The 49,396-nt window shown below is 71.4% G+C and carries 40 protein-coding genes; 21 read left to right on the forward strand and 19 right to left on the reverse strand.

The annotated features are described in order from the left end of the window. The coding region (locus tag PSU4_RS20670) for a MarR family winged helix-turn-helix transcriptional regulator (protein WP_222596353.1) at positions 1-483 on the forward strand (483 nt) is incomplete at its 5' end. 55 nt (positions 484-538) lie between these two features. On the opposite strand, the gene PSU4_RS20675 is transcribed toward PSU4_RS20670, so the two are convergent. Beyond that, on the reverse strand, positions 539-1,270 hold the full coding sequence (locus PSU4_RS20675) for a class II aldolase/adducin family protein (RefSeq protein ID WP_246115247.1): 732 nt from the start codon (positions 1,268-1,270) through the stop codon (positions 539-541). Positions 1,271-1,453: 183 nt separating this feature from the next. Between PSU4_RS20675 and PSU4_RS20680 the strand changes: the two genes are divergently transcribed. The 11 genes from PSU4_RS20680 (at position 1,454) to PSU4_RS20730 (ending at position 12,840) form a co-directional block, all read left to right on the forward strand. Then, the gene (locus PSU4_RS20680; protein WP_147110941.1) at positions 1,454-2,593 is read left to right on the forward strand and encodes a cupin domain-containing protein; all 1,140 of its coding nucleotides are present in this window, start codon (positions 1,454-1,456) and stop codon (positions 2,591-2,593) included. Then, positions 2,590-3,819 (forward strand): FAD-dependent monooxygenase, encoded by a 1,230-nt coding sequence (locus PSU4_RS20685; RefSeq protein ID WP_147110944.1) that lies wholly within the window; start codon positions 2,590-2,592, stop codon positions 3,817-3,819. Before PSU4_RS20680 ends, PSU4_RS20685 begins: the two co-directional genes overlap by 4 nt. 24 nt (positions 3,820-3,843) lie before the next feature. Continuing rightward, the gene (locus PSU4_RS20690) at positions 3,844-4,749 is read left to right on the forward strand and encodes a fumarylacetoacetate hydrolase family protein (RefSeq protein WP_147110947.1); all 906 of its coding nucleotides are present in this window, start codon (positions 3,844-3,846) and stop codon (positions 4,747-4,749) included. Next, positions 4,746-5,435: a nuclear transport factor 2 family protein gene (locus PSU4_RS20695; protein WP_186817091.1), complete on the forward strand. Its 690-nt coding sequence runs from the start codon at positions 4,746-4,748 to the stop codon at positions 5,433-5,435. The genes PSU4_RS20690 and PSU4_RS20695 overlap by 4 nt, the downstream gene beginning before the upstream one ends. A gap of 93 nt (positions 5,436-5,528) precedes the next feature. Beyond that, complete coding sequence (locus PSU4_RS20700; RefSeq protein WP_147110953.1) at positions 5,529-6,893, forward strand: aminomethyltransferase family protein; 1,365 nt, start codon at positions 5,529-5,531, stop codon at positions 6,891-6,893. A 103-nt stretch (positions 6,894-6,996) separates the two neighbouring features. Next, positions 6,997-7,893, forward strand: a complete 897-nt coding sequence (gene purU / locus PSU4_RS20705; protein ID WP_147111039.1) for a formyltetrahydrofolate deformylase — start codon at positions 6,997-6,999, stop codon at positions 7,891-7,893. Further along, on the forward strand, positions 7,890-8,771 hold the full coding sequence (folD, locus tag PSU4_RS20710) for a bifunctional methylenetetrahydrofolate dehydrogenase/methenyltetrahydrofolate cyclohydrolase FolD (protein WP_147110955.1): 882 nt from the start codon (positions 7,890-7,892) through the stop codon (positions 8,769-8,771). Before purU ends, folD begins: the two co-directional genes overlap by 4 nt. Beyond that, positions 8,768-9,625 (forward strand): methylenetetrahydrofolate reductase, encoded by an 858-nt coding sequence (locus PSU4_RS20715; protein ID WP_246115248.1) that lies wholly within the window; start codon positions 8,768-8,770, stop codon positions 9,623-9,625. The genes folD and PSU4_RS20715 overlap by 4 nt, the downstream gene beginning before the upstream one ends. A gap of 125 nt (positions 9,626-9,750) precedes the next feature. Further along, the gene (gene folP / locus PSU4_RS20720) at positions 9,751-10,542 is read left to right on the forward strand and encodes a dihydropteroate synthase (protein WP_147111045.1); all 792 of its coding nucleotides are present in this window, start codon (positions 9,751-9,753) and stop codon (positions 10,540-10,542) included. Positions 10,543-10,690: 148 nt separating this feature from the next. Next, entirely contained in the window at positions 10,691-11,536 is an 846-nt protein-coding gene (ygiD, locus tag PSU4_RS20725; RefSeq protein WP_147110958.1) for a 4,5-DOPA-extradiol-dioxygenase, read from the forward strand. Between the two features lie 23 nt (positions 11,537-11,559). After that, positions 11,560-12,840: an amidohydrolase gene (locus PSU4_RS20730; RefSeq protein WP_147110961.1), complete on the forward strand. Its 1,281-nt coding sequence runs from the start codon at positions 11,560-11,562 to the stop codon at positions 12,838-12,840. 9 nt (positions 12,841-12,849) lie between these two features. Here the strand turns inward: PSU4_RS20730 and PSU4_RS20735 are convergent, their stop codons facing one another. The 3 genes from PSU4_RS20735 to PSU4_RS20745 form a co-directional block, all read right to left on the reverse strand. Continuing rightward, the gene (locus PSU4_RS20735) at positions 12,850-13,353 is read right to left on the reverse strand and encodes a gluconokinase (RefSeq protein ID WP_147110964.1); all 504 of its coding nucleotides are present in this window, start codon (positions 13,351-13,353) and stop codon (positions 12,850-12,852) included. Next, positions 13,353-15,158, reverse strand: coding sequence for a beta-glucuronidase (gene uidA, locus PSU4_RS20740; protein WP_246115249.1), 1,806 nt, complete (start codon positions 15,156-15,158; stop codon positions 13,353-13,355). The genes PSU4_RS20735 and uidA overlap by 1 nt, the downstream gene beginning before the upstream one ends. A gap of 98 nt (positions 15,159-15,256) precedes the next feature. Further along, complete coding sequence (locus tag PSU4_RS20745) at positions 15,257-16,603, reverse strand: lactate racemase domain-containing protein (protein ID WP_147110970.1); 1,347 nt, start codon at positions 16,601-16,603, stop codon at positions 15,257-15,259. Between the two features lie 64 nt (positions 16,604-16,667). Between PSU4_RS20745 and PSU4_RS20750 the strand changes: the two genes are divergently transcribed. From PSU4_RS20750 to PSU4_RS20770, 5 genes are all read left to right on the forward strand, one after another. Next, positions 16,668-17,657 carry a LacI family DNA-binding transcriptional regulator gene (locus tag PSU4_RS20750; RefSeq protein ID WP_147110973.1) on the forward strand — a complete coding sequence of 330 codons (990 nt, stop codon included), beginning with the start codon at positions 16,668-16,670 and terminating at the stop codon, positions 17,655-17,657. Positions 17,658-17,726: 69 nt separating this feature from the next. Further along, positions 17,727-19,145, forward strand: a complete 1,419-nt coding sequence (gene uxaC, locus PSU4_RS20755) for a glucuronate isomerase (RefSeq protein WP_147110976.1) — start codon at positions 17,727-17,729, stop codon at positions 19,143-19,145. Positions 19,146-19,228: 83 nt separating this feature from the next. Continuing rightward, a complete protein-coding gene (locus PSU4_RS20760; RefSeq protein ID WP_147110980.1) occupies positions 19,229-20,542 on the forward strand; it encodes a mannitol dehydrogenase family protein in 1,314 nt (437 codons plus the stop codon). A 120-nt stretch (positions 20,543-20,662) separates the two neighbouring features. Continuing rightward, entirely contained in the window at positions 20,663-22,126 is a 1,464-nt protein-coding gene (locus tag PSU4_RS20765) for a glycoside-pentoside-hexuronide (GPH):cation symporter (RefSeq protein ID WP_147110984.1), read from the forward strand. 126 nt (positions 22,127-22,252) lie between these two features. Continuing rightward, positions 22,253-22,834 (forward strand): NADPH-dependent F420 reductase, encoded by a 582-nt coding sequence (locus PSU4_RS20770; RefSeq protein ID WP_147110987.1) that lies wholly within the window; start codon positions 22,253-22,255, stop codon positions 22,832-22,834. Here the strand turns inward: PSU4_RS20770 and PSU4_RS32520 are convergent. Genes PSU4_RS32520 through PSU4_RS20790 form a run of 4 tightly spaced genes read right to left on the reverse strand, consistent with a single transcriptional unit; the run spans position 22,825 to position 27,960 of the window. Continuing rightward, positions 22,825-24,252, reverse strand: a complete 1,428-nt coding sequence (locus tag PSU4_RS32520) for a nuclear transport factor 2-like protein (protein WP_246115250.1) — start codon at positions 24,250-24,252, stop codon at positions 22,825-22,827. The genes PSU4_RS20770 and PSU4_RS32520 overlap by 10 nt on opposite strands. Further along, positions 24,249-26,504: a xanthine dehydrogenase family protein molybdopterin-binding subunit gene (locus PSU4_RS20780; RefSeq protein WP_147110990.1), complete on the reverse strand. Its 2,256-nt coding sequence runs from the start codon at positions 26,502-26,504 to the stop codon at positions 24,249-24,251. The genes PSU4_RS32520 and PSU4_RS20780 overlap by 4 nt, the downstream gene beginning before the upstream one ends. Next, positions 26,501-27,493, reverse strand: a complete 993-nt coding sequence (locus tag PSU4_RS20785; RefSeq protein ID WP_147110993.1) for an FAD binding domain-containing protein — start codon at positions 27,491-27,493, stop codon at positions 26,501-26,503. The genes PSU4_RS20780 and PSU4_RS20785 overlap by 4 nt, the downstream gene beginning before the upstream one ends. Beyond that, entirely contained in the window at positions 27,490-27,960 is a 471-nt protein-coding gene (locus PSU4_RS20790; RefSeq protein ID WP_222596357.1) for a (2Fe-2S)-binding protein, read from the reverse strand. Before PSU4_RS20790 ends, PSU4_RS20785 begins: the two co-directional genes overlap by 4 nt. 278 nt (positions 27,961-28,238) lie before the next feature. Here PSU4_RS20790 and PSU4_RS20795 point away from each other — a divergent pair, with 278 nt between their 5' ends. Continuing rightward, the gene (locus PSU4_RS20795; RefSeq protein ID WP_147110999.1) at positions 28,239-33,236 is read left to right on the forward strand and encodes an AAA family ATPase; all 4,998 of its coding nucleotides are present in this window, start codon (positions 28,239-28,241) and stop codon (positions 33,234-33,236) included. A gap of 8 nt (positions 33,237-33,244) precedes the next feature. Here the strand turns inward: PSU4_RS20795 and PSU4_RS20800 are convergent, their stop codons facing one another. Next, the gene (locus tag PSU4_RS20800; RefSeq protein WP_222596355.1) at positions 33,245-33,625 is read right to left on the reverse strand and encodes a response regulator; all 381 of its coding nucleotides are present in this window, start codon (positions 33,623-33,625) and stop codon (positions 33,245-33,247) included. A 98-nt stretch (positions 33,626-33,723) separates the two neighbouring features. On the opposite strand from PSU4_RS20800, the gene PSU4_RS20805 reads away from it, so the two are divergent. Beyond that, the gene (locus PSU4_RS20805; protein ID WP_147111001.1) at positions 33,724-34,383 is read left to right on the forward strand and encodes a response regulator; all 660 of its coding nucleotides are present in this window, start codon (positions 33,724-33,726) and stop codon (positions 34,381-34,383) included. Positions 34,384-34,448: 65 nt separating this feature from the next. Here the strand turns inward: PSU4_RS20805 and PSU4_RS20810 are convergent, their stop codons facing one another. The 10 genes from PSU4_RS20810 to PSU4_RS20855 form a co-directional block, all read right to left on the reverse strand. Continuing rightward, positions 34,449-35,918 carry a catalase gene (locus tag PSU4_RS20810; RefSeq protein WP_147111003.1) on the reverse strand — a complete coding sequence of 490 codons (1,470 nt, stop codon included), beginning with the start codon at positions 35,916-35,918 and terminating at the stop codon, positions 34,449-34,451. Between the two features lie 19 nt (positions 35,919-35,937). Continuing rightward, positions 35,938-36,576: an HD domain-containing protein gene (locus tag PSU4_RS20815; RefSeq protein ID WP_147111005.1), complete on the reverse strand. Its 639-nt coding sequence runs from the start codon at positions 36,574-36,576 to the stop codon at positions 35,938-35,940. Positions 36,577-36,626: 50 nt separating this feature from the next. After that, a complete protein-coding gene (locus PSU4_RS20820; RefSeq protein ID WP_147111007.1) occupies positions 36,627-37,460 on the reverse strand; it encodes an alpha/beta fold hydrolase in 834 nt (277 codons plus the stop codon). A 267-nt stretch (positions 37,461-37,727) separates the two neighbouring features. After that, positions 37,728-38,894, reverse strand: coding sequence for an acyl-CoA dehydrogenase family protein (locus tag PSU4_RS20825; RefSeq protein WP_147111010.1), 1,167 nt, complete (start codon positions 38,892-38,894; stop codon positions 37,728-37,730). An 88-nt stretch (positions 38,895-38,982) separates the two neighbouring features. After that, positions 38,983-40,533 (reverse strand): AMP-binding protein, encoded by a 1,551-nt coding sequence (locus tag PSU4_RS20830; RefSeq protein WP_147111013.1) that lies wholly within the window; start codon positions 40,531-40,533, stop codon positions 38,983-38,985. A gap of 11 nt (positions 40,534-40,544) precedes the next feature. Continuing rightward, positions 40,545-41,723 carry a thiolase family protein gene (locus tag PSU4_RS20835; RefSeq protein WP_147111016.1) on the reverse strand — a complete coding sequence of 393 codons (1,179 nt, stop codon included), beginning with the start codon at positions 41,721-41,723 and terminating at the stop codon, positions 40,545-40,547. Between the two features lie 66 nt (positions 41,724-41,789). Beyond that, positions 41,790-42,578 carry an SDR family oxidoreductase gene (locus PSU4_RS20840; protein WP_147111019.1) on the reverse strand — a complete coding sequence of 263 codons (789 nt, stop codon included), beginning with the start codon at positions 42,576-42,578 and terminating at the stop codon, positions 41,790-41,792. A 143-nt stretch (positions 42,579-42,721) separates the two neighbouring features. Next, positions 42,722-42,982 (reverse strand): hypothetical protein, encoded by a 261-nt coding sequence (locus PSU4_RS20845; protein WP_147111022.1) that lies wholly within the window; start codon positions 42,980-42,982, stop codon positions 42,722-42,724. A 60-nt stretch (positions 42,983-43,042) separates the two neighbouring features. Then, complete coding sequence (locus PSU4_RS20850; protein WP_147111025.1) at positions 43,043-45,001, reverse strand: hydantoinase B/oxoprolinase family protein; 1,959 nt, start codon at positions 44,999-45,001, stop codon at positions 43,043-43,045. Next, positions 44,998-47,085, reverse strand: a complete 2,088-nt coding sequence (locus tag PSU4_RS20855; RefSeq protein WP_147111028.1) for a hydantoinase/oxoprolinase family protein — start codon at positions 47,083-47,085, stop codon at positions 44,998-45,000. Before PSU4_RS20855 ends, PSU4_RS20850 begins: the two co-directional genes overlap by 4 nt. 518 nt (positions 47,086-47,603) lie before the next feature. Between PSU4_RS20855 and PSU4_RS20860 the strand changes: the two genes are divergently transcribed. Further along, a complete protein-coding gene (locus PSU4_RS20860) occupies positions 47,604-48,281 on the forward strand; it encodes a TetR/AcrR family transcriptional regulator (RefSeq protein ID WP_186817092.1) in 678 nt (225 codons plus the stop codon). A 362-nt stretch (positions 48,282-48,643) separates the two neighbouring features. Further along, on the forward strand, positions 48,644-49,297 hold the full coding sequence (locus PSU4_RS20865) for an acetate uptake transporter family protein (RefSeq protein WP_147111036.1): 654 nt from the start codon (positions 48,644-48,646) through the stop codon (positions 49,295-49,297). The last annotated feature ends 99 nt before the right edge of the window (positions 49,298-49,396 follow it).

A 49,396-nucleotide genomic window follows, 5' to 3' on the forward strand; every position in this document is an offset into this window, starting at 1 on the left:
GGGCACCCGCCGCTTCCCGGGCAGGTCGACGAGCAGGTTCTCGTCCTCGGCCAGACCCCTGGACACCTGATCCGGCGGGTGCAACAGGCGCACACCGTCGCGTGGAGCGACGAGGTCGGTCGTGTCATGACCGCACCGCAGTACGCGGTGATCAGTGCGTTGTGGGCCCACCCGGAAGGCATCGACCAGAGCACGGGCGCCGAGCTGGCTTCGGTGGACAAGTCGAGCATGGCCGACATCGTCCAGAGGCTGGTCAGGCGCGACTGGATCGCGCGCACGCGTGACGCGAACGACGCCCGCCGCCGGCTGCTGTGCCTGACCGACACCGTGCGCGACGAGCTGGTCAGCCTGACGCCGGCCGTGCGGCGGGTGCAGGATCGGCTGCTGGGACCGCTGCGCTCGACACAGGAGCGGGAGCTGTTCCTGTCCGGGCTGCGCGCGCTGGCCTACACGGCCGACCTCGAGGCGACCAGCGGGAAGTGACGGGAGGGGCCCGAGTCGTCGGCCGGGCCCGGCTCCCGATCACGCGGCGCGGGCGTCAGGAGCCGGCATCGGCCCGGTCGAGCTCGCCGAACTGCGCGTCGGCCTTGCGGAGCAGGTAGTCGTATCCCGCGGACAGCTGCGTGGCGCTCCAGAGGCCCCGCTGTTTGGCGGCCACGTCGGCCTCGGACGACCAGACGGCCGGGCCCCCGTTGACACTGGCCATCAGCTGGATGCGGCACGCCCGTTCGAGAAGGGCCGCGTGCATCACCGCGGTGGCGATGTCCGGTCCGACCGTGACCATCCCGTGGCCCGGGATCAGGCACCCGTTGGCACCACCGAGGGAGTCGGCGAGGGCGTCGCCGAGCGACCGCGTCGCGACGAGGTCGCTCGTGGCGGTGAACCGCACGACGTCCGGGGCCAGGAAGGGCACCGCGTCGTGCGACAAGGGCCTCAGGGGCACGTCGAGCGCGGCGAAGGCGGCCGCGGCCTCGCCATGGGTGTGCACGGTCGCCCCGACGTCCGGACGCGCCCGCAGGAGCGCGGCGTGGATGTGGAACTCGATGTGGCGCGGGCCGTCGCCGACGAGGATCTCTCCGTCGTCGGAGAGCAGCACCACGCGCGCGGGGGTGATCTCCTCCATCCCCCAGCCTGCGGCTTTCGTCCACAGGCCGCGGCCGTCCGGGTCGCGGACGGCGGCGTGCCCCCAGACCATGTCGGCCTGACCAGCAGCGCCGAGGGCGCGATGGGCGCCCACGATCTCGTGCGCGGGGGTGGATCCGTGTACCACTCGACTCTCCTCGATGACGCCTCGATCGACCCGACTGCTTCGACCGTATGCGGAGTAATGACCCTGGTCAACTGACAGACCAGCCATCTGTGCACCTAGCAGGCTTGACCTGGCCCGGGCGACGACGTAGCTTCGGAGGAGTTAGTCCGTATACATACAGTATTACGCCGGATCGGAGTGGAGATGGCTACACGGCGCTTCAGCGCTACCGACCCCGACCTGGACCAGCTCTACCAGCGACTCTCCGAGGGGTCGCTGCAGCCGTTGTGGGAGCTGTCGGGACTGCTCACCTCCGAACCCCGGGTCAGGGGCGTGCCCCACCGGTGGCCGGGAAGCGAGCTGCGCGAGCTGGGTAGCCGCGCGGGCGACCTCGTCCCCGTGGATCGTGGCGGCGACCGCCGCGTCCTGGCCTGCTGCAACCCCGGCCTGGGGGGTGCGCCGTACGCGGTGTCGACACTGTGGGCGGCGGTGCAGTACCTGCGTGGGCACGAGGTGGCACCCGCGCATCGGCACACGCCTGCCGCTCTGCGGTTCATCGTCGAGGGGCAGGGTGTGTGGACCCTGGTCGACGGCGACGCGCTGCACATGGGCACCGGCGACCTGGTCCTCACCCCCAGCTGGACGTTCCACGAACATCACAACCCGGGCCCCGAACCGATGATCTGGATGGACGTCCTGGACCTCCCGGTCGTCGCCGCGCTCGACGCCGTGTTCTTCGAGGAAGGCCCCTCGGAGGACGCCGACACCCGCACCGCGGCGCGGTCCGCGTCCGAAGGGTGGTTCGGCGGCGGCCCGGGCCTGGTGCCCGTGGCCGGGCCGCCGCTCCCGCAGCACCGCTCTCCCCTGCTCGCCTACCGATGGGCCGACACCGACCGGGCCCTCGACGCGGTGCTGGACACCGCCGGTGCGCGGTGGACGACCCTGCGCTACACCGACCCGGTCCGTGGCGGCGACGTCATGCCGACGATGCGGTGCGAGATCACCCGCGTGCTCGCCGGCGCGTCGACCGACAGTGTCCGCCAGACCGGCGGCCGGGTGCTGTGCGTGCTGCACGGCAGCGGCGAGGTCCACATCGGAGCCGAACGCTTCGACGTGGCACCCGGGGACATCCTGGCCGTCCCGTCCTGGACCCCCTGGTCGGTCCATGCCGCCGACGACGTCGACCTGTTCAGCACCAGCGATGCGCCCGTCCTCGACGCACTCGGACTGATGCGGGTCCAGAACCTCACCACCGGGCAGGACGGCACGGCCGCCCGCGGGGCCGACCACGTCACCGCCCTGCACCCGCACACCACGACGGACCTGTCCGGAGCGCACCGATGAGCGATCACGTCCACGTCCCGGCCCTCGTCGTCGGAGGCGGCATCGGAGGGCTGGCCACCGCACTCTCCCTCGCCCGCAGCGGGCAGCCGGTGCATCTGGTGGAGCGTTCCGCGGAGTTCGCCGAGATCGGTGCAGGACTCCAGTTCGGCCCCAACGCCAGTCGCGCACTCGACGCCCTGGGCGTGCTCGACGACATCGTGCCCGTGGCGGTGCAGCCGTCGAAGGCGGTGATGATGGACGCGCTGTCCGGCGAGCCGCTGACGACTCTGGACCTCGGGCCGTCCTTCACCGAGCGCTACGGCTACCCCTACCTGGTCCTGCACCGTCACGACCTGCTCGAGATGCTGGTCGAGCACTGCCGGCGCCATCCCCTCATCACCATGGAGAACCGGCGCGACGTCGTCGGTGTCGACCTGCGGCCCGACGTCGCCGTCGTGACGTGCGCCGACGGGACCGTCTACCGGACGCCTGCGCTGATCGGGGCCGACGGGCTGAACTCGACGTTGCGCCGCGAGGTCGTCGACGACGACCTCGTCTGCAGCGGGTACGCCGCCTACCGCGGGACCGTGCCCAGCCACCAGGCCGGCCACGCGATCGCACCCGACGACGTGGTCCTCTGGATCGGCCCGGGAATGCATCTCATGCAGTACCCGGTCCGGCGCGGGGAGCTCTACAACCAGGTCGCCGTCTTCCGCAGCCCCCGCTTCGCGGCCGGCCACACCGAGCCGGGCGACTGGGGCGGGCCCGAGGAGCTGGACGCCGCCTTCGCGACCGCCTCGCAGCCCGTGCGCGACGCGGTGGCGAAGATCGGCCGGAGCCGCAGGTGGTCCATGTTCGACCGGGCACCCGCGCCGACGTGGATCAACGGTCCGCTCGTGTTGACGGGCGACGCCGCGCACCCGATGCTGCAGTACCTCGGCCAGGGTGCCTGCCAGGCCCTGGAGGACGCCGTCGAGCTGGGGCACCGGTTCGCGCAGCACACCGTGGCCGGTGTGCCGGACGTGGCCCAGGCCTACCGCGAGTTCGAGCGTGTCCGCCTGCCCCGCGCCGCGCGGTGCCAGACCACTGCCCGGCCGTGGGGCGAGCTCTGGCACACCGACGCCCCCCTGCTCCTCGCCCTGCGGGACCGGGTCCTCACCCAGCGGGCCGCCGACGACTACCGCGAGCTGGACTGGCTCTACTCCCCGGCGCCGGTGGGGACCGCGGCACCCGCCCTGACCGCCTGACCAGAACGACCTGGAGCACACAGCATGCGCTATCTGTCCTTCCTCGACTCGACAGGCCGTCAGCGGGTCGGCGTGGTGCCGGCCGGCTCGGTGACATCCGCCCGCGACCTGACCGATCTGCTCCCGCCGGGCGACGCGAGCCCGATGCGGCGGCTCATCAACGCGCAGACCGACGTCGCCGCCCTGGTCGCCGCGGCCCCGGAGGTCGACGTCGCCTCGGTGCTGCCGGTCGTCCCCGACCCGGGCAAGATCGTCGCGGCGCCGGTGAACTACCGCGCGCACCAGGCCGAGATGAACGAGGCGAGCCACATCGACTCGCTCGGCGTCTTCCTCAAGGCACCCAGCTCGGTCATCGGCCACGGCGACGTCGTGCGCCTGCCCTACACCGACCGCCGGTTCGACCAGGAGGGCGAGTTCGCCGCCGTCATCGGACGCCGCACCCGCAACGTCGCCGAGGACGAGGCGCTCGGCGCCGTGTTCGGCTACACGACCTTGCTGGACATGACCATGCGCGGCGGTGAGGACCGCTCGGTGCGCAAGTCCTTCGACACCTTCACCCCGGTCGGCCCGACCGTCGTCACCCCCGACGAGGTCGCCCCGATCGACGAGCTCGAGCTGCGGCTGTGGGTCAACGACACGCTGCGCCAGCGGGCGGACCTGCGCGACCTGATCTGGGGCCTGCCGAGGCTGATCGCCTACGTCTCGTCGGTGATGACGTTGTACCCGGGCGACATCGTCACCACCGGGACACCGGAAGGCGTCGGCGAGGTCTACGACGGCGACCGTATCGACGTGGAGATCAGCGGGCTCGACCGGCTCGCCGTCGGGGTGAGTGATGCCGGCGCGGTCAGCTGCCCCACCCGCGGCGCCCAGCGCGGACCGGTCCCGCCTCGGGAGCTGACCCCCGTCGTCGAGCGCGGGACGACGTGACCAGCCCCGCCCTCGCGTCGGGTCTGCTCACCGACGACGGGCACGCCGTCGACCAGCTCGCCCCGCCGTCGGTCCTGGAGGCGGTGCGCTCACTGCTGCTCGCCGAGCGGAGCGCGAAGGACTTCGGCGACTGGGATGTGATGGCCAGGGCTTACGCCCCGCAGGCGCGGGTGCGGGTGTCCTGGTTCGATGGGACGGCCACCGAGTTCGTCGCCGGGGCGCGGGCGCGCGCGGACCGGGCGCTCGTCCGGTCCTTCCACGAGCTCGGCCCGGTGTCGGTGGTCGTCGCCGGATCGCGCGCCCTCGCCGACGCCTCGTGCGCGGTGCACCTGCGGGGGCTGCTGGGGGGTGTCGAGGTCGATGTCGTGAGCCGGGGCATCCTGCGCTGGCGGGTCGTGCACGCGGGCTGCGCGTGGCGGATCCGGTCCATGGACATGATCTACATCCGCGACAGTCTCAGCCCCGTGGTCGCGGGCACCGCGGTGCCGACGCCGCCTGGCGCGGCGGGCGCGCACCCGCACGAGGGAGCTCGGTCCAGCTACCGGTTCCTGCAGCAGCTCCTGACCGCCGCAGGTCATGGCGTGCCGGACGACCTCCCCGGTCTCGACCGACCCGATCTCGTCGAGCCGATCCTGACCGGGCATCGTCGATGGTTGACGACAGCCGAGGACAGCCGCGATGGCTGAGCCCACCCGGCCGCTGGTCTTGCACGGCTCCCGTTTCCACCACCTGGCGACCTCGCAGCGCGAGGCGGCCTCACCACGATGAAGGGACACCCCATGCCCGAGAGCCTCGAGGACAAGCTGCAGCGGGCCGGCGGCGCGGTGCAGATGCTGCGCAACTCGCCGGCCAACCGCTTCCGGTTCGACTACCCCGACCAGTACACGAACTGGCAGGACGAGCAGGCCGCGTGGACGAAGACGGCTGTCCTGTTCGACCAGTCCCATCACATGACGGACGTGTACTTCACCGGGCCCGACGTCGACCGGCTGCTCACCGAGACGGGCACCAACAGCTTCGCCACGTGGGGTCCGAACAAGGCGAAGCACCTCGTCGCGTGCACCGACGAGGGCAAGATGATCGGTACCGCCGTGCTGTTCGGCCTGGACAAGGAGCACGTGAGTGTGGTCGGCCCGACCCCGGTCGCCAACTGGCTCACCTACCAGGCCCGGACCCGCGGCTACGACGTGGAGGTCGTGCGCGACGAGCGCACCGCCGACCAGCCCGCGGGCGGCCGTCGCACGCTGTTCCGGCTCGAGATCGAGGGCCCCACGGCGCGGGCGATCCTGGAGAAGGCGCACGGCGCTGCGCTCGAACAGGTCAAGTTCTTCGCCATGACCGACTTCACGCTGGCCGGCCGGCCGGTCCGCGCGCTGTCGCACACCATGGCGGGCGTCCCGGGCGCCGAGTCGATGGGCATGGAGATCTGGGGCCCGATCGAGGACTACCAGGCCTGCTGGGACGCGCTCCTGCAGGCCGGCGAGGAGTTCGGCCTGGTCCGTGGGGGCGCGCTCGCGTACTACACGGGTGGGATCGAGTCCGGCTACGCGGCGCAGCCGACTCCCGCGATCTACACCGCCCCCGAGCTCACGGCCTACCGCGAGTGGCTGCCGGCGAACGGCTACGAGGGCAAGCTCAGCATCGGGGGCAGCTTCGCCTCGGACGACGCCGAGGACTACTACGTGACTCCGTTCGACTTCGGATACGGCCACCTCGTCCGGTTCGACCACGACTTCATCGGCCGTGCGGCGCTGGAGAAGGCGGCCGAGCAGCCGCGGCGCAAGAAGGTCTGGCTGCGCTGGAACACCGACGACGTCAAGCGCATCTACGCGTCGAGCCTGTTCGACGGGGACCAGCGGGCGAAGTTCCTCGACACTCCCCTGGGCCGCTACTCGCGGGTGCAGCTCGACGATGTGCTCGTCGGAGACCGGCGTGTCGGAGTCTCGACGCTGTGCGGCTACACGGTCAACATCGGCTCCTGGATGTCGGTCGGTTTCCTCGACGAGGACGTCGCCACGACCGGGACCGAGGTGACACTCGTGTGGGGCGAGGAGAACGGCGGAACGCCGAAGCGCAACGTCGAGCGTCACGTGCAGACGACCCTGCGGGCGCAGGTGCACACCGAGCCCCTGGTCGCGCATTGAGCAGGCCGACGCACCGGGCGCACGTCGACCCGACGTCCGAGGGAGAACCATCGTGACCACCACCGGCGCCGCGCCGGCGCAGAGCACGGCCAGCGCGGCCGCGCTGACCGCGGGCGGGCCCGAAGCGGCCGGGTTCGCCCCGTCGACGGGCGCGGCCCGCCTCGTCATCCAGGGAGCCGACCGACCGGGGATCGTGTCCGCCGTCTCGACGCTGCTGGCCGAGTACGGGGCGAACATCGTGTCGCTCCGGCAGTACTCGTCCGACGCCGTGGGCGGTCAGTTCTACCAGCGCACGGTGTTCGGGCTGCCCAGCCTCGAGTCGGCCCGCGAGGAGCTGGAGGCGGACCTGGACGCGGTCCTCGTCCGTGAGCTGGGGCTGTCGTGGACGCTGCACGAGGCGACGCACCGCAAGCGGGTGGCGATCTTCGCCTCCAAGACCGACCACTGCCTGCTCGACCTGCTGTGGCGGCACCGCCGCAACGAACTGCCGCTCGACGTCGCGATGGTCGTGTCGAACCACCCCGACCTCGCCGCCGAGGTGCACGGGTTCGGCATCCCCTTCCACCACGTACCGGTCTCCGGTGACAAGCGAGCGGCGGAGCAGGAACACCTGCGCCTGTTGGCGGGCAACGTCGATCTCGTCGTCCTCGCCCGCTACATGCAGATCATCTCCGACGACTTCCTCCAGCGGGTCGGGGTCCCGGTCATCAACATCCACCACTCGTTCCTGCCCGCGTTCATCGGTGCGGGCCCCTACCAGAAGGCGAAGCAACGCGGGGTGAAACTCATCGGTGCGACTGCGCACTACGTGACGAAGGACCTCGACGAGGGTCCGATCATCGAACAGGACGTGGTCCGGGTCTCCCACAACGACACCGTGCAGGACCTGGTGCAGAAGGGCGCCGACATCGAGCGGTCGGTGCTGTCCCGCGCGGTCCGGTGGCACTGCGAGGACCGCGTGCTGCGTGACGGCAACCAGACGGTGGTGTTCACGCCGTGACCGCCGTCGTCATCGATGGCCGCGAGATCGCACGGGACGTGCGGACCCGGGCAGCCGCGGGCGCGGACGAGTTCCGGCTCGCCCACGGCCGTGTTCCCGGCCTGGCCACCGTCCTGGTCGGGGACGACCCCGCCAGCGCGGTCTACGTCGCGAACAAGCGCAGGTCGGCCGCGGCCGCCGGGATCGCCGACTTCCACCACCACCTCGACGCGCAGACACCGGAGCCGGAGGTCGCCGCCGTCCTCGACGCGCTCGCCGCCGACGACCGGGTCTCGGGGATCCTGCTGCAGCTCCCGCTGCCGCGGCACCTGGACCCGGCGCGGCTCCTCGAGCGGATCCCGCCGGCCAAGGACGTCGACGGGCTGACCACCCTGAGCCAGGGACTGTTGGCCGGGGGCCGGCCCGGGCTGCGGCCCTGCACCCCGTCGGGCGTCGTCGAGCTGCTCGACGCCGCCGGCGTGGAGCTCGCGGGTGCCCGTGCGGTCGTCGTCGGTCGTTCGGTGCTGGTGGGCCGGCCGATGGCACAGTTGCTGCTGCAGCGCGATGCGACCGTGACGATCGCGCATTCGCGAACCAGGGATCTCGCCTCGGTCACATCGCAGGCCGACATCCTCGTCGCCGCGGCCGGAGTGCCGGGGATCGTCACCGGACAGCACGTCAAGGCCGGTGCGGCGGTGATCGACGTCGGCATCCACCGCACCGATTCCGGACTGGTCGGTGACGTCGCCTTCGACGACGTCGTCGGGTCGGCCGGGTGGATCACCCCGGTCCCGGGTGGCGTCGGCCCGCTGACGATCGCGATGCTGCTGACGAACACCGTGTCCGCGGCCGTCGCGGCGGCAGAGGGTGACCCCGCGCACGACGGGCCGGGCCGGTGACCTCGACCGGAACCCCTGACACGCGCACCGCGCTGCGCGGAGCCCTGCAGACCCTCGGCTACGAGGTGATGCCGTTCGCGAGGACCCACGACGCGGTCCGCGAGCACGTGCCGACGTCGATCCGGCTCACCGTGACCGCCTCGCCGCAGAAGGGGATCGACGCCACGGTGGAGCTGGCGCTGGCACTCGCGGCGGACGGGTACTCGGTGGCGCCGCACCTGTCGGCGCGGATGATCTCCGGTCCGGCGCAGCTGGACGACATCCTCGCCCGCCTCACCGCGAACGGTGTCCGGCGCCTGTTCGTCGTGGGCGGCGACGGAGAGGCGTCGGGGACCTTCACCGAAGCGCTCGGACTGCTGCGTGCGATCCGGGGCAGCGGTCACGATTTCGCCGACATCGGGATCGGCGGCTACCCGGAGGGACACGCCCTGATCCCACCGGAGCGGCTGAGCTCGGCGCTGGTGGAGAAGGCGGCTCTCGCCGACCACATCACCACCCAGATCTGCTTCGCCCCGGCCACGCTGCTGGCCTACTCGCGCAGCCTCGTCGAGCAGGGGGTGACACTCCCGGTCGTCGTCGGCGTTCCCGGTGCGGTGAGCAGGCAGAAGCTGCTGCGGATCACCGCGAGCATCGGCGTCGGGGACAGCGCGCGATTCCTGCGCAAGCAGAGCAGCCTGTTCTGGCGGTTCTTCGTGCCCGGCGGATACAACCCCACCTCGCTGGTCCGCGGCCTGCGCTCCGAGCTGGGCGGGAGCTCGACGGTGAGCGGGTTCCACGTGTTCACCTTCAACGACGTGGAGAGCACCGAGCGGTGGCGCCGACGCATGCTCGACCGGCTCGACGCCGTCTCGTAGACCGTGGGCACATCGGATGTCCGGGCGGCGGCGGGATTGAGGGGGTGAGCCACGTGCTGCGTGTCGGCACCGCGCCGCAGCGGCGAGCCGCGCCCGACTTCCACGCCCCGGGTGAGTGTCTGGTGATGGGGATTCTGAACGTCACGCCCGACTCGTTCTCCGACGGCGGGGCCTACTCGGAGGTGGATCGCGCGGTCGCGCGGGGGCGGCTGCTGGTTGCCGAGGGCGCAGACATCGTCGACGTCGGCGGGGAGTCGACACGGCCCGGCGCCGGACGCGTCCCGGTCGAGGAGGAGCTGGCGCGGGTCCTGCCGGTCGTGCGGGAGCTCGCCGCGGGTGGGGTCCCCGTCAGCATCGACACCTCCCGGGCTGCCGTCGCGGCGGCCGCGGTCGTGGCGGGCGCGGTGGTGGTCAACGACGTGACCGGCGGGCTCGGTGATCCACGGATGGCCGCGCTCGTCGCCGAGATCGCCGTGCCCTACGTGGTGACCCACTCCCGCGGGCCCAGCGTCCACATGGACCGGCGCGCGGTCTACGCCGACGTCGTCGCCGACGTCCGGTGCGAGCTGCTCATGCGGGTCGAGACGCTGACCGGGGCCGGGGTCTCCCCCGATCGGCTCGTGCTGGACCCCGGCCTCGGGTTCGCCAAGACCGCCGACCACAACTGGGCCCTGCTGGGCGGTCTCGACAGCCTCCTGAGCCTCGGGTTCCCGGTGCTGATCGGGGCCTCGCGCAAGCGGTTCCTCGCCGCGCCGGGCCGGCCGGACGCACCGGCGGCGTCGCGTGACGACGCGACGGCCGTGATCTCCGGGCTCGCGGCGGCAGCCGGTGCGACGTGTGTGCGGGTGCACGACGTCCGCCGGTCCCGGGAGGCCACGAGGGTGGCGCGCGCCTGGACACGGGCCCGGCAGCACTGAACGTCGCACGTCGATGCCTCCCCGCGTCCGGTTCGACACGACCCGGGCGAGGTCGCGGTGGATAATGCGCTGACGCTCGCGGCACCTCGCCGGCGGGCTGATGCGGAAGGGCGGCAACGTGGACCCCCGAGCTACGGAGACCGACCTCATGCCCGCCGCGTTCATCGGCCACGGGAACCCGATGAACGCGCTGGAGGTCAACCGCTACACCACCGCCTGGCAGGCGTTCGGCTCCGCCGTCCCCCGCCCGCGCGCGATCCTGGTCGTCAGCGCCCACTGGTATGTCAACGCGACCGCGGTGACCGCGATGCCCCGCCCACGCACCATTCACGACTTCTACGGCTTCCCGCAGGAGCTGTTCGACGTCGACTACCCGGCGCCGGGCCTGCCCGAGCTGGCCGACGAGATCAGCGAGATCGTGCGCCCGACCTGGGTGGGCGCCGACCACGACAGCTGGGGGATCGACCACGGCACGTGGTCGGTGCTGTTGCACGCCTTCCCCGACGCGTCGATCCCGGTCGTGCAGCTGAGCATCAACGCCGACAAGCCGCTCGACCACCACCTCGAACTGGGCGCGAAGCTCGCCGCACTGCGCAGGCGGGGGGTGTTGATCGTGGGCAGCGGCAACGTGGTGCACAACCTGAGGGCGATGGACTGGAGCCGCGCCGACGAGGGATACGACTGGGCCCGACGGTTCAGCGACGAGTCCCGCGAACGGATGCTCACCGAGCCGACCGAGTTCGCCACCCTCGACGCCCATCCGAAATTCCGGTCCGCGGTGCCGACACCCGACCACTTCATCCCGGCCCTGTACTTCGCCGGGCTCGCCGGCGCCGACGACGCGCCGGACCTGAACGTCCTCGTCGACGGCTACGCCTACGGTTCGCTGACCATGACCGCGTACACCCTCGGCCTCGACTGCACCCATGTCCAGGGAGCCGGCGGATCGCCGCTGCCGCCGGCGGACGTGCCACCGGACGGCTCGAACATCTGACACGCCGCGGCAGGAGGCAGGGTATGACCGACGACGTCGAGACTCCCCGGGAACTGGACGGTCTGGCGGAGGTCCGGCAGTGGCAGGAGGAGCTCTACCGCGACCTGCACCGCCACCCCGAGCTCTCCCACCGGGAGCGGCGCACGGCCGGCATCGTCGCGGACCGGCTGCGGCGGTCGGGCTACGAGGTGCACGAGGGTGTCGGCGGCACCGGCGTCGTCGGTGTCCTCGCCGGCGGCGCCGGGCCGACGGTCCTGCTCCGCGCCGACATGGACGCACTCCCTGTCCGCGAGGCGACGGGCCTGCCCTACGCCAGCACCGTCGTCGTCGACGACGCCGCCGGGAACCAGGTGCCGGTGATGCACGCCTGCGGGCACGACGTCCACGTCGCGAGCCTGCTCGGTGCCGCCCACCTGCTCGCCGAGCGGGCGGACCGCTGGGGCGGCACCGTGGTGGCGTTGTTCCAGCCCGCCGAGGAACTGGGTGACGGCGCCCGCGCCATGGTGGCCGACGGCCTCGCCGATGTCGTCCCCGCCGTCGACGTCGCACTCGCCCAACACGTGCTCCCGCTGCCCGCGGGCACGGTCGGCACCCGGACCGGCCCGGTCCTGTCGACGGCCGCGAGCATGCGCATCGTCGTGTACGGGCGCGGTGGCCACGGGTCGATGCCGCAGGCCACCGTCGACCCGGTCGTCCTGGCCGCCATGATCGTCGTCAGGCTGCAGGGCGTCGTGTCCCGGGAGACCGCACCCGACGACTTCGCCGTGCTCACGGTGGGCAGCATCCAGGCCGGGTCGAAGAGCAACATCATCCCCGACTCGGCCGAGCTGCAGCTCAACCTTCGCGCCTACAGCGAGCGCACCCTGTCGCACATGGTGGACGCGATCCGCCGGATCGTCACCGCGGAGTGCCAGGCGTCGAGGTCACCGAAGGACCCCGAGTTCGAGCTGTTCGGAGCCTTTCCCCTCACCGACAACGACGACGCCCTCACCGGGCGGGTGGCTGCCGCATTCGCGGAGTTCTTCGGCGAGCGGTCGGTGGAGCTGCCGCGGCAGAACGCCAGTGAGGACTTCACCGACATTCCCGTCGCGTACGGCGCCCCGTACACCTATTGGGGCGTCGGCGGGGTCGACCCGGCCCGCTACGAACGCGCCGCGGCCGCCGGTCGGGTCGCCGAGGACATCCCGGTCAACCACAATCCCGCCTTCGCCCCTGTCCTCCAGCCGACGCTCGACACCGGGACCCAGGCACTCGTCGTGGCGGCCCTCGCCTGTCTCACCAGAGCCGACGAGCCGCCACGATGAACGCTCGGGTCAGCGCAGCCGATCGAGGATCTCGTCGACCTCGTCGAGCGGATCCCGCCCGATCTCGACGACGATGACGTCCTCGTCCGTTCCGGGCGCCTCGAGTGCTGCGATCTGGGACGACAGCAGCCCGGCCGGCATGAAGTGGCCGGTTCGGGCGGCGAGCCGCTGCTCGATGACGGCGGGCGATCCGGTGAGGTGCACGAAGACGACGTGGTCGCCGCGGAGCCGGTCGCGGTAGGTCCGCTTCAGGGCCGAGCAGGTGATGATGCCGGGAACGCCGGCGGAGGTGTGCCGGTGGATCCACTCGGCGATGCGGTCCAGCCACGGCAGGCGGTCCTCGTCGGTGAGCGGCTCACCGGCCGCCATCTTGGCGATGTTGCCCGGTGGGTGGAGGTCGTCGCCTTCCTGGAGATCCCAGCCGAGCCGGCCCGCGAGCATCCCGGCGACGGTCGACTTGCCGGACCCGGAGACGCCCATGACGACCAGGACCGTGCGGTCCCCGGGTTCCATCAGGAGTCCTTGCGCCAGCGACGGCGCAACGCGAAGGCGGCGGCCTTGGGCTTGCGGTCCCGGGTGAAGACGCCCTTCTTGTTCCCGTCCACGCGCATGATCCCCGAGGTGGTCGCGAAGTCGGCGAAGTTCCACACGTGCTCACCCACGACGGCGTCGACGCGGTCGAACACACGGTGGTTCATGTCGAGGTAGGCCACCTGGTACTCCTCGCTCCACGGCTGCGGGGTGAGGGAGTGCAGCCCCGGGAGGGTGTCGGCGCCGTACTCGGTGACGATGATCGGCTTGCCCTCGGTCGCCCAGCCCTGCAGCTCGTCGAGCCAGGCCGTCTCGGCGGCGGCGAGGTCCCCGGTGTTGACGTACCAGCCGTAGTACCGGTTGAGCATCAGCACGTCGGCGAACTGGGAGACGCGGCACTTCCCGTGCGGGGCGAGCATGACGTTGACGAACCCGACCGGCCGCGTCGGGTCGGCCTCCCGGGCCACGTCGAACAGCGGCCGGAAGTAGTCCTCGGCGCCCTCGGTGTCGGACTCCGGCTCGTTCGCGATGGACCAGACGACGACGCAGGGATGGTTCTTGTCGCGGGCCACGAGTTCGCGGATCGCCTGTGCGTGGACGGCTCGGGTCTCGTCGTTGACCGTGTCCGGGCTGTAGGTCTGGTAGCCCTGGCTGCCGAAGATGCCGCCGCCGAGCCCCATGTTCAGTCCGACGGCGGCGGTCTCGTCGATGACGACGATGCCGTGGCGGTCGGCGTAGTCGAGGACGTCCTCGGAGTAGGGGTAGTGCGAGGTGCGGAAGGAGTTGGCGCCGATCCATTCCATGAGTGCGAAGTCGTGGACGAGGTAGCCGTCGTCGTGGCCCTTGCCGATCACCGGGATGTCCTCGTGCTTGCCGAACCCGGTGAAGTGGAACGGCTCGGAGTTGATGAGGAACTGGGTGCCACGGACCTCGACGGTCCGGATGCCCACGCTCTGGTGGTAGGAGTCGACGACCGTGCCGCCGCCGTCGCCGTCGCCGCCGCCGTCGTGCTCGACGAGCTGGACCTCCAGGTCGTAGAGGTAGCCGTCGCCGGGTGCCCAGCGGTGTACGTCGGCGACGGTGAGGCGCCCGGATGCGCCCGACCCGGACGCGACCTCGTGGCCGTCGGCGTCGCGGAGGACGGCTCGGACTCCGAGGCCGTCGGCGCCGACCGTGGTGGCGGTGTAGTCGACGGTGCCGGTGAGACCGTCGAGGCCGGTGACGACCGTGACGTCGTCGGTGTGGGCGTGCGGGGTGGCGCTGAGCCAGATCGAGCGGTGCAGGCCCGCGTAGTTGAAGAAGTCGTGCCAGTAGCGCTGCCGGGGGCCTGCGGGGGTGTCCTCGACGACGCCGGGCGGGATGGTCTGGAACGACAGCGTGTTGTCGACGCAGGCGGTGACCCGGATCTCCTCGCCCGCGCTCACGAGGCCGGTGATGTCGGCCTCGAACGGGGTGTAGCCGCCCTCGTGGCTCATGACCTCCGTGTCGTCGACCCACACCGTCGCGCGGTGTGTCGCGGACTCGAAGTGCAGGACGACCCGCTGACCGGCCCACCCGCGGGGCACCCGGACGGTGCGTTGGTACCAGACCTCGCCGAGGTGGTCGCGGACGGCGGCGTCGGCGGCGATGTCGTTGTAGCTCGCGGGCACCGCCATCTCGCTCGCGTGGGGAAGCCGGCCGGCCCACCAGCGGGCGGTGCGTCCCTCGGCCTCGGGGTCGAGGGAGAAGGCCCACAAGCCGTCGAGCCGCTTGCGTTCGCGGGTCGAGCTGTCCTGGGGTCGTAGCACGGCGTGTCCCTTCGTCGCAGCGATGTCCGTACCCATTGATGCAGGGCCACGATCCCGGCGACCAGGAATTGCCGCGGGTTGTCCCAGTTGCAGTTGTCTCAGTGGAGCCGGAAGAGCATCTCGCCCGCCCGCGGCACGACGAGGGTGTCCGGGTCGGCCTCGTAGGCGGCGACGTCCACCGACGCCGGGTCGAGGTAACCGAGGTTCACGGCGTGACAGACCTCCTCGGGGATGGCCGTCGCCAGCGTCACCCGCACGCGCAAGCGCTCCTCGCCCGTCGCCGCGTCGTAGGTCCCGGCGCCCCGCAGGTGGGTCGAATGGGCCAGGACTCCCCAGTGAACCTGCGAGAACCGGTCCCATTGCGCCACGAAGTAGTCGCGGCAGTGGTAGCCGATGTCGTGGATCTCGCGGTGGGTCGAGGAGATCTCCGTGACGTGCGGTGCGTAGAGGATCACCTCTCCCCCGTCGGCGACCACGGGCTCGAGCTTGTAGAACCCCTTCGCGGCGGTCCAGATCTCGTCGTACATCTGCGGGACGACCGACAGCACCCGGCGCACCGGCGCGTCCAGATAGGTCACATGGGTGGCCGCGCACACCTCCGCCGCCGACGCCCACGACGCCCGGCTGTCGCCGAACGACACCGAGTGCAGACCGCTCACCCGGACCGGTGACGGGACCGTCGCGTCGACGGCGCCGTCGACGGCGCCGTCGGCGACCTCGGCCGTGACCGCGCAGATCGCGAGCTTCTCCGACGGGATGAGCGCGGCCCCGTCGTCGATCAGGGCCCGGACCGGGGTGATCCCGGTGGTGCCGATGATGTCCGCCGAGGTGATCAGTGCACCCAGCCAGTGCGACACGTCGATGATCTTCTGGCCCCCGACGCCGGGGAAGAAGTACTTGTTGCCGCCCGAGATTCCGACGACCTCGTGCGGCAGCACGGGTCCCAGCACCAACGCCACGTCGTGGTCGACGACCGCGCGGTTGAGCAGCACGGGCACGTCGAGCTCCATCCGACCGTCGGAGAGCTCGGCGATCCGGGCTGCGGGCACGGTCCCGAGGTCGGCGTAGATCTCCGGCTTCCACCACTCGTGGTTGACGACCGTCGTGCCGGGATAGGTCTGCTCGAGACGGCCCGGCTCGTAGCCGAGGTGGGCGGCGAGCGCGTCCTCGGACATCGGCGCGTGGGTGCCCAGCGCGACGAGCACCGTCAGCCTGCTCACGCGCCCGTGCAGCGCCTCGTGCACCGCGCGCAGCAGCAGCGGCAGTGGGCAGGTGCGGGTTGCGTCCGGCACGAGCACGCAGACGCTGCGCCCGTCGAACGGGTGGTCGGCGAGCTCCCTGAGCACGAACGCGGTGACCTGGTCGGCGTCGAGCACGGTCGTCGCGTCGCCGATGCGCGCAGCCGCGGCCGCCAACCCGGGTGGGACCTCGCCGATGAACGTCATGGCCCAACTCTGTGGGCAGTGGCGAGGTGTGACAAGCGGCGACTCCCACAACTAGCCTGGCTCGGTGGAGTCCCGTCCCACGATCTACGACGTCGCCAAGGCCGCCGGGGTCGCGGCGTCGACCGTGTCGCGGGCCTTCTCGCGGCCCGGACGGGTGGGCGCCGAGACCGCGCAGCGGATCTTCGCGGCCGCGGAGTCGCTCGGCTACCGGGCCTCCGGGCTGCCCGGGCTGGTCGGGTCGCGTACCGGCACGATCGCGCTCGTCGTCACCGACATCACCAATCCGTTCTACGTCGAGATCATCCGCGGCGCGCACGAGGCTGCCGCGGACGCCGGCTACCTGATCCTGTTGTCGCACACGCAGGAGGACGCGCAGCTCGAACGCACCTGGACCGAGCGCGGGCTGCCTGCGGTGGACGGCGTGGTGCTCGCGAGCTCACGGATGTCCGACAGCACGATCCGCATGGTGGCCAAGCAGAAGCCGACGATCGTGCTGAACCGGCGGCTGCCCGAGGTGCCGAGCGTCATCACCGACAACGCCCGAGGGGTGCGACGTGCCGTCGAGCATCTCGTCGGGTTGGGCCACGACACCATCACCTATCTGGCCGGCCCGGAGACGAGCTGGGCCGACGGGATGCGGTGGCAGGCCTTGCGCGAGGCCGGCGCCGAGCTCGGTGTGCGGGTCCGGCGGATCGGGCCGGGGAACACCCCGACGGTGGCAGCCGGGCACCAGCTCGCCGGTGAGGTGCTGGCCCACCGGCCGACGGCGGTGCTGGCCTACAACGACGCGATGGCGATCGGTGTGCAGAAGGGTCTCAAGCGGCTCGGTGTGCGCATCCCGCAGGACACCAGCGTCGTCGGCTTCGACAACATCATCCTGGCCGACCTCGTCGAGCCGGCGCTGACCACTGTCGGCGCACCGTTGCACACCCAGGGCGCGATCGGCGTCAAGAACCTGATCGCGATGGTCGGGGGTGCCACGCCCCGCCGGGAACCGGTGGTGCTGCCCGTGCAGCTGGTCGTGCGTGACTCGACGGGCCGCCGCCGCCGCTGAGAGCCGGCGGGTCCCGGCAATTCCCGGCAATTCATGGCCCAGGACGTGCGGGTGTGCCGACCATGGGTCATGACCTCGCCGCCGCAGCTCAGCCCGCACCCCGACCGTCTGCTGCCGTCCGAGCCGGGAGTGCGCGCCATCGCCCGGCGGTTGTACGCCGCGGTGCAGGACCTGCCCATCGTGTCGCCGCACGGGCACGTACCCGCGCAGTGGCTCGCCGACGACACACCGTTCCTCGACCCGACGAGCCTGCTGCTGTCCCCCGACCACTACATGACCCGGCTCCTGCACGCCTCCGGTGTGGCGCTCCCGGACCTGGGTGTCGGCACGGGCCGCCTCGACGAGGCGGCCTCGCGCCGGGCGTGGCGCATCCTGGGTGAGCGGTGGGCGCTGTTCCGCGGCACACCGAGCAGGCTGTGGATGGAAACCACGCTGGCCGACGTCTTCGGCGTGACACAACGGCTGTCCGCGCAGACGGCCGACGACATCTACGACCACGTCGCACGGTGCCTGACCACGTCCGCCTTCCGGCCACGAGCCCTCTTCGACCGGTTCGGTATCGAACTGCTGGCCACCACCGACGACCCGTGTGACGACCTCGCCCATCACGAGGCCCTCGCCGGCGACCCGGGCTTCGGTGGCCGGGTGGTGCCGACCTTCCGCCCCGACCGCTACCTCGAACCGGGCCGGGAGGACTTCCCCGAACTCATGAAGGCCCTGGCGACGGCGTCCGGTGTGGACACGGGCCACTACGCCGGCTACGTCGCCGCGCTGGAGAACCGGCGTCGCTACTTCGTCGAGCACGGCGCCGTGTCCAGCGACCACAGCCACGCCGACGTCGTCACCCTGACGCTCGACCGGGCGGAGGCCTCCCGCATCTACGCGGCAGCGCTGTCGGGGCTCGCCGACCCGGCCGAAGCCACGGCGCTGCGGCGGCACATGCTCGTGGAGATGGCCCGGATGGCCGTCGACGACGGACTGGTCATGACCCTGCACCCGGGGGTCCGTCGCAACCACCACACGCCGACGTTCCGTGCGGTCGGGGCCGACACCGGCCACGACATCCCGGTCGCGACCGAGTTCACCCGCGGCCTCCAGCCGCTCCTGGAGCGGTTCGGCACGGCCGCCGGGTTCCACCTGGCGTTGTTCACCGTCGACGAGACGGTGTTCTCCCGCGAGATCGCGCCGCTGGCCGGCTTCTACCCGTCGGTGTACGCCGGGGCGCCGTGGTGGTTCCTCGACGCGCCCGAGGCGATCCGCCGTTTCCGCGGGGCGGTGTCGGAGACCGCGGGCTTCTACCGCACCACCGGGTTCATCGACGACACCCGCGCGTTCTGCTCGATCCCCGCCCGCCACGACATGTCCCGCCGGCTCGACAGCGGCTTCCTCGCGCGCCTGGTCGCCGAGCACCGCCTCGACGAGGACGAGGCCGTCGAGACGGCTGTCGACCTCGTGACCACGATCCCCCGGAAGGCGTTCAAGCTGTGACCGTCCATGCTTCTCCCACGCCGGCCCGGTCCCGCGCGCTCGACAGGGCGACCGACGGACGGCCCGCACCGCCGGTCAGGATCGTGCACCTGGGTGTCGGGAACTTCTTCCGCGCCCATCAGGCCTGGTACACCGAGCACGCACCCGACGCGAGCGGCTGGGGCATCGCGGCGTTCACCGGCCGCTCGCCCGGCGCCGCCGTGGGCCTCGAGCGCCAGGCGGGCCTCTACACACTGCTCGTCCTGGGCGCCGACCGAGCCGAGGCCGAGGTCGTGTCCAGCCTCAGCGCCGTCCATGCCGCCGACGACCTCGACGCGCTGCGCCGCTACCTGGCGTCGGACGAGGTGGCCGTGGTCACGAGCACCGTCACCGAGGCGGGCTACCGGCGCGACGACGCCGGCGGCCTCGATGCCGGTGCCGACGACGTCCGCGCCGACATCGCCGCGCTGGCAGCCGACCCGGCGGGCGGGCGGGTGACGACCACCCCGGGCAGGCTCGTCGCCGGGCTGCTCGCGCGCCGCGCCGCGGCCGTGGGGCCGCTGGCGCTCGTGCCGTGCGACAACCTCCCCGACAACGGTGCCGCGTTGCGCCGGGTCGTCACCGATCTCGCCCGGCTCGTCGACCCGGGCCTCGTCGCGTGGATCGACGAGCACGTCTCGTTCGTCACGACGACGGTCGACCGGATCACTCCACGGCCGACCGATGCCGACCGTGCCGAGGTGGCGCGCCTGACCGGCGTCGACGACCCCCAGGCGGTGGTCACCGAACCGTTCGCCGAGTGGGTGCTCGCCGGTGACTTCCCGGCCGGGCGGCCCGCGTGGGACGTCGCGGGGGCCCGGTTCGTCGAGGACGTGCGCCCGTTCGAGACACGCAAGCTGTGGCTGCTCAACGGCGGCCACTCGGTGCTGGCCTACGCCGGGTCGATCCGCGGCCATCTCACCGTCGCCGAGGCGATCGCCGACCCGCTGGTCCGCGACTGGGTGGAGGAGTGGTGGGAGGCCGCCGGCCGGCACCTGACACTGCCGGCCGTCGAGGTCGCGGCGTACCGACAGGCACTGTTGGACCGCTTCGCGAACCCCCGGATCCGTCATCTGTTGGCCCAGATCGCGGCGGACGGCTCGCAGAAGGTGCCGATCCGCGCGGTGCCGGTCCTGCTCGCCGAGCGGGCGGCGGGGCGGTTGCCGCTGGGCGCGACCCGTTTCGTGGCGGCGTGGATCGCCCACCTGCGGGGGCACGGTGCGCCGGTGACCGACGTCCGGGCCGCGGAGATTCGCACGCTCGCCGACGGGCCCGCCGACGCGGCGGCGGCCGAGGTGCTCACGTGGCTCGGCGTCGACGACCTCGAGGTCACCGCCATGGTGGAGCAGCAGCTACGAGAGCTGGAACAGGGCAACTGAGGGCAATCGCCCGGCAATCCGCGGCAACTCCTGTCCGAGCGGACCGCAGAAACCCTGTAATCGGTTCACCCTGATTTCGGGAAGTATCCACGGGAAATATCCACGACGCAGGAGCACACCATGACATCGCCGTCACCAGCGGTTCCCAGCATTGCGGGTGAGAATCTCGGCAAGAGATCCGTCATCGGATACGGACTCGGCGACTTCGCCAACAATCTCGCATTCACGCTCGGCACCACGTTCCTGCTCTACTACTACACCGACGTCGCCGGTCTCTCCGCCGCCGCGGTCGGCACGATGTTCCTGGTGGTGCGTTTGTGGGACGCGTTCGCCGACATCCTGGCCGGGCGCCTCGTCGACCGGGCGATGACGCGCTGGGGCAAGTTCCGCCCCTTCATTCTCTTCGGCGCGGTGCCGCTGCTCTTCCTCAGCTTCCTGACGTTCAACGTTCCCGAGGACTGGGAGATGGGCAGCAAACTGCTCTACGTCTATCTCACCTACGCCGCTCTGGGTCTGGTCTACTCACTGGTCAACATCCCCTACGGCTCGCTCGCGTCGGCGATGACGCAGTCGGTGCACCAGCGCGCGAAGCTCGTGGCGTCGCGCTTCTTCGGCGGCGCCGTCGCCGGCATCGTGCTGACGTATCTCATCGCGCCCCGCATCTCGAACCTGAGGGCCGACAAGGCCACACTGCCCGCGGCCGAGTACCGCGACCAGGTCCAGGCGATCTTCACCCAGACCACGCTCGCCTTCATCGTGATCGGCTCGATCGCCTACTTCCTCACGTTCTTCTGGTGCCGCGAGCAGGTCGTGCGCACGCAGCGCGGCGTCTCGTTGCGCGAGACGATCGACACCCTCCGGCACAACCGGCCGCTGGGCTACCTGTGTGCGGCGAGCTTCTTCTACCTGCTCGGCCTCTTCGCCGTCGGTGGGGCGTCGGCCTACTACGCGCAGTACGTGATGGGCGACATCTCCTGGCTGGGTCCCATCACCCTGGTGAATGCGGGGACGTCGGTGGTGCTCGCACCGTTCATTCCCAAGCTCGTCGACCGCTTCGGCAAGAAGGCGCTCTTCCAGTGGTGTGGTCTGCTCACCGTTGTCGGCGGTGTCGCGCTGTTCTTCACCCCGGCCGGTCTGGCGGTGCCCGCGCTTGTCTTCCTGGCCGTCAAGGGAGCGGGCGGCGCCCTGATCAACACGTTGATGTTCGGTCTGGAGGCCGACACCGTCGAGTACGGCGAGTGGAAGTCGGGCAAGCGCTCCGAGGGCGCCACCTACGCGATCTTCTCGTTCACCCGCAAGATCACGCAGTCGATCGGGGGCGCCGCAGGCGCGTGGGCCCTCGCCGTGGGCGGATATCTGTCGGCGACGAAGGACGTCCCCAACCCGGTCCAGCCGGACACCGCGATCATCGCGATCAAGTTCACCGTCGGCCTACTGCCCGCCCTGTGTGCCGTCGTCGCGATGCTGATCTTCTGGAAGTACCCGCTGACCGACGACCGGTTCCGTGAGATCCGCGACGAGACCGAAGCGCGCAAGCGGGCCGCAGGCAACCTCATCGCACCCGACGGCCGCGCGCTCGACTGACTGAGCGACCCCCTGGTCGCGTCCTCCCAGCGGTACGCTGCGCGACCCGTCTCCGGCGCATGGGCACCGCTCAGGCCGGACCGTCCGGTGCAGGTCTCACACGCTTGCCGACGCGAAGGAGCTGTCATGGCACACGTCTCGATCATCGGTACAGGGAACATGGGGCAGGCGATCGCGTCCGTGGCCGGCAAGGGCGGCCACACCGTCCAGCTGCTCGGCCGGGACGACGCCGCCACCGCGGTCACCGGCGACATCGTCGTCCTCGCGGTCCCGTACTCGGCGATCAGCCAGATCGTCACCGCCCGCGCGGCGGGCCTCGCGGGGAAGACGGTCGTCGACATCACGAACCCGCTCGACTTCGAGACCTTCGACAGTCTGATGGTCCCCACCGACAGCTCGGCAGCCGCCGAGATCGCGGCCATGTTGCCCGATTCCGTCGTGCTCAAGGCCTTCAACACCACCTTCGCCGGGACCCTCGCCGCCGGCTCGGTCGGACCGTTGACCACGACCGTGCTGATCGCGGGCGACGACGCGGCAGCCAAGTCGGAGCTCGCGGCAGTCCTCGCCTCCGGCGGGCTGAAGGCCGTCGATGCCGGCCCGCTCAGGCGTGCCCGCGAGCTGGAGGCTGTCGGGTTCCTGCAGCTCACGCTCGCTGCGAACGAGAAGATCTCCTGGACCGGCGGCTTCGGTCTCGTCGATCAGGCCTGACCGGTCTCGATCCGGCTGATCTTGTCGCCGGTGAGCTGGAAACGCCAGAAGGTCGACATGTCGCCCCACACGTCGTTGCGGTAGCGGGCGAGCAGACGGAGCCCGCCCTCCTCCTCGCGCCGGACCGTGACACGGCCGTTCGCGGAGAAGATCTCGCGGTCGATCCAGTCGGTGAGCGTCCGCGGCGAGCCGTCGTCGGTCAGGGTAGCGTCCGGGGTCAGGGTGGCCAGGAACGCGGCCCGGTCGCCGCGGTTGACCGCCGCGATGAGTTCGGCGATCACCGGGATGGTCGGCACGGTCGTCGTCATTGTTCTCTCGTTCGTCGGGGCGAACGGCCAGCGGCGGCCGATCGCGACGTGCAGGATGACGGAGGTCGACAGCGCGTTGAGGGCTGCGTGTTCGATCCATTCGTCGGTGTCGGCGCGGGCGAACTCCATGATCGCAGCAAGTCCGGCGAGCCCGGCCGCGAGCAGCGCGGCCAGGGCGAGTGTCGCGACCATGAGCAGCGGGCGTGCGCCCCGGCCGCTGATCGTGTTCTCGAACAGCATTCCGAGGAGAAGACCGGCGGCGACGACACACCCGGCCAGTGCTCCGATCCACGACGCGTCCAGCCCCAGCGTCACCCGGGCGAGGAGGAACGTGAGGATGCCGGCGCCGAGCACGGTCGCGTGCGCCGCGCCCAGCCGTGTCACGGTCCGGCGGATCGTGGAGAAGGGCCATCCGCGCCAGACCACGTAGAAGAGCACCTGCCAGGCGCCGATCACGACGAGCGCGGCGCCGGCGTCCTGACCGGAGACCGGGCCGCGGCGGGCGACCATGTCCGAGCCCGCCACGGGGTCGATCCGGACCAGCGCGAGGGTGCCGACGACCGCGATGATCCACGAGGCAGCCACCGCGAGCAGCCCGGCCGGTAGCGGGTGCATGCGCTGCAGGGGCCGGCGTTCGCCGACGAGGGTGATCTGCAGCATCACGACGAACGCCGCGCCGGCGACCGGGAGGGTGGCCGGGAAGGTCGGCAGGTGCCCGGGTCCAGGGTCGGCGACGAACATGCCGGGCAGGTCGAGACCCCCGGCGACGATCTGCCCGAGCCCGGTCAAAACGACGGCGCCGACGATGATCAGCGCCGTGTTCGCCCACCCGGACAGCGCGGACGGCAGCCGTGTGCCCGGCCAGTTGTGCCACCAGAACGCGATCATCGCGATGAGTGGCAGGGAGTGGGTGACGAGCGGTCCGATGACCAGGGTCGAGCCGTCTCCCCCGGCACCGATCGCCAATGCGATCGCGATGGGCACGACCAGCAGCAGTCCGAGCAGCCCCAGCGCCGGTTGACCCCTTTCGCCCTCGTCGGACGTGCGCTGGTCGGTGGGCGGCGCGGTGCCCGGTGGGAGGTCGGGCACCGGCCGCCTGGTGGTCGTCACGTCGGGGCTGCCGCGGGCGTCGGCTCCATGACCGTCTCCGGCGTGATGGGCAGGCTGCGGACCCGCCGGCCCGTTGCGTGGAAGATGGCGTTGGCGATGGCGGCGGCCACCCCGACCTGACCGATCTCGCCCACGCCCTTGGCCCCGAGCGGGCCGACGACGTCGTCGTGCACCTCGACGAAGTCGACCGTCACCTCGGGTGCGTCGGCGTTGACCGGCACCAGGTACTCGGCCAGGTTCGTCTCGGCCCAGCGGCCGGTGCGGGGGTCGGTGTGGTTCCCCTCCAGCAGGGCCTGGCTCATGCCCCAGAGCATGCCGCCCATCAGCTGGCTTCGGGCGAGGAGCGGATTGAGCACCCGGCCCGGCGCGAACGCCCCGCCCAGCCGGCGGACGCGGACCAGGCCGAGCTGTGGGTCGACGGCGACCTCGGCGAACTGGGCGCCGAAGGTGAGCAGGCCGTGCGGGGTGTCCAGCGGCGGCGGGCGCCAGGTGCCTGTGGCCTCCGCGTCGGACAGGTGGTTGCGCCCGAGCAGCTCACCGTAGGTGTCCGTCGCACCGGCACGGTCGGAGGACGTGAGGCGTCCCGCTGTGACGGTCACCGACGCGGGGTCGACGCCGTGCAGCGGGGAGCCCGGGTCGCCGATGGCCAGGTCGACGAGCTGGCGGCGCAGCGCGGTCCCGGCCTCGTGGACGGCGGAGGCGACCATGCCCGCCCCGGCGGACCCGACGGCGGCCGTGCTGTTCGGCAGGTCGGTGTCGCCGGCCTGGAACTCGATGTCGGACAGCGCCACACCCAGCGCGTCCGCCCCGACCTGGGTGGCCATCGTCAGGACGCCGGTGCCGAACTCCTGGGTGGACGTCGCGACGGTCGCGCTGCCGTCGGCGAAGATGCGGGCCCGGGCCCGCTGGGGTGGCATGAAGAACGCCATCGGGTATGCCGCCACCGCCATCCCCGTGCCGATCAGCCAGTCCCCGTCCGGTTGCGCGCGCGGGGCCGGGTTCCGCCCGGACCAGCCGAACCGCTCCGCTCCGAGCCGCAGACACTCCTCCAGCCCGCCGCTGGACCACGGGTTGCCACGGGGGTCGGTCGTCGCGACGTTGCGCAGCCGCAGCTCGAGCGGATCGAGGTCGACACGCCGCGCGAGCTCGTCCATGGCCGTCTCGAGGGTGAACATGCCCAACGTCTCGCCGGGCCCCCGGGTGAAGGTCGGGGTCATGGTGTTGCCCTTGATGAGCCGGTGCACGCCCAGGTAGGCGTCGCAGGCGTAGAGCTGCGACGAGACGCCGGTCGCGGGCTCGGCCCAGTCGTCGAACAGGGAGGTGATCGAGAGCTTATCGTGCCGGATCGCGGTCAGCCTGCCGTCGCGGGTGGCGCCGAGCGCGATGGACTGCTCCTGCTCCTCGCGGTGACCGGTCGAGGTGAACATCTGCGGCCGGGTGAGCATCAGCTTCACCGGCCGGCCGACGATCCGCGCGGCCATGGCGGTGAGCGTCGTGTGCGGCCACACCATGGCCTTGGACCCGAACCCGCCGCCGACGAAGTGGGTGATGACCCGGACGTGGGACACGGGCAGCCCGAGCAGCTGTGCCACGGTCTGTTGGGTCGCGCGCACGCCCATGGTCGACTCGTAGAGCGTCAGCTCGCCGCCGTTCCACACAGCGACCGTCGACGGGGCCTCCAGCGCGTTGTGGTGGTTGGCCGCCATCCGGTAGCTCATGTCGACCCGAAGGTCCGCGCGGGCCAGCCCGGCCTCGACGTCGCCGCGCTCCTCGCGCCCCGGCATCAGCCCCGCGAAGAGACGTTCCGCGTCGTAGGCCCGCTCCCGCCCCTGGTCGATGGTGGTGATCGCCGGAGCGGCCTCGTAGTCGACGCGCACGAGTGACGCCGCGTGGTGGGCCTGCTCGTAGGTGTGCGCGACGACCAGCACGACAGGCTGGCCCGCGTAGTGCACGACGGTGTCCTGCATGGGGAAGAAGCTCTCGCCGGGTGCGGCGGCCCCGAGCAGGGACGGCAGCAGGTGCGGCGGGGAGGCGACGGCGGGGACGTCGTCGTGGGTGAGCACGGCGAGCACGCCCTCGGCCGCGCGTGCCGCGGCGGCGTCGATCGCCGTGACCCGGCCGGCGGCGACCGTCGACCCGACGATCGCGAGGTGGACCGTTCCCGGCGGGGTGATCTCCGCCGAGTAGAGCGCGGCGCCGGTGACCTTCGCGGGGCCGTCGACACGGGTGACCGGTGTACCGACCGAGGTCATGATCGGATCCCCTTCAGGCTCTGGTTGAGGCCGCGCACCGCCGCGCGCTGGGCCAGCTCGATCTTGAACGCGTTCTGTTCGCGGCCGACCGCGTCGGCGAGCTCGACCGCAGCCGCCCGCCGGAACGCGGCCTCCGTCGCCGGGCCGCCGACCAGGGCCGCCTCCGCGCGCCACGCCCGCCACGGCTTCGTCCCGACACCACCGAGCGCGAGCCGGACGTCGGTCACGATCCCCGCGTCCACCTCGATCGCCGCGGCCACCGAGACGAGTGCGAACTCGTAGGACTGCCGGTCGCGGAACTTGAGGTACACCGAGTTGCGGGCGATCGGTGTGCCCGGCACGTCGATCCCGACGATCAGTTCGTCGCGCCCGATCGGATGCTCGATCTCGGGGGTCTCGCCGGGGAGCAGGAAGAAGTCGTCGGCGGCGATCGCGCGTGCGCCGGCGGCTCCGACCGTGTGGACGACGGCGTCGAACGCGACCAGCGCCACCGCCACGTCGGAGGGGTGCGTGGCGATGCAGTGGTCACTGGTGCCGAGGACGGCGTGGCCACGGTTGGGCCCGTCGAGCGCCGCGCAGCCCGTCCCCGGTTCGCGCTTGTTGCACGCGGAGACACCGTCGCGCAGGTAGGGGCACCGGGTGCGCTGACACAGGTTGCCGCCCAGGGAGGCCATGTTGCGCAGCTGCTCGGAGGCGCCCTGGAGCAGTGCCCGGGAGATGGCCGGGAACCGGTGGACGACGCCCGGCGCCCGCGCGACGTCGTTCATCCTGGCGAGCGCACCGATGTGCAGCCCCCCGTCGGGACGGTCCTCGACGGCCGTGAGCGGGAGGTCGTTGATGTCCACCAGGTGACCGGACCGCGACACGCCGGCCCTGAGCAGGTCGACCTCGGTGGTCCCGCCGGCGAGGAACGCGCTGTCGGGGCCGGCCGCGACGAGGGCGAGCGCGTCGTCGACGTCCCTGGCGCGGCTGTAGGTGAGTGGTCTCACGCCGCACCGCCGGCGGCGTCGCGGACCTGGCGGACAGCGGCGCGGATGTTCGGGTAGGCGGCGCAGCGGCAGATGTTGCCGCTCATGAACTCGCTGATGTCCTCGTCGGTGGTGGCGTTGCCCTCCTCGATGAGCTTGACCGCGGACATGATCTGGCCCGGGGTGCAGTAGCCGCACTGGAACGCGTCGTTCTCGAGGAAGGCCCGCTGCATCGGGTGCAGCTCGTCGCCGTCGGCGAGCCCCTCGATCGTCGTGACCTCGTGACCGGCGGCGGCCGCAGCCAGGGTCAGGCAGGCGAGCACGCGCCTGCCGTCGACCCACACGGTGCAGGCGCCGCAGGTGCCCTGGTCGCAGCCCTTCTTGGTGCCGGTGAGACCGAGATGCTCGCGCAGCGCGTCGAGCAGGCTCACTCGCGGCTCGACGTCGACGACACGACCCCGGCCGTTGATCTCGACTGTCACGGGCACGCAGTGCGGCCCTCGGATGTCCTGCCGGGATTCGGTGGTGGACATGGGACTCCTCTCCGTCGCGGAGGCACGGGCCGCCCGGCGGCCGACGGCGTGTGGTGGGTGCCTCCGTCGTGAGAGCGTGCGCGCCGGGCCCCCGCCTGTCCGCCCGGCGAACGGCACTCCTCGATACCGGCCAGCCCCCACCGGGGCTACCGGCCGCCCGGAACCGCAGGCTGTCGTGTCCGGTGAGGCACGTGCGCGTTCCCCGGGTGGTTCGCGGTGAAAGAATCGGGGCCATGGGTTCGAGCGTCACGCCACCGGGTACCGGCTCGGCCCCGCTCCCCGGCACCGAGCTGCTGCGCGACGGGGAACGTTCGCGCGTCGTCCGGCTCGTCGCGGGCCGCCGCACCGTCGTCCGCAAGGAGCCGCTCGGTCCCGGTGCGCCGCAGCGCCTGCGCCACGAGATCGAGGTGTTGGGCCGGCTGCGCGGCGTCCCCGGGATCGTGCAGCTCCTCGACACCCCTCGGCATCCGGGGTCGATCGTCCTCGAGGACGTGGGTGGCCCGAGCCTGGCGAGCCGGCCGACGCCCCTGGAGCTCGACGTCCTGCTCCCGCTCGCGGTCCGCCTGGCCCGGGCGGTGGGCGGGATGCACCGCCGCGGCGTGATGCACTGCGACATCACACCCGCGAACATCGTCGTCGGGCCGGACGGCGCTCCCGTCCTCGTGGACTTCGCGCTCGCGACGACGTTCGCCGAGGTCCGTCCGGAGTTCGGGGGGACGACGCGCGGCAGCGGGATCGCGGGCACCCTCGCCTATCTCGCTCCTGAACGGACCGGGCGCACGGGCCGGGCGGTGGACCAGCGGGCCGACCTGTATGCGTTGGGCGCCACGATCTACGAGCTCGCCACGGGCTCGCCACCGTTCGGTGACGGCGATCCGCTGCAGCTCGTGCACGATCATCTGGCGCGGGTGCCCGACCCCGCCGGGCAGCTGAACCCACGACTCCCGGCCGCCCTGTCCGACATCATCGCGCGGTTGCTGGAGAAGGAGCCCGACAGCCGCTACCAGACGGCCGAGGGCCTGGTCCACGACCTGGAACAGGTCCGGGACGGCCGGCGGGCGGGTTCGACGGGCCCGTTCCGCGTGGGCGAGAACGACGTCCCGCTGCGGCTGCTGCCGCCGTCACGGCTGGCGGGCCGTGACGCGGAGATCGGGTCGTTGCGGTCCGCGTTCGAGGACGCACTCGTCGGCGGCTGCCGCACGGTCCTGGTCAGCGGCGCGCCGGGGGTCGGGAAGACCGCGTTGGCCGACGAGCTGCGGCCCCTGGTGGCGCGCGAGGGCGGCTGGTTCGTGGCCGGCAAGTTCGACCAGTACCGACGCGACCTGGCCTCCAGCGGCGTCCACCAGGCGTTCCGGGCGATGGGCCGGATGCTGCTCGCCGAACCCGAGGACGAGCTCGTGGCGGTGCGGGAACGGATTCTGGCAGCGCTCGGACCGAACGCCGGCCTGATGGCCGCCGTGGTCCCGGAGTTCGCCGTGTTGCTGGGCGTCGCGGCAGAACCCGGCGACCCGCTGACCGCGCAGCTGCGGGGGCAGCGCAACGGCGTGCAGATCCTGCGGGCGATCGCGTCCCGGCAGCGCCCGTTGGTGATGTTCGTCGACGACGTGCAGTGGGCGGGCCGCACGCCGCTCGGGTTCGTCGAGATGCTCCTCGACGAGGAGCCGGTCGAGGGCCTGCTGCTGGTGTGCGCCCATCGCGACCCCGACGCGGGCGAGGCCGAACCGTTCGCCACGCACCTGCCGCGGTGGCGGGAACGGGTCGGCGTCCGCCATGTGGCGCTGGCTGACCTGCCCGTCACCGGCCTGGTCTCGATGGTCGCCGACCTGCTGCGGATGCCCCGGGGACACGCGGCCGAGCTCACCGACGAGCTGTACCCGCACACCGCCGGCAACCCGTACGTGACCGTCGAGCTGCTGGGTGCGCTGCGCCGCGACGGCCTGCTCGTCGCGACGTCCACGGGGTGGGTGTGGGACACCGCGGCCGTGCGTGCCCGGCTGAGCCGGACCGCGGTCGACGAGCTGCTGGTCGCGCGCGTCACCGCGACACCGCCGGCAACGCGGCGCGCGATGGCGGCGATGGCGTGCCTGGGCGGCCGCGTGGAGACCGACGTCCTGCAGGCCGCGACCGGCCGGTCGCCGGAGGCGCTGGAGCGTACCCTCGCCCCGGCCCTCGTCGAAGGTGTCCTGGTGCTCGAGCCCGGGGGCCACCCCGCGGTGCGGTTCCGTCACGACCGGATCCGTGAGGCCATCCTGCTGGAGCTCGCCGACGCGCGCCGTCGTCCCCTGCAGCTCGCCATGGCCCGGCGGCTGGCCGCGCACCCCGACTTCGTCGGGATCGCCGCCGAGCAGTTCCTGGCGGTGGCCGGCGCACCGGACCTCCTCGACGGTCCCGCCGAGCGCGACGGTGTCGTCGCGCTGCTGCGGCGCGCCGCCGGGGAGGCAGGCCGCGTCGCCGACCACGCGGTGATGGACACCCTGTCGGCGGGCGCGCTGCAGCTGGCCGACCCCGCCGACGCCGCCCTGCGTGTCGAGCTGCACCGCGACCGGCTGACCGCCCTGTACAGCCTGGGACGCCTGGAGGAGGCCGACGAGCAGTACCGGGCCGTGGAGGAGCTGCGCCCCGACGCCGTCGCGCACGCGTCCGCGGTCGCCGTGCAGGTACGCACCCTGACCCACCGCGGCCAGGTCACCGAAGCTCTCGACCTGGCCGTCGACGTGCTGCGCGAGCTCGGCATCGACGTACCGGCCGACCGGACCCCCGACGAGGTGGCGCGACAGATGCGCCACCTGTACCGGTGGCTCGGCAGCGACCCGGCCGACGAGCTGCGCCGTCCGGAGATCAGCGACCCGCGGCTGCTCGCCGCGCTGGAGCTGATCCACGCGATCCTCCCGGCGGTGTACTTCGTCCCCGATCCGGCGCTCTACAGCTGGTTGAGCCTCGAGGCGCCCCGGATTCTGCACGAACACGGGCCCGCCCGACCGTTGATCGCGGCCGCCCGGATCGCGGTCAATGCCTCGACGATGTCGCAGGCGGAGGACCGCGATGCCCTGTACCGCGCGACCCGCCGGCTCCTGGCCCTGAGCGAGGCCCGCGGCTACGAGCCCGAGACCTCGGTGCTGCGGGCGCTCTACGCGAGCGTCGTCGTGTGCTGGTTCGAGCCGCTGGAGAACGCGGTCCAGCTGGCCCGGCACGCCAGGGCCGGTCTGGTCGCGCGTGGCGACCTGGCCTACGCCGCGTACGCCTACCACCCGGCCGTCGCCGGCCTTCTGGACTGCTCCCCCAGCCTGGTCGACTACGTCGACGAGGTGCAGTCGGCGCTCGCGTTCAGCCGGCGCACCGGGAACGAGACCACCTCGCAGTGGTTCGACAGCTACCGGTGGGTGGCGGCCGCGCTCCGGGGTGAGGATCCGGCCGCCGCCGAGGCGCCGGCCCGCCCCGTGGCGCCCACCGACAGTCCCGCGGCCATGCTCTTCGACCACATCGCGCGCTCGATCGTCGCCGCCGTCTTCGGCGACACGGCTGGGCTCGACCACCACTCCGCGGCGGCGATGCCGCTGCTCCCCGCGGCATCGGGGCTCTACCCGACCGCGCTGGCCCGGCTGCTGCGCGGGCTCGCCCTCGCCGAGCAGGCGCGCGGTGCCGACGACGGCGCGCGCGACAGCCCGCTCCGCGAGCTCGACGAGGTCTCCGGGTGGCTGGCCGACAGCGCGGCCGGGGCTCCCGAGAACTTCCTGCACCTGGCGCGGTTGCTCGACGCCGAGCGCGCCTGGGCCGTCGGTGACTTCCGCGCGGCGGCGCAGACGTTCGACGCCGCCCGGCAGGAGGTCGCCCACGGACGGCGTCCCTGGCATCGAGCCCTGATCACCGAGCGCGCCGCCCGGTTCCATCTCGCGCACGGCCTCGACCAGGCCGGGCGCGACCTGCTCGCCGAGGCGCGTCACCACTACGCCGCGTGGGGCGCCACCGCGAAGGTGGCGCAGCTCGACTGGGCCCACCCGGCCCTGCAGCCCGTGGCACCCCCCGACGGGGTCTCGGTCGCCGAGCAGCACCTGGCGGGACGGCCCGCGGTCACGAGCGGCACGATCGACCTGCTCGGCATCCTGTCCGCGACGCACGCCCTCAGCTCCGAGACCGGCATCGAACGCCTGCACGCCCGTGTGGTCGCCGTGCTCAGCGCGATGACCGGGGCCACCGGCGTGCACCTGCTGCTGTGGGACGACGACCACCTCGGCTGGCGGTCGCCGCGGTCCCGGCCGGGGGCCGGCGGGGGCGCACCCGCCCGCACCGTGGACGAGACCGCCGCGCCGCTGACGGTGTTGCGCTACGTCCAGCGGACCGGCGAGACGCTGGTCGTCGACGACGCGACACGCGACGACCGGTTCGCCCGCGATCCCTACCTCACCGGCCTCGACGCCTGCTCGCTGCTGGCGGTGCCCATCCTCAGCCGGGGAGCGCTGCAGGCGGTGCTGCTGTTGGAGAACTGCCTGATCCGCGCAGCGTTCACCGCGCAGCGGCTCGGCGCCGTCCGGCTCATCGCCGCCCAGCTCGCGGTCTCGCTCGACAACGCCCAGCTCTACACGGACCTCACCGCCTCGCGGGCACGGATCGTCACCGCGGCCGACCAGGCGCGGCGGCGCATCGAGCGCGACCTGCACGACGGGGCCCAGCAGCGCCTCGTCACCCTCGCCATGCGCGCGAGGATGGCCCAGGCCAGCGCAGCTGCCGGGTCCGCAACGTTGCACGAGGAGCTCGACGCGCTGGTGGCCGAGGCCACGACGGCGATGACCGAGCTTCGTGAGCTCGCCCGCGGCATCCATCCACCGACGCTCGCCGAGGGCGGCCTGCGGTCCGCCCTCAACGCGCTCGCCCGCCGCTCCCCCGTACCGGTGCAGGTCGAGGTCCCGGCGGGCCGACGGCTGCCCGACCCGATCGAGACCGCGGCCTACTACGTCGTCGCCGAGGCGCTGACGAACGCCGCCAAGCACGCCGACGCCTCGGTCGTCACCGTCACGGTCGAGGTCGGCACCGGCGCTGCGGGCGCCGTGGTGTGCGTCGCGGTGCGCGACGACGGCCGTGGCGGCGCCCACCTGGGCGGCGGGTCCGGACTCCTCGGGCTCAAGGACCGTGTCGAGGCGCTCGGCGGCCGGCTCCTGGTGCGTTCCGCACCCGGTGCCGGCACCGTGATCCAGGCCGAGCTCCCCCTACCGTCCACGGCGACGGCTGCCGGCTGACGGCGGGCTCACCGCCCCGCGTCGCCGGCCGCGCGTACCAACGCCTCGACCGCGGCCCCCGACAGCGTCGACTTGCCGAGGAACCCGATCGCCGGGCTCGCCTCGAGCAGCTCGACGAGGTCGTCCTCGGCGTGGACCGAGATCAGGATCAGGTGGCCCGGGTCGACGTCCGGGGCGGCAGTCAGGCGTCGCGCCAGCTCGAAGCCGCTGATCGCGCCGAGGTCGACGTCGACCAGTGTCACGTCGGGGCGCAGCTCGGCGAGGTGCTGGAAAGCGGCCTCGCTCGTCGAGGCGACGCCGACGACGCGCAGCCCCTCCTGCTCGAGGAGAGCCCGCGCGGACCGGAGGAAGTCCGGGCTGTCGTCGACGATCACGCACCGCAGAGCCACGACGAAAGCCTAGGGCCGCCGATGCAGGCGGCCATTGCAGCTAGCCGCCATCCCCATGCGCTTCCCGCCACGTTCGGCGGGGGGTCGATAATCCGGACATGGGAGATAGCCGTACCCGTGTCGTCATCGCCGAGGACGACGTGCTGCTGCGCGAGGGACTGTCCCGGTTGCTGACCGACGCCGGGTTCGAGGTCGCCGGGCACTACGGGACCTCCACCGAGCTCATGTCCCATGTCGGGCGCCTGTGCCCCGATCTGGTGATCGTCGACATCCGGATGCCGCCCACTCACACCACCGAGGGGCTCGACGCGGCCCGCGCGATCCGCCAGGAGCTGCCCGGGACCGCGATCCTCGTGCTGTCCGCGCACGCCGAGGTCGAGCAGGCCACCGAGCTGCTGCGCAGCGGGCAGCGCACCGGCTACCTGCTCAAGGACAGGATCAGCGACGTCGGCGACTTCCTGGCCACGGTGGACCGCATCGTCAAGGGCGGCACGGTCGTCGACCCCGCGCTCGTGCAGGAGCTGCTCGCCGCCCGCCGGGTGGACAACCCGTTGCAGGCCCTCTCGCCGCGCGAGCGCGAGGTGCTCGCACTCATGGCCGAGGGCCTGTCCAACGTCGGTATCGCGAACCGGCTGTGGGTCGCCGAGGGCACGGTCGAGAAGCACGTCCGCAGCATCCTGACCAAGCTCGGCATCGCCGAGGTCGCGCAGAGCCACCGCCGTGTGCTGGCGGTGCTCACCTTCCTCGACAACCATTGACCTGACGACGACGGCCGCCGCGTCGCCGACCCACCCCCCGACGGTGGAGCGACGACGCGGCGCTCCTAGAGCGCGCCGACGGCCTCGCACGCCTTGCGCACGCCCTCCCCGTAGGACGGGTCCGCCAGGCTGCAGTTCTCGATGTGCCGCTCCACGGTCGAGGCGCGGGCACCCCTGATGGCACGCGCGGTGTTGAAGAACAGCGCGTCCTGCTGCTCGGCCGTCATCAGCCGGAACAGGTCCCGGGTCTGGGTGTAGTAGTCGTCGTCGTCCTCGCGGAAGTCGAAGTGGTCGGCGGTCACCGGGCCGAGCCCCGTGCCCGGCTCGGCGTAGGAAGGCTGCTCGGACCAGCGGCCGAAGTTGTTGGGCTCGACCCCGGGCACGCCGCCCTGGTTCCCGTCGACGCGCATCGCCCCGTCACGGTGGTAGGTGTTGAGTCCCGTGGCGGCGTGGGGGTGGTTGACCGGAATCTGGTGGTGGTTGACCCCGACCCGGTATCTGGCCGCGTCGCCGTATGAGAAGAGCCGGCCCTGCAACATCCTGTCCGGGCTGACGGAGATGCCCGGGACGAGGTTCGCCGGGGTGAAGGCGGCCTGCTCGACGTCCGCGAAGTAGTTGTCGGGATTGCGGTTGAGCTCGAACTCCCCCACCTCGATGAGCGGGTAGTCCTTCTTGCTCCACACCTTGGTCAGGTCGAAGGGATGGAAGCGGTAGGTGGCCGCATCCGCCTCCGGCATGATCTGCACGAACAGGGTCCACCTCGGATGCTCGCCCCGCTCGATCGCCTCGAACAGGTCCCGCCCGTGCGACTCACGGTCCTCGGCGATGACGGCGGCGGCCTCGGCGTCGGTCAGGTTCTGGATGCCCTGGCGCGTCCGGAAGTGGAACTTGACCCAGTGCCGCTCGCCCGCCGCGTTGATGAGGCTGAACGTGTGGGAGCCGAATCCGTGCATGTGCCGGTAGGACCGGGGGATGCCACGGTCGCTCATGACGATGGTGACCTGGTGCAGGGCCTCGGGCAGGTTGGTCCAGTAGCCCCAGTTGTTCTCCGGGTTGCGCAGGTTGGTGCGCGGGTCCCGCTTCACCGCCCGGTTGAGGTCGGGGAACTTCAACGGGTCGCGGTGGAAGAAGACCGGGGTGTTGTTGCCGACGACGTCCCAGTTCCCCTCCTCGGTGTAGAAACGCACGGCGAAGCCGCGGATGTCGCGCTCGGCGTCGGCGGCGCCCCGCTCGCCGGCGACGGTGGAGAAGCGGGCGAACATCGCGCATTCGTTGCCGACGGCGCCGAACAGCGCCGCCCTCGTGAAGTGTGAGATGTCGTGGGTGACCCGGAACGTGCCGAACGCGCCCGCACCCTTCGCGTGCATCCGGCGTTCCGGGATGACCTCGCGGTCGAAGTGCGCGATCTTCTCGATCAGCCAGAGGTCCTGCAGCAGCACCGGGCCACGCGCGCCGGCGGTCATGCTGTTCTGGTTGTCGACGACGGGGGCGCCGGCCGCCGTGGTCAGCGGCTTCGTGTTGTCGGTGAATGTCATGTTCTCTCCTGTACCTCGTCTACTCCGGCCAGGAGTTGTTCTGGATGATGTCGACGAAGTCCTTGCGGACGAACGACGGGTCGAAGCGGGCGAGGACGTCGTCGTTCATGGTGCCGAAGGTGGTGTCGGGCCGGTCGGCCATCGCGTCGTTGAACGCCTGCAGGATGCGGTTCTTGAAGTCCGGCCGGGGGTGCGCGGCGACGACCTCGGCGCGCTGCTCGGGGGTGATCTCGTCGAGGTCGAGGCCCAGTACGTCGGTCTCCACCCCGAGCGTGACGACCGCGACCTCCGGCGCCAGGTGCAGCGGGACCTCCGGGGTGGTGTGCAGCGCGATCCCCAGCCACACGTTTCCGGCCTCGGTCTCGGAGCGGCCGTGGTCGCGCAGGAAGCTGCGCGCGGCGTCGGCGCCGTCGATCTCGAAACGCCGGTCCTTGCTCGCGTAGGCCGACGTCAGCCCGAGGTCGTGGAACAACCCGCCCACGTAGGCCAGTTCGGGATCGACGTCGAGGCCGCGCGCCGCGGCCTTGAGCGACCCCCAGAGGTAGACGCGCCTGGAGTGGTCGAAGAGGGTGTCGTCCTCGACCCCACGCACGAGCGCGGTGGCCTCGCGGGCGAGGGCGGTGTCGGGAATACTGATACCTGCGATGGTCTCGGGCATGTCTGCTCCTTCAGCGGCTGGGCCCGGGGGGCGTGCACTCGCCGTCGACATCAGGTCGCGAGGAAGTCCAGGAGGGCCTTGTTGACGATCTCCGGGTGGGTCCAGGCGATGTTGTGCGGACCGCCCTCGACCGTCACGGAGGTGAGGTCCTTGATCAGTCCGGGCAGCCGGGCGGCGGTGGCCGCGTGGGGCAGGATGCGGTCGGCGTCGCCGTGCACGAGCAGGGTCGGGACGTCGATGTTCGGCAGGTCGTCGCGGAAGTCGGTGAGCCAGGTGTCGACGCAGGCCTCGGCCGCGAACGACGACGCGCCGATGGCGGTGACGAAGCTGTTCTGCCAGGCCTGCTCGCTGATCAGGGTCCCGCCGAGGACGTCGACGTTGTAGAAGTTGTCGAGGAAGTCCTTCAGGTACGCGGGGCGGTCGGCCACGACGGCCGCCTTGATGTCGTCGAAGACCTGCTGGTCGACACCCTCGGGGTTGTCGTCCGTCTTCAGCAGGAACGGGGGGATCGCCCCCAGGAGGACCGCCTTGCGGACCCGGGCCGAGCCGTAGGTGGACAGGTAGCGGGTCACCTCGCCGGTGCCCATCGAGAATCCGACGAGGACGAGGTCGTCCAGGTCGAGGTGGTCGAGCAGGGTCTTCAGGTCGGCGGCGAAGGTGTCGTAGTCGTAGCCGACGGTGGGCTGGCTCGACTTGCCGAAGCCGCGCCGGTCGTAGGTGATGACGCGGTATCCGGCCGAGAGCAGGGCGCGCTGCTGCTTCTCCCAGGACGCGCCGTTGAGCGGGTAGCCGTGGATCAGGACCACGGGCTGCCCGCTGCCGTGGTCCTCGAAGTAGATCTGGATGTCGGCGTCGTTCTCCTGGCCGACGGTGAGCAGGGTCATGAGGTACTCCTCTTGATCGGGTTGAGGGCTCCCCGTGCAAAGCTGTGCCGCGGAGACGACATCGGAGCCGCTCGGTGAGGTCGAGTGTGCTGGACCTCGGGCACCGCGACCGCCCGGCGAGCGGCAATCCTCGATGGTGGCGAGCCGGGCCGTCCATTACCTACTGGCCGGGATGCGGGTCCGACGGATCGTGTCCGGCCGGCGGTGCGGAACGCAGACGGCCGCCGACCCTGTGGGTCGGCGGCCGTCGGCAGGGCTCGTGGCCCGCTACCGTGCCGGACTGTCGAACGCGTCGTCGAACTGGTAACCACCCAGGAGCTCGCGGGCCGCCACGAGGTACTGGACGGTCGGCGGACCCTCCTCCAGCCAGTTCAGCCGGGCATCCCGGTAGAGCCGCTCGATCGGGTACTTGCGGGTGTAGCCGATTCCGCCATGGACCAGCAATGCCCGGTCGGTGACCCGCCCGACCGCTTCGAGGCCGAACTGCTTGAGCAGACTCGACTCGGCCGGTATCCGCTGGTCGCGGTCCCATTTCGCGGCCACGTCGGCGAGCATGCCGCGCAATGCGTAGACGTCCACCGCCATCTCCGCGAGGTAGCGCTGGATCGCCTGCCGTTGCGCGATCGGTTTGCCGAAGGTCACCCGCTCCTGGGAGAACGCGAGGGACAGTTCCAGCGCGCGACTTGCGGTGCCCAACGAGGACGCCGCGATGAAGACCCGGCTGATCTCGAGGGCACGTTCGAGGTGGGCGATCCCCTCACCCTCGGCACCCACGAGGTTCGTCGCGGGGACGCGGACGTCGGTGAAGGTGAGCTCGCCGTGTTCGGCGCCCTTGCACCCCATCGTCTCCGGCAGCGCCGCGATCGTGAAACCGGGAGTTTCCCGGGGAACGATGATCGCCGACACCTCACGGTCGGCGGTCTTGGCGAGCACGAGGAAGTGCGACGCGATGTCGGAGTTGGTGATCAGCCATTTGCGGCCGTTGAGGACGTAGTCGTCGCCGTCGCGGTGGGCGCGGGTGGACAGGTCCATCCCGGTGCCGTTGCCCGGTTCGGTCAGGGCGAAGGCCAGGGACTTCTCCCCGACCGCGGCGCCGGGCAGGATCGCGCGCTTCTGCTCCTCGTTCCCGATCTCGGACAGCGCGTGGGCGAAGGAGTTGTGCACGTGGACGATGGTCCGGATACCGCCCTGAATCTTCGCGAACTCCGCGAGGATCGGCAGGTACTGGGCGATGGACAGGCCTGCCCCGCCGTACTCGCGGGGCACGATCAGCCCGAACGCACCGCAGTTCCTCAGTGCGGGCAGGACGATGTCGAGCGGGATGGTCTCGGTGTCCTCGATCTGGTGCTCGAGCGGGTCGAGCTCCTTCCAGATCGTGGTGAACACTCTGTCGCGCAATGCGGTGTACTCGTCGTCGGGCAGACCAACGGTCACGGAACTTCTCCTCGTGTGCAGGGGCGGCCACCGTCGATCGTGCGGACGGCGCTGCCGGGAAACCGTTGCAGGACATGCACCCCGTGGCTCAGGTGCCGGGGCGCACCTGCTGGAGGCGGTGCTTCTGCACCTTCCCCGAGGTCGTGCGGGGAAGCGGGTCGGTGGTGATGCGGTAGACGCGTGGCACCTTGAACCCGGCGAGGTGCGCGCGCAGGTGCTCCTCGACCGACGCCGGGTCGGCGGGCGCGTCGTCGCGGACGACGATGTGTGCGACCCCGATCTCCCCCCATTTCTCGTCGGGTTCGCCGACGACGGCAGCCTCGAGGACGTCGGGATGAGCGGCGAGAACGCGCTCGATCTCGGCCGGGTAGACGTTGAGGCCACCGGAGATGATCATGTCCTTGGCGCGGCCGGCCATGTAGACGAAGCCGTCCTCGTCGTAACCGGCGAGGTCCCCGGTGTGCAGCCACCCGTTCGCGAGCGTCTCCGCGGTGGCATCGGGCTTGTTGTAGTAGCCGATCATGTTCGCGGGCGAGCGGCAGATGATCTGCCCGACCGTGTTCGGGGGCACCTCGACGTCGTTCTCGTCGACGATCTTGATGACGGCCGCCGAGCACGCCTTGCCCGTCGACCCGCTCCGGGTGGCGGCGTCCTCGCCGGACATGAGCAGCATGAGGGTCGGGAACTCGCTCATCCCGTACACCTGCAGCACGTCGCACGCGGGCACCTTCGACTTGAGCCCGTCGAGCGACGACGGCGGCACCGGTTCCCCACCGGAGAGCACCATGCGCAGCGACGAGGTGTCGTAGCGGTCGAACTCCGGGTGGTCGAGCACGCGTGCGAGCACGGTCGGCACCAGCAGGACCTTGGTGACGCGCTGCTTCTCGACCTGGTCCAGGAAGACGCCGGCGTCGAAGCCGGTGCTGCGCCCGATCACCAGCCGCCCGCCCCGCCACAGCGTCGCGAGGCCGCAGTCGTGGAACCCGGCGGCCCAGCACAGCGCCGGCACGACGTAGTAGACGTCGTCGTTGCGCAGGTCGAAGTCGACGATCTGGTGGTAGGTGTTCCACAGCACCGTCGAGTGGGTGTGCATGGCGCCCTTGGGGAAGCCCGTGGTGCCGGAGGTGTACTGCAGCAGGAACAGGTCGTCGGCGCGGACGTCGGGGAGCACGAAGGACGCTGCGGTGTCCGGGTCGGCCACGAGGTCCTCGTAGGCGGTGCCCAGGCCGGTGCGCTCCCCCACCTCGACGATCGTCCGGCCGGTGAGCTGGTCGGCGATCGGTGTGACGGCGGGGGCCAGCGCGTCCTCGACCAGGATCCAGCGGGAGTCGGAGTCCTCGACGATGTACTGCATCTCCGAGGGCGCGAGCAGGTAGTTGACCGGGACGAGCACCCCGCCGAGCTTGGCCAGCGCGAAGAACAGCTCGATCCACTCGAGCCGGTTGTACATGATCACCGAGACCCGGTCGCCCTTGCGGAAACCGGCCGCGGCCAGCCCGGCGGCCAGCGCCGTCGAGCGGGCGTCCAGCTCACCGAAGGTCATGTCCCGGCCGTCGAATGTCAGCGCCGTCGAGTCGGGACGGGCACCGGCGTCGGTGACGGTCTTGGTCAGGATGTCGCGGAGGGTGTAGGTGTCCATCGCAGGTGACCTCAGATCCGCTCGATGATCGTCGCGTTCGCCATGCCGCCCCATTCGCACATGGTCTGCAGGCCGAACCGGGCCCCGCGGTGCTCCAGCGCACCGACGAGGGTGGTGAGGATGCGGGCGCCGCTCGCGCCGAGCGGATGCCCCAGGGCGATGGCGCCGCCGTGCACGTTGAGCCGGTCGTGCTCGACCTTCATGTCCTGCATCCAGGCCAGCGGCACCGAGGCGAACGCCTCGTTCACCTCGAACAGGTCGATGTCGTCGACGGTCAGACCGGCCCGGTCGAGCACCTTCCGGGTCGCGGGCACGACGCCCATCAGCATCACGATCGGGTCGTCACCCACCACTGCGGTCTCGTGCACCCGCGCCCTGGGCGTCAGCCCGAGCTGCTCCGCCTTCTCGGCGCTCATCATCAGCACGCCCGCGGCCCCGTCGGTGAGCGGCGAGGAGTTGCCGGGGGTGATCTTCCAGTCGATCTCGGGGAACCGTTCGGCCATGGCGTCGTCTCGGAACGACGGCCGCAGCCCGGCCAGGCCCTCGACCGTGGTCGACGCCCGGATGGTCTCGTCGACCAGCAGCTCCGGCGCCTCCGCCACCGTGACCAGGTCCTGGGTGAACGTCTCGCCCGCCGCGACCGCCCGCTGGTGGGACGCCACCGAGTAGGCGTCGAGCTCGTCGCGCCCGAGCTGCCACCGCGCACAGATCAACTCCGCGGATACCCCCTGACCGACCAGTCCGCCCGGGAAGCGTTCGGTGATACGGGCGCCGAGGTGGTCGGCGCCCTGCGCGTCGGAGTGCATCGCGACCCGCGACATCGACTCGACACCACATGCGATGACGACGTCCGCGGCACCCGCCCGGATGGCGTGGGCGGCGAAGGAGACGGCCTGCTGGCTCGATCCGCATTGTCGGTCGACGGTGGTGGCCGGCACCGTCAGCGGGAAACCTGCCGCGAGGACCGCGGTCCGGGTCGGGTTGACGGCCTGCTCACCGGCCTTGGTCACACATCCGCCGATGACGTCGTCGACGATGCCGGGGTCGATCCCGTTGCGTTCGACCAGGGCGGCGAGCACGTCCGCAAGCAGCGCCACCGGGTGGACGTGGCTGAGCGCACCCCCCTTCTTGCCCTTGCCGACGGGAGTCCGCAGCACGTCGACGATCACGGCGTCGCGTGGGGTGCTCATGGCCTTCTGCCTTTCCGGGGCGGTGGCCCCTGTGATCCGGGCACAGCGGGGAGGGCGGGGCGGAGGTCAGTCGCGACGGGTGCCGATCGGCAGCAGGTCCGGCAACGCCGGCATCGCTTTGCCTGTGCGTCCCCCGGGTACTCCCGGGAACTGGTAGGGCAGTGGGGCGCGCCCGGGCTGCACGACCACGACCTCGCTGGGGTCGGTGCCCAGCGCGCAGTCGACGAGCGCCGCCGCGACGTCGGGGACCCGCACCAGGGGGAACTCCAGGCGGTCGAGCTCCTCGCGGGCGGCTCCGAGCATGGCGGTGTCCACCAGGCCGGGGCACACCGCGTGCAGCCCCACTCCTCTGTTGCCGAGCGTCGGGCCGTACCCCCTCACGAGACCGATGATCGCGTGCTTGGTCATCGCGTACACGGGGTCGAACGGGACCGCAGTGAGGCCGGCGAGCGAGGCGGTGACGACCGCGTGGCCGCGCTCTGCCTCCAGCAGCGGCACCAGCGCGCGCAGCCCGAAGACGACGCCGTCGACGTTGACCGACCAGGCCCGGCGGTAGGACGCCAGGTCCAGGTCGAGGACCTCGGCCTCACCGAGGGCCACGCCCGCGTTGAACAGCGCTGCGTTCAGTGCCAGGCCGTTGCCCGTGATGTGGTCGACGACGCTCCGCCACGCGTACGGGTCGCCGACGTCCAGCGGCATCGCGGTGCCGCCGACCTCCGCGGCGGTGGTCTGAGCACCGTGCCGGTCGATGTCGGCGACCACGACGTGCAGGCCGTGGCCGGCGAGCCGGCGGGCCGCCTCGCGGCCGATGCCACCGGCGCCGCCGGTGACCAGTGCTGCCGGCCTCGGGTTCATCGTCGGCCGTCCCCGCCGGCCGGCGAGGTACACGTGCTCATCAGGCGCCTCCACGGGTAATCGGATTCAGGGAACAGGGGACGCAGTCCCGCGGGAGGTGCCCGACCGGGTCGGAGCCGGCCGGGCACCTGCCGCGGGGAGCGTCAGCCGGCGCGTGTGCCCGACCAGCCCCAGGTGGCGGGCCGCCACGGCGGCCAGTGGTCGTCGTCGGTCGGGACGTCGACGGCCAGGTGGTGGAAGCAGTCCTGGCACTTGGTGACCATGCGCGGGCCGATGTAGTTGGCGACCGGGTAGCGGGCCACGGCGGTGGATCCGCACTCCGGACAGGTCGCCTCGACCGGCACCCGGGTGACGTAGATGCGCTCCTCGGACGGCCGGGGGAAGAGCATGCGCTCAACGCCCATGGCGGGCTCCTTCCTGGACGGTGCGGCTCGGCGCCGCGGTAGGCCGGTCGGTACGACAGATCACGCGGTCCTCCATTCCAGCGCGCAGGCGGTCGGGACCGACCACTGACCGGCCTCGCGGGCGGCGGCGAGCTCGGCCCGCCGGGCCTGCGTGGCCGCCTCGTCGATCGTCGTGTCGTCGGAGAAGACGACGCCGTAGGCCTTCTCGCTGTAGCCGCGGGTGTGCATCGCGTCGAGGACGTCGTCGAGCACGTCGGCGGTCGGCCGGGCGAGGGGGTCGCCCCAGCCGCCACCGCCGCCGATGATCACCCGGATCGCCTGGCCCGGCTTGAGCACGATGCCGGAGACCTTCGCGCTGGCGTACTTCGTGCCGAGGCCGAAGGTACCGCCGTCGGGCGTCGGGACGCCCTTGTCGTCGAACATCCCGAACAGCGGCTCGGCCGCGCGGAGGTCGAACACGTCCAGGCTCGCCGGGTCCTTCGCGTCGAAGTCCGGGATCAGCCAGCCGTAGAACGGCATCCCGCGCCCGCCGCCCTTGGTGCCCGGCGTGCCGATCCGGGTGCGGTCGCCGGTCACGGTGATCGCGGTCTCCGACAGCGCGGTGATCGTGTAGACCGCGCCGTTGCCGCCACGGTGCTGCCCGGCGCCACCCGAGTCGGGCATGATCTCGTGCTGCACCACGACCAGCGGCGACTCCCGCTCGACGTGCTCCTGCACCGACGTGCGGCAGTTGCCGATCGCCAGTGTGCAGAACGTGAGGCCGTCGCCCTTCCAGGTCGCGCCCCAACCGCCCCCGGCGAGCGCGAACGACGCCCACGGGTTGCCGACGTGGCCGGGCCGGTCGTCGACACCACCGAGGGTGAGCATGCCCAGGGTGCCCGAGTCGCAGCCGATGGCCTTGTCCCCCATCGCCTTCCCCATCGCCTGCGCGACGAGGTTGACGATCCGGCCGCCGATGTCGACGTGGTTGGACACCGACGACGGCGGCAGCGAACACACCGCGCTGCCCGGGGGCAGGATCGACTCGATCGGGCGCAGCGTGCCGCTGTTGACCGCCGAGGTCGGGTCGACGATGAACTTGATGCCCTCGATGCACCGGGTCGCTTCGCACCACGCGGTGCCGACGTTGCCCAGCGGCTGCCGGCCCGTCCCGGAGTAGTCGACCTCGATGGAGTCGCCGCGCTTCTTCAGCGTCATCACCAGCGGCACGGACTCGTCGGTGACGCCGTCCTCGTCGATGACGTCCTCGGCCGTGTAGTCCCCGTCGGGGATCTCGCGGATTCCGGCGCGCATCGCGGCCTCGGTCATCTCGATGCCGTAGACGGCACCCTTGTGGACGAGCTCGGGATCGTACTTGCCGATCAGCTCGCGCAGCCGGCGCTCACCGATGACCAGGCAGCCGTTGAGCGCGCGGACGTCGCCGAGCACGGAGGCGGGGACGCGCACGTTCTCCAGCAGGTAGTTGAACGCAGACTTGACCGGCCGGTCGTTGGCGTAGAGCAGCGTCGGCGGGAAGCGCAGCTGCTCCTCGAAGGCCGTCTGGACGCCGTTGGCGAAGCCGCCCGGGATCGGACCACCGAGGTCGACGACGTGCGAGGTGGAGTGCAGCACGAACTCCGCGCGCCCGTTGATCCGGACCGGCCGCAGGATGTTGATGTCCGCGCAGTGGATGGCACCCCGCCACGGGTCGTTGACGAGGATGACGTCGCCGTCGTCGAGGTGCTCCTCGTCCCATTCGTTCATCGTGAAGTTGCAGATGTGCTGGGAGGTGAAGGCGTGCTGCATGCAGCCCTCCCAGCTCGCGACCATCTCCCAGCCGTTCTCGGTGCGCATGTGGATCGCGGCGGTGCAGTCGTTGATGTCGCGGACGATCGGCGAGAACGCCGACCGCATCAGCGCCTGGTGCATGTCGCGGGCGACCTCGATGAGGCCGTAGCGGATGGTCTCCAGGTCGATCAGGTGCTGCGCGTCGCCCTCGGCCACGTTTCGTGCACCGGCGGACTCGATCGTGCTGGTCATGCGCTGTGCCCGTCCTTTCCGTCGGTGACGATCCGGAGAATCCCGGCCGCGTCCTGCGTCGCCGTGGAGCCGGCCTGCACGACCGTGGTGGCGTAGTCCTCCACGATCAGGGCCGGGCCCGACACCCCCTCGCCGACCGGCAGCAGGTCCCGCTTGTAGACGGGGGCGCTGTCGTAGGTCACGCCCTCGAGGCGGACCGTGGTGCGCCGCAGGACGGGGTCGCCCTCGCCGGCGTGCGACACGTGCTTGGGCAGGGTGGCCCGTGGTGCCCGCCCCGTCACCTCCACGGTGGTGACGACGATCGGGAGCTCTTCGGCGCTGAAGCCGTAGCGCTGCTGGTAGAAGTCGTGCACCATGCCGGTCATCTGCTTGATGCGGACGTCGTCGATCTCGCCCGGCGCGATGTCGAGCCGGTTGTCCCAGGTCTGGCCCGAGTACATGGCGTAGATCGCCCGCTCGAAGACGATGTCCTCCTTCGCCGCTCCCTGGGTGCCCAGGCTCGATGCGACCTGGTCCTCGAGCTCGGTGAACATCCCCTCCCAGTCGGTCCCGTTCCCGGTGGACAGCACGGTCATCGGTGAGCGGGCCGTCGTCACCCGCAGATCGCTGGTGAGCAGACCGAACGCCGAGAACTCACCCGGGGCCTGCGGGACGACGACCTTGTCGACCCCGAGCTCGCGGGCGACCTGGTGGGCGATCATCGGGCCGGCCGAGCCGAACGCCAGCAGTCCGAAGTCACGCAGGTCGAGTCCGCGGTAGGTGGAGATCGACCGGATCGAGCCGGCGACGTCGGAGCAGGCCAGCCGGTAGGCGCCGTCGGCGAGCTCGTCGACCGACATCCCCAGTGGGTCGGCGACGGTCTTGAGCGCGGCGCGGGCCTTCTCGATGTCGAGGGTCAGCGCGCCGCCGGCGAACAGGTCGGGCTGCAGGATCCCGAGCACCACGCAGGCGTCGGTCAGCGTCGGGCGCTCCCCGCCACGACCGTAGGAGGCCGGCCCCGGTACCGAGCCCGCGGACTCCGGGCCGACGCGCAGGGTGCCGACCGAGTCGATGTGCACGATGCTGCCCGCACCCGACCCGACCGACCCGACGTCGACCACCGGCATCGTCATCGTGAGGCCGAACTCGACCGCCCACGTGTCGGTCATCGGCGTCGCCGCCTCGCGGACCGCGGCGACGTCGGTACTGGTGCCACCCATGTCCATGGTCAGCAGGTTGCGGTCACCCGAGGCCCGGGCCAGGTCGACCGAGCCCGCGACCCCGCCGACCGGCCCCGACACCAGCTGGAACACGGGCGCCTTGGAGGTTTCGGCGACCGAGCCGACGCCGCCGTTCATCGTCATCATCCACAGGGTGCCGCGGAAGCCCGCTGTGGACAGCGCGTCCTCCAGGCGGTCGAGGTAGGTCGTGACGATCGGTCCGACATAGGCGTCGAGCGCCACCGTGACGGTGCGTTCGTGCTCCTTGGTGACCGGATAGATCTGCGAGGTCTGGATGTAGACCCCGGGCAGTTCATCGCGAAGAATCTCTGCTGCCTGCTGCTCGTGACTCTGGTTGAGGTAGGAGTTCAGGAAGCAGATGGCCACCGATTCGATACCGGCGTCGCGGATCCGGGCGGCCACGTCACGGACCTGGTCCTTGTCCAGGGCAACGACCTCGGTCCCGTCCCATCCGATTCGTTCGCGGATGCCGAAACGGTGCCGTCGCCGGGCGACGGGGCGCTCCTGGTGGGGGCGCAGCCAGGTCGGGTCGTAGAAGTGCGGACCGAACTCGCGGTCCATCCGGCCGATGTCGAGAAGGTCGCGGTGCCCCTCGGTCGCCAGCAGGGCGACCGAAGCACCCTGTCGGCTCAGCACCGCGTTGATGCCCGACGTGTGGCCGTGGACGATCTCGGCGATCTCGTCGAGGGGGATCCCCAGCCCGCCCAGAGCCGCCAGCACGCCGTCCTGCAGCTGGCCGCGAGTGGTGAGGACCTTGTGATCGCGCGTTTCGCCGGTATCGCGGTGCATGGCGATGACGTCGGTGAACGTTCCACCGACGTCGACGCCGACCCACCACGGCAGCGTGGCGTCAGAATTCGCCACGAGAGCTCCTTTCGCTTAGCTATGACGAGCGACGTTGCTCGACACACGCCACCAGTCGCGTGCGACGCCGGCCGGAGGACCGGCCGAGCACCTGAGTGCCGTGAAGCCGAGTGAAGGCGCGTCCGCGTCGCGGACGTGCCCCACGGGCGCCTCGCTGAGGCCTACTGCTCGATCTGTTCGTGCCGGTATGCGCCCGACTACTGGCCTCGCCGAGATGCCCACACATGGCCCGACCGCGTGTTCGTGCAGGTCAGGCCCGAGGAGCACACCGTCCTGGCTTGGCGCACGGTCGAGACTGTACGAGTATTGACCGATCGGTACAACCCCCGATGCGGTGTCGCCGACAGGCCCGCCCGACGGGCGCCGGAGGGCAGGGAACTCGGGGGCCGAGGCCCGCCGAGCGGGAAGAGCGCTCCACTTCCGTAGTGCGGGCACCACCGGCTAGCGTGCGGGTCCGCGTGAGATTCCCGGTCCGACGAGCTCGGCTCCTGTCGGCCTGCTCCCCCGCCGGGAGCCCGATGCGCGTACCAATCAGGAAGGGCTCGATCTCGATGGATTCGTCAGGCGACTCGTCTCGGGAGTCCACTCGGGAACGCATTCTGCGAAAGGCCGCCGAGCTTTTCGCGGAACGAGGCTTCCACGGCACCAGCGTCGCACGGATCGGAGAAGCTGCCGAGGTGCAGCGCGGTGCGCTGTACTATCACATCGGCTCGAAGGAAAACCTCCTCTACGACCTGTCGAAACGGCATGTCGAGGAGGCCCTGGTCCGGGGACGCGCCGTGGTGGCCAGCGACCTCCCGCCTGTCGAGAAAATGCGCCGACTCGCCTTCGAACACCTCAGCGCCGTCGCCGCGCGGCGGGCCGAGGTCACCGTTGTGATGCGGGAGATGCACGCGCTCACCGGCGACCGCGCCGAACGACTGCGCGCCCTTCGCGACGAGCACCAGTCACTTTTCAAGACGGTATTGCAGGAAGGCGTCGACCTGGGAGTCTTCCGAGAAGCCGACTCCGTGTCGGTCCTCGGCATTCTCGGCGCGCTGAACTGGACGTACGTATGGTTCGATCCCGCACGGGGCCTGGGGGTCGAGGCACTCGCGGAGCGGCTGACCGACATGATCCTGCACGGGCAGCTGACCGCCGAGGCGGCGTCCACCGAGATCGACTCCGGCAAACCGGTCGAACGGGTTATTGCGTAGCTCGGCTGCCGCGGGCCACGTCACGCCGACGGGCCGCGAAACAAAGTCGCCGCAGCCATTGTGGGCCGGCTCGGATACGGTCGGTCACGCGCGGAGAACCGTCACCGTTCGGCCCCGTCCGCGCCCGGGCGCAAACGTTGTCCCGAGAACGGGACACTGTGCGTTCACGCTCCGAGAACAGTCGCCTCGATAGTCCGACAACGCGACAGCGCATCACCTTCTGACGCCGCTAGCGTCTTTCCGACAGCAACTCATCGACTCGGGAGACCGTCGCAGCTGGCTGCATCACGTCGACGTGTGCCGACCGGGGAAGGTCGGAATGTCCCGGATGCGCTTCGACGCGACCCGACCAAGGAGCCAACATGTCCGTCGATCCTGAGGCACAGCCGCACACCGCCGAGCCGGCCGCGTCCGCGCCCGCAACACCTACGGGCAATCCAGCGCTCGTCGCGCTGCCGACGTTCCTCGTCGGCGGTGTCTCCCTCGGCCTCTGGTTGTTCGGCTTCCTGCCCCGTGACCTGCCAGGCGGGCTCGTCGCCGCCGTGTTCTTCGTGAACGGGATCGGGGTCTGGGTCGGGTCCCTGTGGGCGGCCCGCCTCGGCCAGAGCGCCGTCGCGAGCATCTTCGCGATCTTCGGCGCGTTCTGGATGAGCTTCGGGGTCCTCGTCTTCGGCCTCGTCAACAATCTGTTCGGCGTCTCGTCCGACACCGCCGTCGCGGCGACCCAGGTCCAGTCGATCCAGGCGACGTTCCTGATCGCCTGGCTGGTCGTGTTCGTGACCCTGACCCTCGCAACACTGCGCCTGCCGCTGGCCTTCACGCTGCTGTTCGTTCTCGTCGACGCAGCTGTCGCGCTCGTCCTCGGCGGCGTACTCGGTGGCTCGACCACGCTTCTCACCTGGGGTGGAGTCGCTGTCTTCGCGTTCTGCATCGTCGGCATCTATCTCTACTTCGACGGGATGGACGGCGAGCTCGGCGGCTCGCCCCGGCCGCTGGGGCGCCCGGTCCGACGGTGACAGCAGCGTCCGACGGGTCCGGCGGCGCGCCCGCCGGCAACCCGGCCCCTGATCAGTAACAGGAAGGAAGAAGAATGCCTCAGACCATGAAGGCGTTGG

The sequence above is a fragment of the Pseudonocardia sulfidoxydans NBRC 16205 genome (assembly GCF_007989085.1).
Lineage (GTDB): Bacteria > Actinomycetota > Actinomycetes > Mycobacteriales > Pseudonocardiaceae > Pseudonocardia > Pseudonocardia sulfidoxydans.

What these genes read in the sequence shown, in the direction of transcription:
- PSU4_RS20700 (WP_147110953.1), top strand. Translation starts at nt 5,529, where the DNA reads ATGCCCGAGAGCCTCGAGGACAAGCTGCAGCGGGCCGGCGGCGCGGTG.
- PSU4_RS20745 (WP_147110970.1), bottom strand. Translation starts at nt 16,603, where the DNA reads ATGACGTTCATCGGCGAGGTCCCACCCGGGTTGGCGGCCGCGGCTGCG.
- PSU4_RS20865 (WP_147111036.1), top strand. Translation starts at nt 48,644, where the DNA reads ATGTCCGTCGATCCTGAGGCACAGCCGCACACCGCCGAGCCGGCCGCG.
- PSU4_RS20805 (WP_147111001.1), top strand. Translation starts at nt 33,724, where the DNA reads ATGGGAGATAGCCGTACCCGTGTCGTCATCGCCGAGGACGACGTGCTG.
- PSU4_RS20735 (WP_147110964.1), bottom strand. Translation starts at nt 13,353, where the DNA reads ATGGAACCCGGGGACCGCACGGTCCTGGTCGTCATGGGCGTCTCCGGG.
- folP (WP_147111045.1), top strand. Translation starts at nt 9,751, where the DNA reads ATGGGGATTCTGAACGTCACGCCCGACTCGTTCTCCGACGGCGGGGCC.
- PSU4_RS20680 (WP_147110941.1), top strand. Translation starts at nt 1,454, where the DNA reads ATGGCTACACGGCGCTTCAGCGCTACCGACCCCGACCTGGACCAGCTC.
- PSU4_RS20690 (WP_147110947.1), top strand. Translation starts at nt 3,844, where the DNA reads ATGCGCTATCTGTCCTTCCTCGACTCGACAGGCCGTCAGCGGGTCGGC.
- PSU4_RS20815 (WP_147111005.1), bottom strand. Translation starts at nt 36,576, where the DNA reads ATGCCCGAGACCATCGCAGGTATCAGTATTCCCGACACCGCCCTCGCC.
- PSU4_RS20835 (WP_147111016.1), bottom strand. Translation starts at nt 41,723, where the DNA reads ATGAGCACCCCACGCGACGCCGTGATCGTCGACGTGCTGCGGACTCCC.
- PSU4_RS20810 (WP_147111003.1), bottom strand. Translation starts at nt 35,918, where the DNA reads ATGACATTCACCGACAACACGAAGCCGCTGACCACGGCGGCCGGCGCC.
- ygiD (WP_147110958.1), top strand. Translation starts at nt 10,691, where the DNA reads ATGCCCGCCGCGTTCATCGGCCACGGGAACCCGATGAACGCGCTGGAG.
- PSU4_RS20820 (WP_147111007.1), bottom strand. Translation starts at nt 37,460, where the DNA reads ATGACCCTGCTCACCGTCGGCCAGGAGAACGACGCCGACATCCAGATC.
- PSU4_RS20685 (WP_147110944.1), top strand. Translation starts at nt 2,590, where the DNA reads ATGAGCGATCACGTCCACGTCCCGGCCCTCGTCGTCGGAGGCGGCATC.
- PSU4_RS20830 (WP_147111013.1), bottom strand. Translation starts at nt 40,533, where the DNA reads ATGGACACCTACACCCTCCGCGACATCCTGACCAAGACCGTCACCGAC.
- PSU4_RS20840 (WP_147111019.1), bottom strand. Translation starts at nt 42,578, where the DNA reads ATGAACCCGAGGCCGGCAGCACTGGTCACCGGCGGCGCCGGTGGCATC.
- PSU4_RS20795 (WP_147110999.1), top strand. Translation starts at nt 28,239, where the DNA reads ATGGGTTCGAGCGTCACGCCACCGGGTACCGGCTCGGCCCCGCTCCCC.
- PSU4_RS20770 (WP_147110987.1), top strand. Translation starts at nt 22,253, where the DNA reads ATGGCACACGTCTCGATCATCGGTACAGGGAACATGGGGCAGGCGATC.
- PSU4_RS20780 (WP_147110990.1), bottom strand. Translation starts at nt 26,504, where the DNA reads ATGACCTCGGTCGGTACACCGGTCACCCGTGTCGACGGCCCCGCGAAG.
- PSU4_RS20765 (WP_147110984.1), top strand. Translation starts at nt 20,663, where the DNA reads ATGACATCGCCGTCACCAGCGGTTCCCAGCATTGCGGGTGAGAATCTC.
- PSU4_RS20730 (WP_147110961.1), top strand. Translation starts at nt 11,560, where the DNA reads ATGACCGACGACGTCGAGACTCCCCGGGAACTGGACGGTCTGGCGGAG.
- PSU4_RS20845 (WP_147111022.1), bottom strand. Translation starts at nt 42,982, where the DNA reads ATGGGCGTTGAGCGCATGCTCTTCCCCCGGCCGTCCGAGGAGCGCATC.
- PSU4_RS20850 (WP_147111025.1), bottom strand. Translation starts at nt 45,001, where the DNA reads ATGACCAGCACGATCGAGTCCGCCGGTGCACGAAACGTGGCCGAGGGC.
- uxaC (WP_147110976.1), top strand. Translation starts at nt 17,727, where the DNA reads ATGACCTCGCCGCCGCAGCTCAGCCCGCACCCCGACCGTCTGCTGCCG.
- PSU4_RS20860 (WP_186817092.1), top strand. Translation starts at nt 47,604, where the DNA reads ATGCGCGTACCAATCAGGAAGGGCTCGATCTCGATGGATTCGTCAGGC.